A 57,671-nucleotide genomic window follows, 5' to 3' on the forward strand; every position below is an offset into this window, starting at 1 on the left:
CGCGGCGATCAGGCCACGCAGGTAGACCACGGTCGCGATGATCACGGTGATGTCGTCGATCAGGCCGATCGGCCCCAGCGGAATCTCCGGGACGGCGTCCACCGGGGAGATGACGTAGGCGAGGCCCGCCAGGGTCGCCACGAGGCCCCGCAACGGCAGCCGGTACTTCCGGACGGCGACCAGCGCGGCCACGGCCAGCGCCAGGACGATCATGACGAGAGCCCCGAGGGCGACGAGCAGCCCGATTCCGACGCTGTCACTCATCGCTGCCCACCACTCATCGCTGCCCGCTGTCGTTCATCGCTGTCCACTCCCGCAAGATCGGCTGGATCCGTCGGCTCATCGTGTCGTCCTCGAGGGATCGTCACCGATCCCTCGCGATGATCCTCGATCAGGATGCCCACCCGGCGCCATCTCGAACACCGGAACAGCATTTTCATCTGGCGGACACGCCGGTGGCCGCGCCGGTAGGCTTCGCCTTGTGTCCCGGACGGATTCCCCGGTTTCGCCCGGGCGGCTGCTGGCCGTCAGTGACGTGCATGTCGCCTACCCCGAGAACCGGCGGATGGTGGAGGACATCGCACCCGGATCATCCGACGACTGGCTGATCCTCGCCGGTGACGTCGCCGAGACGATCGCCGATATCGAGACGACGCTCAAGCAGCTCAGCGGGCGTTTCGCGAAGGTTGTCTGGGTGCCGGGGAATCACGAGCTGTGGACTCCCAAGCAGGACCCGGTGCAGCTGCGCGGCGAACAACGCTACCGGCATCTCGTGGAGATCGCCCGCGGGCTGGGCGTCGTCACCCCGGAGGACCCTTATCCGGTCTGGGAGGGCGCGGGCGGCCCCGTTGTCGTCGCGCCGTTGTTCGTGCTCTACGACTACACCTTTCGGCCCGCCGAAACGGCGACGAAGGAGGAGGCGCTGGCCCTGGCCCGGGAAAGCGGGATCGTATGCACCGACGAATGGGTGCTGCACCCGGACCCGTATCCCACCATCGACGCCTGGTGCCGGGCCCGGGTCGCGCAGACCCGGGCGCGCCTCGGCGACATCGATCCGACAATGCCAACGGTGCTCGTCAACCACTGGCCACTCGTCCGTCAGCCCACCGCGGTACTGCGGTACCCCACATTCGCGCTGTGGTGCGGCACCACGAGCACGGCCGACTGGCACACGCGGTTCCGGGCCAGCGCTGTCGTCTACGGTCATCTGCACATTCCCCGCACCACCTGGTACGACGACGTCCGCTTTGAGGAGGTCTCGATGGGCTACCCTCGGGAACGCGCGGCGTGGGGCACGCCATGGTCTGGGCTACGGCAGATCCTGCCCTTCCCCGCACCGCCGGCCCGCCGGGACTGAGCGCGATGCCAGGATCGAGTTCCACGCCGGGATCGAGATTGGCGCCGGGGGCAGGCTCGGCGCCGCCGGGGGCGCCGGCTTCGACGTCAGGGACGGCTACCGGAGTAACGGGTACCGGAGTAAAGAGGGTGGATCCGCGCCTGCTCGCGAGCCTGCTGCCCGCCGCGGCCGTCGCCGTCGAGGCGTTTGAGGACGATCCCTCGGCTGTGCTATTCCCCGAGGAGGCTGCGCTGCTGAGCCGCGCGGTCGACAAGAGGCGCCGCGAGTTCACCACCGCCCGGGTATGCGCGCATCGCGCGCTGGAGGGGCTCGGACTTCCGGCGGCGCCGATCCTGCCCGGTTCCCGCGGCGCACCCGGCTGGCCGGACGGAGTGGTGGGAAGCATCACCCACTGCGCCGGCTACCGGGCGGCCGCGGTGGCCCGGGCGGCGGAGGTCCACACCATCGGCATCGACGCCGAGCCGAACGAGCCCACACCCGGCGGGGTGCTGAAGGAGATCACCGTTCCCGCCGAGGCGGGCTGGCTCGCGGCCCTCACCCGCACCCRCCCGGCCGTCTGCTGGGACCGGCTGCTGTTCAGCGCCAAGGAGTCTGTCTACAAGGCGTGGTACCCGTTGGCGGAACGTTGGCTCGGCTTCGGGGACGCCGCCCTCGTGATCCACCCGGGCACCGCACCTATGGGCCCGCCGGCACCGAGCCCGGCCGCCCGGGGCACCTTCACCGCGAAACTCCTGGTGGCGGGACCACGGCTGGCCGGCGGTGAGCTGACCGGCTTCGGCGGTCGTTGGCTCTCGGCCCGCGGCCTGCTGGTCACCGCGATCACCGTGCCGCACCTGGACGGCATCCCCATGACGACGGCAYCCCCCCAGACGCATCCTGCCTATCCAGAGGGATAAATCGGACACGAAAGGCTCTGGAAAGACAAGGAACCGAATCCTGGTCAACGGCCGCCGCACGGACCCACCGGACGCGACGCTAGGCAGGGTCGTCCACGTCCACGACGATCTCCCCGCCCAGCACGAAGCCTCCGGACAGACGCAGGTCGTCACCGCTCCAGAACGGAAACGGCGTGCCCAGACCTCCACCGCCGCACGCAGGTCGTGCAACTGCACGCCGCGCTGATGCGTGCCCGCCCAGACGTCCGGCAACGATTTCCCAGCTCGGCGTGCCACATCAGCGGCGGARGATCGTCAACGACCACCGCCATGCCGACATGGTTCACCGGGCTGTTGGTCGTCGTCTGGATCGCCCGGTCCGCCGCCGTGCGGCCGCGGAACAGCCACAGGTCGCCGGTCCGCCTCAGTTCCAGGGCATCGGCCAGGCTGATCCGCGAATCAGGCATGCCGGTAGCATGCCGCAGCCGACGCCCCGCAAGCCGACGCTGATGGTTCGACTCCCACCTGACCGGGCTGGGGCTCGGGCTGGAGGCGAGCCGGGTCCGGTCGGAGCGTTCACGGCCCGTTCTGGAGGTCACGGACGGTGCAGCGGAGACCCGGAACGCGGTCGAGTTTCCGGTTGGCCGTGACAAGGTCGGCGTTCAGGGTTTCCGCGAGCGCGATGTAGGCGGCATCGTAGGGCCACATGTTGTGGCGTAGTTCCCAGATCCGGGGGAGGAGCGGGGCGTGGCCATAGCGTCGCAGGTTCATGCGACCAAGCAGTTCCAGGGCACGTGATGCTTCGCCCTCGGGCAGCTTCCCACCGCGGGCGAGGCCGCGCAGCGTCGAGGCGCATTCCAGGTCGACCGCGTGCGGCGCGGCGATCCGCTCCCGGGTGGCCAGGGCACGGACCACGTCGGCGACGTCATCCGTGCCGACCAGAAACTCCACCAGCGCGGAGGTGTCCAGGACGATCATCCACGGTCCGCGCGCATCCGCGCTATCGCGTCCACGACGTCGGTCGCGGTCACCGTGCCGCGGGAGGCGATCGATCGGGCCTGGTCCGCGGCTTCCTCGGCCGTGAGCGTCGCCGCCTCGCCCTCCAGCAGCTGCAGCACATACTGCTGCAATGACCGGCCCGCGCGCGCGGCACGGACCTTGAGGATGGTGAGGGTCTCCTCCGGCACCTCGCGGACATGAATCGTCGCCATGCAAGCATTTTAGTCCCACCGCAAGCGCCATGCCATCAGCGCAGCGGGACGGTGTTGAGCGCCCGGTGCAGGCTGCCGAACTGCTTGTGATGTTCGTCAAACGGCACCGCGACGGTCTGGATCCCGAACCGCGACAGCACCGGTTCGGTCCAGGGCGCACTCGCCGTGGATACCAGGGCGGCCGGCTCCGACCGGAGGACCGATTCCGGCGGCGCGAAGGCCGGTAGGAAGAACACCCCCGCGGCGAAGGCCGCGACCATGTCCGGTGCCAGCGGACAGACGGCGAGATTGATCGTTCGCAGGGCGTCGACCAGCGTCGTCTCCCGGCCGGCGACGCCGTCGCGTTCCACCACCGCCGGGGCGTGCAGCCGATCGGCGGCGACGAGGGCGATCCCCGGGCCGAGGCCGAGCCAGGAGTTCAGATGGGGCTGGCCGTCACGCCGCAGCTCGTCGCGGACCCGCACCACGTGACCGAAGCTGGCCAGCAGATGCGGACGCAACAGCCCCCAGACCGCCGGGCTGGTCCGCCAACCGGTGCCGAGGACGGCCACATCGCCGCARCTCACCAGATCCCCGCCTTCCAGGAACAGCGGCTCCGGGACGCGGACCTCGGCCGATCGGCCCCGCAACCCGCGCAGCACGGCCGCCATGACGACCGTCTCGCGGGCCCGGTCCCGGCGCCGCAACCGGCCGACCGCGACCGCTTCACCGAGATCGACATAATGATCACGAGGAAACATCAACCCGGCCAGGGGACGCAGAGCGTAGCTCTCGTCCGCCTGGTCGGGGCCGATCACGCCGCGGGCGGCGCCGGGGTCGAGCAGCAGCCGCGGCTGGCGCAGCACCACCGGCACCAGCGCCGGCGCCGACCAGTCGTGGAGCGCCTCGCGGGCGGCGGCCATTCGCAGGTCGTCCTCAGCGCTGACCGCGCGGACGGCGAGCTCGATCAGGACCTCCCGGGGCAGCGCCGCGAGGATCTCGGACGGGGCACAGGGACGGGCCCCGAGGTCGGCGAGCGCCGCTCGCACCGCGGCGGACTCGGCCGCGGCCCGGACCGGGTCGTAGGACGGACGGGGTGCCAGGAACACCGACGTCTCGGCCGGCTGCACCACCGTCGGATTCTGGATGAGAACCGTCGACCCGGTCATCCGGTAACCCCGGTCATCCGGTGACCAGGTCGCGACCGCGCCGGCCCGGCACCCCCGACACCGGCACCCCCGACACCGGCACCCCCGACACCGGCACCCCCGACACCATCACCCCCGCCGCGACGGCGGCACCCGCCACGGCGCGCCCTCGGCCCCCATCGGCCAACGAGGAGAAAGGCACGGAAAAGCGGAACACGGCCGCGGGGAGAGCGTGGAAGCAGCAGCCGTAGACAGATCGACGGCGATGTCCGTACTCACCCGCCGGACGCCGACCCACAGGCCAAGAATCATCTATCCGATTTCTCGCTGGCGCGTTCCACCTCGGCATTATGCGACCAGGACGCGGAGCCCGGGATAGCGCGGGTACGCGACGTGCCGATCGGGCAGGCGTTTACGTGTTCATAATCAGGGTGAGCGACGGCGGCAACGGAATTAGATCCGCATGACAGCCGCGCCGAACGGAGCCCCTGCCGCCGCCACGCGCACCAGCCCGGCGGCGCGTGCCGCCGTGGCCTCGGCATCCATCGGGGTCGGGCCGACCGCCAACACCTCGCCGATGCGGTCGCCCGACGAGCGCAGCGGCGGGATGGACGTGCCCGGGGTGACCGCCAGCGCCACCCGCCGCACCCCGGGCACCGCCCGCGCGACCTCGACGCCGTCGACCGCGTCGACCCGACCGGGTGAGGCACTCAGGAAGCGGATCGCCGCAGCGGCGCTCGCCACCGCGGCCGGCGCGGGCCGCCCCCCGGAAAGAATCTCCAGGTAGTCCGCGGCCAGCGAGGTTCCGTAGGCCAAGTCGATGAGTTCGACCAGACTGTCACCGGGGATCCGCCCGGCGCACTCGATGAGCACCGGGTCGTCCGGGCAGCGGGCGGTCAGCATCCATTCGGCGTGCAGGATGCCGTCCCGGAAGCCGATCGCCGCGATGAGACGCGTCAACGCGCGGCTCAGCACGGCGGTCCTGGCCGCGGGTCCGGGGGCCGGCACGACGTGCCCGGTCTCGACCGGGTGCCGCCCGGGCAGCACCCGCTTCGCCGTCACGTTGACGAAGCTCGGCACGCCGTCGCGCACCAGCGCCTCCACGCTGAACTCCGCACCGACCATCCGGCTCTCCACCAGGTAGCGCCAGTGCAACGGGCGGTTGGGAAGCGCGCCGTCGTCGAGGGCGGCGACCGTCGCCGACCAGATGGCCGCCAGGTCGAGCGGCCCGTCCTCCACCGCGTCGAGGATCTGCACGCCGAGACTGCCGTGCCGGTTGGCGGGTTTGAGCACCACCGARCTCTCCACCCCGAAGGCCGCGAGGTCATCCGGGCCGAAGACCTCCCGCCAGCGCGGGGTCGCGATGCCCGCCGCCGTCGCCGCCCGGCGCAGTTCGATCTTGTCCGACAGGCATCGGGCGGCCCCGACTCCCGCGCCCGGCAGGCCCAGTGCGGCCGCGGCCAAGGCCGCGGCGGGGACGCTGTACTCCAGGGCCGGGACGACGGCGGTGAAGGGTCCCCCGGTGGYCGCCGCTGCGAGCACGACGGGGAGGAAGTCCTCGCTCTGGTGGTAGGCCGCCGGGAGCAGGGCCGCCACGCAGGGCAGCTTCTCGACAGCCGGCCGCACTCGCCGCCGGTCGATCAGATCCGGGTCCTCGACGAGGGTGACACTGCCCGGCGGCAGCGCCGAACCCAGCTGGTTGAGCAACGCCTGCCCGAATCCGATCACCAGGACACGCACGGGACGGTCTCCTCTCTTGGCATCCTCCCGCCCTCAAGGACGGAGCCTGCGCGCTACGTTTCCCGGTCACGTCGTCAGGCCTCGACCAGACCGCGGCCGCGGAACCCGGCGGCCGGCTGCCTCCACACGATCCTCGACGTCGAAGGGAAGGACATAGAAGGGAAGGACATCGGGGGAAAGAACGGACGCCGCATCGGCCGGTGACTCCGCGGGCGCGCCCGGTACCACTGCGGAGCCCCGGAGGAATGTGACATAAAAAGGAACCGCGACTTTGACCACGGCCACTCTGAACAATAATGGAAAAAATATCGTATAAATTTCTGAGATTTTCGGCAGGTCCGCCCCAGATCACTCATCCGGGGTTCGATCCGATAGCCCGGTGAAATTCGGAGTGGAACATTCGCCGTCCACCATTGAGATCCGTCAGGAGACGTTCCATCAGCATCACTCGGACGATGCTAACAGTCGCACACGACGGACGAGGCGGCAACCACGGAGCACCGGAAATGGTTACCCCTACTTAACATAGCGATCATGCGGCGGAGGGCGCCGTCGGGAGACCGGCCCACCAGGCTCGGGGCCGGTCGACTCCCCGGATCGGGACGCGCGGACTCCCGGCCCCCGCGGACTCCGGAAGACCGGAACCAGCAGCACGACGTCACGAATCGTTACGAATCGCCATGAGTCGTCACGTGTCATCACGCGACGAACTCGCCGACCAACCAGACGAGCACCATCGCGACGCCGGCGGCGAGCTCCACGACCACACCGACCCCGAAGGCGACGATCGCGGCCCAGGTCGTGCGGCCCGCCGCTCGCGCATCCCCCAGCCGCGCCAGCTCGGCCAGGTAGATCCCGACCACTCCACCGATCAGGAGCCCGACGACCGGCACTACAAAGAAGCCGATGATCGCGCACACCGCGCCGATGGCCAGGCTGGGCCACGGCACCCCCCGACCGGCCGTAGCCCGAGCCGGCAGGACGTACTTGGTGAGCGCCCCGATCACGAACAGCGCGGTCATGAGCGCCAGCACGATCCAGCGACCGACTCCCCCACCGTCCGCGATCACCCACCACAGACCCGCGCCCCAGACCAGGACGAGGCCCGGCAGTACCGGGAGGACGACGCCGACCAGGCCGACGGCCATCACCAGAGCGACAACTAGCAGCCCACCGGTACTTATGGCGCGACCTCCTTCACCGGCATCTCCCGATCTCCCGCGACGGTAGTGTTGCTCCCCACCGCCGCGGCAGCACTGTTCCCCGCCATATTGTTCTCCGCCATGCGTCGACCCACCTCGGCGAAGGCGGTGCGCAACTCGGCGGGGGCGAGCACCACGACCCCGTCCGCCAGGACACACAGTTGGCTGAGCGCCACCTGGAGCCCCTCCGTCGCGAGCTCCACCTCCCGCCAGCCGTCGGCGTCAGTCGGGCCCGCCGCACGGCCTGCAGATGCAGGAGCAACGCGGTGAGCCGGCTCGATCGCACGTCTGGGAAGCCTAGCCGTGAACCAGGACAGCAGATGGCAGAGTTTTCAGGTCACGATGGCGCGGTGACGACATCCTGGCGCGACTTCGAGGCCGCGCAACCCGCCCTCGCCAAGACCGCGCGCACCCGGTTCGCGGCATTCCGCCATCACATCCTGGCTACCGTGCGTGCCGACGGCTCCCCGCGCACGAGCGGAATCGAGACGAACTTCCGGTTCGGGGAGCTGTGGCTCGGGAGCATGCCGGATGCGCGCAAGTCCCGGGACCTGCGTCGCGACCCCCGCTTCGCCCTGGCCGCCAATCCCGGGCCGGGCCAGGACCTGGCCGGCGGCGACATCCGCGTCTCCGGGCGGGCCCGGTGGATCAACGATGAGGAGGTCCTGGCCTCCTTCGCCACCGAGGTCGGCCCGCCGACGCCGTTCGACCTCTTCCGCGTCGAGCTCACCGAGGTGGTCCGCACGAGCGTCGACGAGCCGGCCGGGGAGATCGTGCTGGAAAGCTGGCGACCGGGCTATCGAGGGGTGCGGGTGCAGCGCCGTGGCAACGGGCCGGTGCGCGAAACCTGGGCCGAGGAGTAGACCATCACGAGCCGCGGGACGGCGTCAACATCGTTGACTATCATGATGCCATCGACGATGAGACCAACGATCCCAAGGCGCCCCGGTCCGACGACGAGAGCCCAGGCTCCGAGGACACCCGGGAGGGTGACGCCGGCACGCACGATCCCGGCACCGACGATGACGAGCCAGAAGGCATCGGAACCGCCGACGCGGACACCGGTAGGCGGCGAGGTCGGCGGGTCGGGTCCCGGCGGACCCCACGGGGCACGCTGTCCCGGGAGGTGCTGCTGGCGGCAGCGATGGAGGTCGTGGACACGCACGGCGCGGGCGCGTTCAGCATGCGGGCCCTCGGCGCGTTCCTCGACGTGGATCCCACGGCGATGTACCGACATTTCGCGACGAAGAACGCGCTGCTCGACGCGCTGACGGACACGGTGATCCGCGGGGTGGAGGAGCTGCCGGAGACCGACGACCCCCGCCGGGACATCCGGGAAAACTTCCGTCAGCTCCGACGCTCCCTGCTGGCGCATCCGACCCTGGCGCCGCTGGTGCTGCGCCGCCCGCCCGGGGTGGGCGCCTACTGGGAGCGGGCTGATCACGCGGTCGCCCAGCTTCACCGCGCAGGCATGGATCCGGCCGACGCCGCCAACGTCTACCAGACGCTGCTCTTCTACACCCTCGGCCACACCCTCAGCGAGGCCCGCCAGCTCGCCCGGGCCGTGGAACGGGAGGGGGCCGGCGCCCGCGGCGGCCCGGTCGCGGCGGTACGCCCGCCGGCCGAACACCACCCGGATCTCTCCGATGCGGCACCCCATCTACGGGAGGAGAACGAGGCCCAGTTCCTCGCGGGCCTCGACCTCATCCTGCGCGATCTCCCCCGTTGACATCCTCTTCGCCCGAAGGGCGGAGATTCCCGCCGTCACGCGGGCGCTCACCGGCGGGGGCCGACCGGCGCGGGGCCGGGCTGTCATGCGCTGAGCTGGAGGCGTGGCCCGGCGAACGTCGCCATGATCTCATCAAAGGTTGCCTCCGGCCGGTAGCCGGCACCCGGCGCTTTTTCACCTCGCCGCCGGAGCGCGTCAAACTGCAAGGTCCACAGTTCGCTCTCCGTCGCCGGAAGCGCGACGACGACCGCATCGTCCTCGTCGTCCATCTGCCCGGTCAGCCAGGAGATCTGGTCCGACGGCAGCGCACAGACATACACCACCTCGCCCGCGGCGTTCGCCCGCACGGCGCGCAGTTGTTCCGCCTGACTGTCCATGCCCAAGGCCGCGCCCAGACGCTCGGCGACCAGCTGCCGTTCCCAGGCGTCGGCATCCTGCGCGATCCGGACGATGACACCRCGCACCTCCAGCTCAAGGTGGATCCGGAGGTTGACGTCGGGGTCCCCGTCGAAGTACCAGGCGATCAGGTCCGGCAACGCGGCACGCATCTCCTCGGCGGTCGTCTCGGCGGCCACCAGACCAGGACACTGCGGCGACCAGGCCGACCAGCAGGGGCCGTCCCGGCGAACCAGCACCGATACCACCTTAGACACTATCGATCACCTCCAAACGCCTCCTCGACCGTCAGCCCCACCTGCTTGACCAGTATCTGCCGGACGACCCCGGCCCGATGGTGATCCGGTCATGAAAAGCAAGACGAAGTCGTGGACGTCCGTCCGCCTCCAGCCATCGGTGAGCTGAATCGTCCTGTTTTGTCACTCGATATCCCAATCGTCCAGGCACTCGCAGAAGCTGACGTGCCTTCAACGAGGGAAACTCCCCGGTCACGGAGAGCCGGCGGCCAGGAATGAAACCAGAAGAATCGCACGGATGGTCGTGCGGGCGGATGACTTCATCTCGATACTCCACGTCGTGGTCAAGGACGGGACGTCTCCATGGTAGCCGAGAAGAGAAGCAGGACAATAAACTCGGGAAAATGGTGAATGATATACCCTCGCTACCCACCTGACATCAAGTTCCGTGGACTCATCGCAGCAGGACGAATGTCGCATTCATATCGCTACATCCGGCAAGCCGGCCGGAGTTCCTGAGTACAGCCAGTGTGGCGGGTGGCTCGGGATGCGGCGTAGCGGGCACCGGACGCTTCCGGCCAGGTGCGTCGTTTCAGGTGCGTCGTTTCAGGTGCGTCGCTCCGGYCGTCCRTAGATGTCACAGCGAGGAGCGGGCCGCTACGTGCCGCGAGCGGCGRCCGACTCGAACGATCGCGAACGTCGACGACCGGCCAGCCCACTCCGCCGGACCRCACCACCTGCCACCATCACCCCGAACCGGGAAGATTATATCTAGTAATACACGGATTTCCGCTCGGCAATCGCCCACCTCGGCTGCACCACCACACAGGGGCGGGCCTCTTCCGGAAGGATTTCCCAGGGAGGATCCGTTATTCCGAAAATCCGAGGCACGAGAACCGACCGGTCTGGAACCGAGCGTTCTGGAACCGAGCGGCCTGGAACCGAGCGCACCGAGCCGCCCTGGCGTGCTCCCCCGCGCAGGTTAGCTGCCCACCCGCCTTGCTACGGTACAACCGTGCCCGCCGCCGCTCGCTCGCTGCGCCGGCGCATCCCGGGCCTTCCCCAGGTTTGGCGTGGTGGGCCAGGACGGCATAACCCGCGCGAGTGCGGGAAAGGCCTGCGGACAGCGGTGACTTGTCCGTGCGGAACGGCCCGGACGTGCGGAACGGCCCGGAGGACCATCAGGACCGCAGGGCCACGGGAGCCAGACCACGAGAACGACGAGGATCGGAACGGCACATGAGGATGCTCGACGGGCGGTCGATGGCCGCCGAGATCGGCAGGTACGTGGTCGACGAGGCCGAGAGGCTGGCTGCGGCGGGAGTCACGCCGACCCTGGCTGTGGTCCTGCCGACCGCGGATCCGGCCGCGTATTCCTATGCCGAGATCATCGAACGGACCGCGGGCAAGGTCGGCGTGCACTGTGTGCTGCATGAGCCGAAGGGCGAGCCGGCGGCGATCCTCGACACGATCGACACCGTCGCCGCCGATCCGACCGTGCACGGGAYCATCGTCCAGACGCCGCTGCCAGGCGGGCTGACCTCCCGCGAGGTCGGCGARCACATTCCGACGGCCAAGGACGTCGACGGGATGAACCCGAGCAGTCTCGGCCGGCTCGCGCTGGGTCTGCCGAGCTTCGCGCCGGCCACCGCCGCCGCGGTGGTGGAGATCCTCACCCGGGCCCGCATCCCGATGTCCGGCGCCCGGGTATGCGTGATCGGCCGCGGCCCAGTGGTCGGCAAGCCGGTCTCGCTGCTGTTGCTCGCCGAGGACGCGACCGTGACGATCTGCCACTCCCGGACCAAGGGACTGGTGAGCATCGCCCACGAGGCCGACATCATCGTGTCCGCCACCGGCCATCCCCGCCTCGTCGGCGCCGGCTTCGTCCGCCCGGGTGCGGCCGTCATCGACGTCGGCACCGTCGTGACCGAGACCGGGCAGGTCGGTGACGTGGACGCCGCGGCCGTCTCGTCCGTGGCGGGCGCCCTCACCCCGGTGCCGGGCGGCGTGGGACCGGTCACCACGATGCTCCTGCTGCGCAACACGATCCGGGCGGCGCGCGCCGCCTGATCGGCACACCGGCCACCTGGCATCAGCGGGGCCCGCCGCCTCAGCGGAGCCCGCAGCGGCCTCAGACGGAGCTGTAGACCGGCCCGGCGAGCCGTACCCGGTTACGACCATCGGCCTTGGCCCGGTAGAGCGCGGAGTCCGCACGGGCGATGAGGCCGGCGAGGTCGCCGCGGGGGCCGTGATGTGTCGCGACTCCCACGGACACGGTCACCGACAGGGGAGGCCGGCCCTCCAGCCGGCAGTGGGTTCCGGCGACTTGGCGGCGGATCCGTTCCGCGACATCGGCCGCGTTCTCCAGCTCGACCTCGGTGAGCAGCACCACGAACTCCTCGCCCCCGAACCGTCCGACGAGATCCCGGGGGCGGGTCGCCGCCCGCAGCGCGTCCGCCACCGCGATCAGAATGACGTCCCCGATGAGATGACCAAACCTGTCATTGACCCGCTTGAAGTGGTCGATGTCGACCAGGAGCACCGACAGTGGACGCCCCACCTGGCAGGCCCGGTTGATCTCGCGTTCCGCGACCTGGCGCCAGTACGCCGGGTTGGCCAGCCGGGTCTTCGCGTCGGACCGCGCGGCATGCAGGAGCTCGGCGTGCAACAGGCTGCGTTGCAGCAACAGGACGGGGGGTGTGATCGCCAGCATGAGCAACGGGTTCGCCGCCCACAGCACCGCGACCACGATCGACGAGCAGATCTCGGCGGCCTGCGCGGGCACGAGGTCGCGGCACGCATGCCGGAGCGGGGTCCGGGCGGGGATGACAGGTGACGGGACGACCCCGGTCCGGTCCGGCCGGTCCGGCCAGCCCGGCCGGGCTGGACCGGCCGCCACACCGGAGCACGAATCGAGGCTCTCCCGACCATCGGACGTCGCCATCCCCATCACGGTCAGCCTCATCCCCATCACGGTCAGCCTCGCCACAACCGGGTAAACCGCAACCGCGGCGAGGAAGGCCAGCACCGCGACGCCGGACCCGACGAGGTTGTCGACGGTGAACGGCCCTCGATCGGGGCAAAGCAGCAGATGGACGCTGGAGGCACAGAAGCCCGCGATGCCCAACGCCGCGGCGTGGAACACGCGCAGATGCGGCGGCTGTACTGGATCACGACGGCCGGCGAGCCAGCACAGCGGCAGGCTGACAACCGCCGGGTAGAACGGCGGCAGCAGGACCGCCGCCGCCACCGTCCAGGTGGACAGCAGGTCATGACGTCGGGCCCCGGGAACGGTCAGATCCTCACCCAGCCGTCCGGACGCCACCACGGCCAGCGCCCCGAGAACAACGAAGGTGGCGAAGGCCGCGAGGTCGGTCCATCGCGGACGCAGACCCGCCGCCGCGAACCCGGCCATGCTCAGCCAGCAGAAGACTACGATTAACCCCCGCCGCATCAACCCCCCGGGCGCGCGCCACAGCATCCAGCCGTGGCCGAGCAGGCGCAGCACGGCCAGGCGAGGTTCCGTGACGTGGGCGCCGGCCAGGCGTGGGCCGGCCAGATAAGGGCCCAACGGCGGAGGGCCGATCATCCAGGGGCCGACGGGTTCGGCGCTCGCGGGTGGGGCGGACGCTTCGCCTCGTGCCGCCCCGCGACCGGTCCGGGCAGTCGTGCCCGCTCCCCGCGTGGTCACCCCGCGGACTCGCCGCCAGCCACGCCGAAGAGTGCCCACCAGAACGGAACCCGCGCCCCGCGCCAGTCGTATGCGTAACGGCATTGGTGGATGGCCTTCCTCGTTCTTGTCCACGGCCGTACCCGGCCGGAACCGCCCGGTGAATCCAACCTGGTCGCTGCTACTTACGGTGAATCTTCGAGAACGAAGAGTACGAAGGCGCTTCGCCAATTCGCAACCGTCCGAATGCCGGTTCTTAGCCGTTCGCGGCGTCGCCGAGCCGTGTTTTCTCCCCGGCATGCGCGCGATAGTTGCCCAGGAAATGGCACCTGACCTGCGACGACGAATGCCGGGCCGAAGGAGGCGTCACGACGGGCCGCCCGGTCGCGTCGGCTGCGGGACACCGCCGAGAGACCACATCCGACACGCCCGGGAAACGGCACGTCCGCCGCCCGGAGACCAAGGACGGCCGAGGGAGGGATCGCCGAGGGACCAGCTCGATGCCCGCCGTCCGCTCCTGACACCTGGCGGCGGCGTAGGGACCGACGCGTCGGTGACGCGGACGAACCGGTGACGCGGCGATCAGATGGTACGGGCGACCGCCTCGACCATCGCGGCGGCCAGGGTGGCCACGTCGGCGGGGGAGATGATGAACGGCGGCATCGTGTAGACCAACCGTCCGAACGGGCGGACCCAGACCCCGAGATCCACCAACAGCGGCTGGATCACGGTCATGTCGACGGGCTCCCGCGTCTCGATCACTCCGATGGCGCCGAGTACCCGCACGTCGGCGACCCCGGGCAGGTCGGCGGCCGGGGCGAGCCCGGCGGAGAGCCCGGCGGAGATCTCGCGCACCCGAGCCTGCCAGGGCGAGGAGAGGAGCAGGTCGATGCTGGCGTTCGCGACCGCGCTCGCCAGGGGGTTGCCCATGAACGTGGGGCCGTGCATGAACACGCCGGCTGGCGAGTCGCAGACGCCCGCCGCGACCTCGTCGGTGCACAGCGTCGCGGCCATGGACAGGTATCCACCGGTCATCGCCTTGCCCACGCACATGATGTCGGGGCTGATGCCGGCATGGTCGCAGCCGAACAGCTCGCCCGAGCGGCCGAACCCGACCGCGATCTCGTCGGCGATCAGCAGCACCCCGTAGTGGTCGCACAGCTCGCGCAGCCGCGCCAGCCAGCCCGGCGCATACCACCGCATGGCTCCGGTGCCCTGCACAACCGGCTCGCAGATGACCGCCGCGATCTCGTCGGCGTGCCCGGCCAACAGCCCCTCGATCTCGGCGACGTGAGCGTCCTCACACGGCTCGTCGAAGGCGCAGGCCGGGGCGGAGGCGAACAGATGGCGGGGCAGCAGGTGGCTGAACAGGTGATGCATGCCCGCGTCCGGATCACAGACCGCCATCGCGCCCGAGGTGTCGCCGTGGTAGCCGCGTCGGATGGTGAGCAGGCGCGTCCGGCCCGGCCGGCCCCGCCCGGTCCAGTACTGCAGCGCCATCTTGATCGCGACCTCGACGGCGACGGAACCCGAATCGCACGGGAATACCCGCCGCAACGGATCCGGCGTGATCGCCACGAGGGTCTCGGCGAGGGCCACCGCCGGCTCATGGGTCAGACCGCCGAACATCACATGGGACATCGTCTCGAGCTGCCCGCGCACCGCCTCGTCGAGCACGGGATGCCGGTAGCCGTGAATCGCCGCCCACCACGACGACATCCCGTCGATCAATTCCCGGCCGTCGGTCAACGTCAGCCGGGTCCCCGCGGCGGATGCGACCGGGAAGAGCGGCGTGGAGCCGGACACCGAAGCATACGGATGCCAGACCACCCGCCGATCGCGGGCGACGAGGTCGCCCACGTCCGCCACCGGGGTCTGGGGCCGGGGGGTGAGCGCGGGCGGCGGGACGGCGATCGTCGAACGAGGGGTCACCTCCCCACTCTCGCCCACCCCGGTCGACGGCGGTGGCCTGGGTGGCGCTGGCCCGGGCCGATCGTCGTGCGTCTCACACAACTGCGGTCTCACACCCCTGCGTCACCCGCCCGAGCTCGTCACCCGCCCGTCCTGCCCTCGAACCCCAAGCCGACAGGAGTCCAACTCGCGGCTACCCCCACTCAGTCGGCGGCGTCGAGGACGGCGAGCGCGTCGACGAGGACGAGGAAGTCACGGGGCAGGTCGACGCACACGGTGGTCCGGGCCGGGAGGGGTCCTTGACCCAGGTCGCATAGAGCGTGTTGAACTCCTCGAGATGGGCGCTATTGGTCAAGTGGACGCGCATCATGATGACATCGTCGAAGGTGACGTCGGCGGCGACGACGCCAGGGGCACGACCGATGTCGTGCAGAAGCGCCGCAGCGACGACATCGGCATCCGCGCCAGACCGCCGTGCTTGCTCGGCGGTCTGGCGCGTGCTCCAGCTGGTTGACACCCTCGTCCTCGTACGGATTGCCTTCCAGCCCACGCGGTATCGCGAGGATGCCAGGAACTGTGAAGTGAGGTAGTGCGGATGGTTCGCCTTCCATGGTTCGCCGTCTCGGTCGACCGGCCCCTCGGCCAGGGTGAGGCCAAGTTTCCCAGCGGCGGCATCGCCCCGGTGTGATCTTCGCGGCGGAGGCAGAGGCCGACGACCCCTGGCTGATCGTCGGCCAGGAGTGCCAGGTAGGAGTAGTTGCCCAGGCGCATCGGGCAGGATGTCAGTGTGGTCATCCCGATTCACGACATCAATCCCCTGCGCCGCCGCCCGGTCGTGACCTGGCTGCTCATCGCGGCGAACGTGGTGATCTTCGTTTTCTTCGAACCGGTGGTCAGCTCGGTCGCCGGCACGGAGACGTCGGCGGCACAGAACATCTGTGAGCAGCAGCGGTTCTTTCAGGAGTGGGGTGCGATCCCGTGGGAACTGGTGCACAATGCGCAGCTCACCGCCGCGAACTCCGGCCGGATCGGGGTGGATGCGGCCGGCAACCCGGGATGCATCGTGGAATCACCGCCCAGCTTCGACAAGATCCCGGTGCTGTCGGTGCTGACCTCGATGTTCCTGCATGGAAGCTGGCTTCATCTGATCGGCAACATGCTGTTCCTCGGGGTCTTCGGCAACAACATTGAAGATCGCATGGGCAGGCTGCTCTACCCGCTGTTCTACCTGGTCTGCGGATACGCCGCCGGGTACGGCTTCGCCTTGTTGGAGGGTGGGTCGACGAACACCCTGATCGGCGCCTCCGGCGCGGTCGCCGGCGTGTTGGGGGCCTATCTGGTGCTCTTCCCACGGGCCCGCGTCATCGGCCTGGTCTCCGTCCTGTTCTTTCTGCCGTTCTGGCTGCCGGCCTGGATCGTCCTCGGTTTCTGGTTCGCGTTGCAGTACATCTACTTCACCGGATTCGGCGTCGCCGACGGCGGTACCGTGGCGTACGGAGCACATGTAGTCGGCTTCGCGGTCGGCGCGTTGCTCGTCACGCCGTTCATCAGCCGGCTGCGAGCCGCCGGCCCCGGGACGCCGCTCCGGGTGCCCCAACACGGCTGGATTCGCGGCACGGGGAACTCGTCGGCCCGCCACCGCCGCCCCTACTGAGCGATCCCGATCTTCCGCGGCCTGACCGTCGTGGCATCCCGCCGGCACCTGCCGGACGTGGACGCCGCGACGGCGGAAGCCGCCACGACGACAACGGCCGCCACGGCGGCGACCGTCACGACCGTCGAGTAGTCCCGAAGCCGCGAAGGCCCGCCCGGCGGTCAGGCACCCCAGCGGTCCGGCATCAGGACGCCGACGACCCGCCGACGATGGAGTCGGGGGTGGTGGAGTCGGCAGCCTCGGCCGCGGCGGCGTCGTCGCAGCCGCCCGTGTCGGCCGCGGATGCCACGGCCACGGCTTTCCCGGCGGGAACACGACGTCGCAACAGACCGCGCCGGGCTCGCGGACGGCCTGCGTCGGCCGACCTCCGGCCGGGCCGCTTCCGGCTACCCGTCACGACCGGCGCGTCCTCGGCCTCCGCCTCCGCTGCGGGCCTGACGGGCTGTTCCCCGGTTGTCGAGGCGACCTGCGCGGGCTGCGAGTCCACGGCCGGCTGCGAGTCCACGGCCGGCTGCGAGTCCACGGCCGGCTGCGAGTCCACGGCGGTCGAGAAGGCGGCCTCACCGGTCTCGACAGCCTCACCGGTCGCCTCGGGCAGGTCGGCCAGAGCGGCATCCTCCGCCTCCTCCGCGACCCGCACGTCGAGAGCGACCGTCCGCCAGTCCTCGAAGACCTCCTGAACGGCGAAATCCGCGGCGAGCAGGGCGTCACGGTAGCGAACGAGCTGCTCGTACGACAGGGTCGGATCCGGCTGCGGTCCCGTCACCACGGGGACCTCGGAGGCCGTCGCGGTGGCGCCCGCGACAACGGCCGCGACGACGGCCGTGGTCACCCGACAGGTAACGGACCCGGCGGAGTCGATCGTCTCCGTCAGCGTCCAGGAACGGCTGGCCGCCGCGGCGAGCCGCGGATCCGTGAGCGCCCCGCCGCCGGCCTGCTCCGTCAGAAGCGTCGCGATCCTCGCCGCGACCGTGGTGGTCGCCACGTCGCCCCTACCCCATCGCACGACCGCACGTCCTTTCCCTCGATCTCTGTCTGCCGCTACGCCGAAGACGCCCATGATCGGCCGACCCCGGAGAATGGCGCCGGCACCTGAGGGCGAGAACTGCATCTTGACGGACGGATCGGATGCGCTACGCAGCGGGGTGCTTTTTGCCACATGGCGGACATACGATACAAACACCGGACGGCCCCGATCGAGGTTCCCCTGCTACGGCCAACGGGCCGCAGCGCCGCGCCGGGGAGCAGGCGAAACCTCCGGGCTCGCGGACGGACTCTGCATCCGCCGTCGGCACGCCAATTGCGACCTGGCGTAATCACATCATGAAGTCGCTCGATTACACCTCACCGGACTTCGGCGGACGCCGCCCGGACCTACCCTTTTCGGATGAGGCCGGAACCGGCGTTCACGGGTTCACCGAACGGCATCCGCCGAGACGCACGACACCGCTTCCGTGCGGTCGAGGTCACCGCCTCCAACAGCGAGCGTTATATTCTGCTTGCTGCAGGTGACAACAGCGACGGTCTTCTACGGCGTCAGGGTCGGGCGGAGTCAACGGTGTCAGACGAACTGGCGGACGGTTCCGGAGTCGGTGACGCACCGGGGCCTGCGTCGATCACCGGAACCATCCGGGTGTTCCTTCTTGACRACCACGAGGTGGTGCGTCGCGGGCTGCGGGATCTCCTCACCGACGAACCCGATGTGGAGGTGGTCGGGGAGGCCGGGCGGGCCGATGAGGCGGTCGCCCGGATCCTGGCTCTCCAGCCCCACGTCGCGGTGCTGGACGCACGCCTGGAGGACGGCAGCGGTATCGAGGTCTGCCGGCAGGTCCGGTCGAGCGATCCACGGATCGCCTGCCTCATCCTGACCTCGTTCGACGACGAGGAGGCGCTCTTCACAGCGATCATGGCGGGCGCGGCCGGCTACGTTCTCAAGCAGATCCGGGGAACCGCCCTCGTGGACGCGGTGCGCCAGGTGGCGGCGGGCAAGTCTCTGCTCGATCCCGCGGTGACGCCCCGGGTCCTGGTGCGGCTGCGGGAGGGACCGGCCGAGGACGAACGGCTCTCCGGGCTCACCGACCAGGAGCGGCGCATCCTCCGGCTGATCGCGGAGGGGCTCACCAACCGCCAGATCGCCAGCCGGATGTTCCTCGCCGAGAAGACCGTGAAGAACTACGTCTCCAGCATGCTGTCCAAGCTCGGGCTGGAGAGCCGGACCCAGGCCGCGGTGTTCGCCACCAGGCTGAACCCCTGAACCCCTGAGACTCTTGAGGCCTCTGAGGCCCGGGGCTCCCCGCAACCCCGCCGCACCCGCTAACCGAGGACGCCCCATCCCTCGCCGGAGTGCACGCGAAGCTCGGGCAACGGCGCGATCACTGGAACCTGCCAGGTCATGGTGGTGCCGATGCCGCCCGCTCCCGGGCCGAACTCCATCCGGCCGCCGAGGTCGAGCGCACGGTGTCGCAGGTTGGCCAGCCCGCTGCTGCGCGAGGCCTTGCCAGGGCCGCGGCCGTCGTCGCGCACCTCGACCAGGAGGTCAGCGTCGGTGACCCGCAGCAACACGTGGATCCGGGAGGCCCGCGCGTGGCGGGCGATGTTGGACAACGCCTCGCGCAGCGCCGCGAGCATGTGCGGGCGGATGGCCGCGGGGACCCCGCGGTCGATCGGTCCGTCCAGCCGGACCGTCGGGGTGATTCCCAGGGCCCGTTCGGCCTGGGCGATGACCGCTTGGATCTCGGCGCGCAGATCGGTCTCCTCAGCAGCGTTGGAGGTCAACGAGAAGATCGTCTGACGGATGTCGGAGATGGTCTGGTCAAGCTCGCCGGCGGCGGCGTCCAGCCGCTCGGCCGCCCGGCTGTCCAMGGCCCGGGCGAGGCTCTGCAGGTGCAGACCGGTGGCGAACAACCGCTGGATCACGACGTCGTGCAGGTCCCGAGCGATGCGGTCCCGTTCCTCGAAGACGGCCAGACGCTCCCGGTCGCGGTGCACCCGGGCCAGTTCGAGGGTGAGCGCGGCCTGCCCGGCGAAAGCCGCGGCCATCTCCAGGTCCAGACCGCCGAAGGAGGCCGAACGCCCACCCGAGCCGAGGACAAGGATGCCCAGCGCCCGGCCACCCGCCATCAGCGGCACCACCATGCCGACCTTCACCGGGAGGTCGGCATGGTCCGCGCCGAACAGCGGACCGCCCGGGGAGTCGGCGGGCACGAGCACGGCCCGGCCGGTGCGCATGGCCTCGTTCAGGCGGCGGTTGTCGGCGAAGACCCGGCCCCGCAGGTCGTCGTCCCCCTCCCCGTCGACAACCCCGACGACCAGGCCGGCCTCGTCGGGGACGAGGATCGCGGCGAGCCGGGCCGCAGTCGCCTGACGGGCCCGCCGGGCCACCAGGTCGAGCGCCTTCTCGGGCTCCGCAACCGACAGCAGCGCGGTCGTGATCTCCGCGCTGGCCGAGAGCCAGGCCTGCCGGCGCCTGGTCTCCTCGTACAGCCGCGCGTTCTCGATCGCGAAACCGACCGCGGCCGCCAACGCGCACGCCAGATCCTCGTCCTCCTGGGTGAACTCGCCGCCGCCGCGCTTCGCGCCGAGGAACAGCGTTCCGAACGCCGCGCCCCGCACCATGATCGGGACGTTGAGGAAGGTGTCGAACCGCGGGTGCCCGCCGGGAAACCCGATCGCGACGGGATGACGGGCGACGTCGGCCACCCGCAACGGCCGCGGGTGGCGCAGACTCTCCCCGATCAGGCCGCGCCCCTCGGGAAGCCTGCCGATCATGGTGGGCACCTCGTCAGGGAAGCCCACGTGGATGAGCTCCGAGATCTCCCCGTCGTCGCCGATCACCCCGAGGGCGCCGTACTTGGCCCCCACGAGCTGGCAGGCGGCCTGCGCGATCCGGCGCAGGGTGACCGGCAGGCTCAGTTCCCGGGCCACGTCGACGACCGCGTCGAGCAGGCCACGCATCCGGGTCTGCACGGAGGCCACTTCGTTCACCTGCTCGGAGAGCTGGATCAGAAGCTGTTCGAGCCGCGCGCGATCGACATCGGGGACGGGTCCGCTCATCGGCCCAGGCCCAGGGCAATGACCGAACCTTCGTCCGGGTATCGACGGAATTCGACGAAAACCACCGCGCGTGGCACCTCATTTCCGGTCCCTCGCTCCAGCAGGGTGACGCGCGGGCGCCTGCCCAGGCGGAAGGATTGCCTGCCATGCAGGATATCCGGCAAACACCCACTCCGTGGAGCCGCGGGCGGAACGCCATGACGGGCACCGGCCGGGTCTCGGGAGGCCACAACGCGCCGGGCTACCTCCAACGTAGAGTGTTGTTCATGGCAGTGCCCCACCTCTTCCTGCACCGCGACCGTGTGACGGACCTGAGCCGGGTCGTCAGCGCGGCGTGTACCGGGCGGGCCTGAGCCAGCGTCATCCTCCCGCGGCGCCGCCGGCGGCGCCGGTGGCTCGTCGCCTGCCGTCCCTGGCTGGCTGATCGGCTGGTCCAGCTGGCAGTTCCGTCGCCCCGCCCCGACGATCCGTCGRCCGCGCGACGCCACGCTCAGCCCGTTCGCACCGTGATCTCCACCGCTCCGCGCCGTCGCGCTCCGTGCCTGCGTCGCGGCGGGCCAACGCCGGCAGGACATCACCATCGTGCTCATTCGATGCGGTGACCCGGCGCCTCAGTCCCGCGCGCGGCACCGCTTCTCCCCGCCCGGCCGTGTCCGGCAGTGTGCCGGCGAACGCCACCGGCATCACCCGCGTCCCGGCATCACCCGCGTCTTGGGAGTGACCCGTGCCCCTCCTCCACCCGGTCCTCATCGCCGACCCCATCCTCATCGCCGACCCCATCCGCATCGCCGACCCCATCCGCATCGCCGACCCCACCTGCATCGCCGACCCCACCCGCAGCGCCGACCCCTTCGTGCCGGCCTCGTGCCTGAGCGATGAGCCGGGCCTCATCGACCTGGTGACCCTGTGCGAACTGACCGCCGCGCTCGCGGCGACACCCGAGGTCTGGCGTCCCGTCATCCGTCACCGTCCCGACCGCCGGTGGTACACCCGGCTGCTGCTCTCCGCGACCGTGGAGGTGTGGCTGATCGGCTGGTATCCGGGGCAGCAGACGGAGGTACACGATCACGGCGGYGCGCTGGGGGCGCTGACGGTCGCCGAGGGTTTCGTGGAGGAGGACCAGTACGACCGGAGCTGGACCAGCTCCCAGGTGCACCGGCACGGGACCGGGGCCGTGGTCGGCTTCGACCCGACCCACATCCACCGGGTCGCCAACCGCGGCCGGCAGGTCGCGACGACGATCCACGCCTACTCCCCACCGGAACTGTCGATGCGGTTCGCGCCGGCGCCGGCCGATGGCGGCCGGGCGGAGGATCCGCGTGCCGTCGAGATCCCACCCGCGGCCGCGGCAGCCGCGACGGTCCTGGGCCCGGCCGTCACCATCGGCGCGGCCACCGCGGCGATGGAGGCGGGCAGGGGCGACCGCAGGGCTCCGACCCACGCGGTGGCCGGGAGCGGCGCATGACGGCAACCGAGCACGCCACAGCCACACCACCGAGCCGGATTGACGCGATGCTCGCGGCGGCCCGGTCCCGGCTGCACCGACTCGAACCGGCGCAGGCCGCGCGTGCCCTGGCCGAGAACGGCGACGCGGTGCTGGTCGACATCCGACCCGCGGCGCAACGCGCCGCGGAGGGGGAGATCCCCGGCGCCGTCATCGTGGAGCGCAACGTCCTCGAATGGCGGTTCGACCCCACCAGCGACGCGTGCCTGCCACTGGCGACGGGGGACGATCTGCAGGTCATCGTGATCTGCTCAGAGGGTTACACCTCCAGCCTCGCAGCCGACTCGTTGCGACAGCTCGGCCTGTGGCGCGCCACCGACGTGATCGGCGGATTCCACGGCTGGGCGGCGACCGGGCTCCCCACCTGCCCGGCCCGCTGACCGCCGCGACCCGCCGGCCCGACCGAGGCTTCGACCGGCTTCGACCGGGCCGGCGGGTTTACCCAGGGGGTCTACCCGGGGGGATCCCGGTCGTGCCGGCCACGTCATCGCCGCCCCTGCACCCCGCAGAGGTCAGGGGCGCATGCAGCGGCAAAAGCATCGGATGTGGTTCTGCGCACATTTCTCTACCGAAATCATCCCCCGAGAACCGGGGTAAGCGGACCTTCGCGGGATCGTCACCCGTACGCAATCGAACCCGGGTACCGCTCCAACCTTGATCGACGATGCCCCGCCGACGCCCCTCCCGGGCCGCGCCGGCCATCCGGCAACGATCTTCATGCAGGCTGTTTCCGCTGTCCAGTAGCGCTTCCCCGCCCATCCGGCGGTACCCGGCGAGCCCGGCACCGGCCGCCGTGGCGACCGAGCCCGACCGACGGCAACACCGATCCCGCCCGACGGCAGTCATCTCGGAACGCGCACGGTGCGTGACCATCTACCTCGGCACACGCCGGTACGGAGCCCCGGACGTCCGCGTTCCGGAACCCTTGCTATCCGGTCGAGAGACGTCTACGTTCCTCGGTTAACGAGACGAGACGGGATCGTTTCCGAGCGGGGCTCCGGCCACGGTAGGCCAACCGAAAAGGCAGCGTCGACGGATTCCACCCGGAACGCCCGAGGGCTTCTCGGCTCGACCAGGTCGACCTGCCTGTCTGGGTGTAGGCAACACCGGATTCGGCGGTCTGGAAAAGCAGTGTGTCCGCCTTTGCAACGTCAGCAGGAGACGGTATGCCCAGTCAGCCCAGCGTGCTACCCGCTCGAAGCTTCGCCACGCTCAGCTCCCTGTCCGCCGCGTGTCACCACGTGTCCGGCGGTGCACGATGAGCGCCGGCGTCCCGGTTCTTCCCGGCCGTGATCTGCCGCCACAGCCGTTCGGAGCTGGTTGGCCCGCCTACTGGCGCCAGGAAGCGGCATGCCGCGACGGCGACCCGGACGCATTCTTCCCGCCGGACGGCCGCAACACGAAAGCCCGGGCCGCGGCCGAGAGGCGGGCCCGCAAGATCTGCTCCGACTGCCCGGTGCAGCGCCCATGCCTGGCCACCGCGATCTTCTGTCAGGAAGAGCACGGGGTGTGGGGCGGCCTGACCTCGGACGAGCGTGCTTCCGTCGTCCCCCGCGGGCGGCTGAGCGCGGACGACGCCCTGGTCTTCGCCGACCGGCTGCTGCTGTCCGTGTCGGTCGCGAGCTGAGCGGACCGCGCCCGGTGACCCCGGGCGCGTCCCGCAGCGGTGATCGCCCCCTGGTCACGCGGTGGCTCCTCACGCCGGCCGATCTGCCCGGATATCGGCGGCGATGATCAGGATCATGGTTCCAGACGGCTCGGCCGCGACGCCCTCGCTATCCGGTCGGGCCATACCTCATTGACGGACCCGGCCCATCCTGGGCAGTCTGCATGTCATCACCTCACGCCGCGGGGCGTGCGGCGCGGCGGCGCGGGGACCGGACGCGGGAGGGCGCGGTGGGCACGGGTATGGCTCCCGGCGAGGCCGGATTCGACGATCCGGGCGGTGGCGGCAAGAAACCCCGGGCCGTGCTGCCACAGATAGACCCTGGGAAATTCGCCGGAAAATTCTTTTCCCTGAATATCATACTTTATATCGAACCAGCCCTGCAGGGTCCTGCTCGCCGTTCCGCGCCCGCCACGCCAGGTACGGATTCCCGGCAACTCCGGCTGGAACGGCAATTCCGGCTGGAACGCGACGGACGTCGCGCCGTCGATTTCCTCCCCGTACGGCGGAGAGTTCGCTCGTGAAACCACGGCGGCGCCTTCTTCTGCTGCGGCACGCAAAGTCGGACTGGGCCGAAGGGTCAATCCACGACGCCGATCGACCGCTGTCCGGATCGGGCCGGCGGGGCTGCGAGCTCATCTCGCGCTACCTCACGGACAACAAGCTCGCGCCCGACCTCATTCTGTGCTCCTCCGCGCTGCGGACCCGGCAGACCGTCGAGGGCCTCGCGGATGCGCTCCCCCCGAACGTCCCGGTCCTGACCGAGGACCGGCTCTATCTGGCCGAGGCGCAGGACCTGCTGGACCGGYTGCGTGAGATCGACGACGGAGTGCCCAGCGTGATGCTCGTCGGGCACAATCCCGGTATCCACACGCTGGCCGTGGCCCTGCTGCCCCCGGCCGAGCGATACCGGATCTCCACGTTTCCGACGGCGGCACTCGCCATCCAGGATCTGACCGTTACGCGCTGGGCGGAGCTGGGTCAGGACTCGGCCCGGCTCGTCTCCTTCGTCACGCCGCGGGGCCTGCGGGAGGCCGTCGGACCGGCAGGGGCCCCGAAACCCAGCCCGCCGGCCTGAGTCGGGAACGCCGCCGGCCTGAGCTCGGCCGGCGGCCGAGCGCCGCGGCGCGGCAGCCCGATGAACTGGTAGGTGCCGCGCCAGGCCTCGTGAACCAGATCGGCACTGCACTCAGTAGGCCTGCTCCATGATCTTGGRTGCGAGGGCGAAGACGCCGCCAACGACCAGCAGTGCGCCAGCCGCGATCCACAACGGCACCGAGGCGAGCGGGAGGGCGAACGTCCCGACAACAAAGCCTACGATGATCAGAAGTACCGCGGCCCACGAACCCGTGTTGGCCTTGTGGTGACCGGTCTCACTAGCCACGTCCACTCCCGTTCGTCCTCATCGGGGCCGCCCGGCGACCCGATGCACATCGTTTTCCGGTGCGAGACTACCCGCGATCGGCATGTCCGATCCCGGATGGCGATGTACCTTTGCCCAATCTCGCCATTCTGCCCGATCTTGCCATTCCCTTCCCGCGCCGGGAGCCCGGTCACCCGAATCCGGCGACCCGCCGCAAGTCCACCAACTGGTCGTCGAGCCAGCGCCGCACGTCGTGGGTGCGGACCTGTCTGGCGGCCGCGGCGAGCCGACGATGGCGCTCCTCCATCGGCATCGTCAGCGCGGTGTACAGGGCGTCGGCCATCTGCTGCACGTCGAAGGGGTGCAGGGTAACGGCGAACTCGCCCAGCTCCTCGTGCGCCCCGGCCATCTCCGACAGCGCCAGCACGCCGCCACGCCGGTTGACGACCGCGACCTCCTTCGCGACCAGGTTCATCCCGTCGGCGATCGCGTTGACGATCAGAACGTCACAGATGGAGTAGGCCGCCACGGCGAGCGGGAAGTCCTCGACCATCCGCAGGTCGATCGGCTGGCGCCCCTCCTTGGTATGCCGGGCGTTGATCTCCGCGACGACCGCGCCGATCAGGGCGATGTAGTCGGCGTACTCCGGCACGTCGGTGYGGCTGGGCTGCAGCAGCGCCAGGAAGCTGACCTTGCCCACCAGCTCCGGATGCTGATCGAGTAGGGTGCCGAAGGCCAGAAAGCCACGCACGACGTTCTTGCTGGGGTCGGTGCGGTCCACCCGCAGGATGAGCTGACGGTCATCGTCGAGGAAGATGTAGCGCAGCATCGCCACATGCGCCGCCACCTCCTCAGAGGCCTGCGTAGCGTCCAGCGCCGCCGGGTCGACCGAGATCGGGTGGTACCGGGCGCGGACCACCCGATCCGCCACCGTCACCGTCAGCTGCTCCAGGTCGATCGGCAGGCCGAGCAGCTCCTGGGCGCACAGGACGAAGTTGCGGGCGTAGCGCCGGGTATGGAAACCGACCACATCACTACCGAGCAGCCCGCGCAGTAGTCGCTCCCGGATGTCGGCGGGCAGGATGCGCCACTCGTCCGGCCCCGGCCAGGGAATGTGGATGAAATGCGTGAGCACCGCATCCGGGCACTGCTCCCGCACCCAGTCAGCCACGAGGTAGAAGTGGTAGTCCYGCAGYAGGACAAGCGCCTTGCCACCCCGCGCGCGCACCTCGTCAACCACCGCGTCGGCGTAGGCCCGGTTGACCGCCGCGTAGCCGTTCTCGAAGGCGTCGTGCTCGGCCCGGGTGAACACCGGTGACAGCGACCGGCCGTAGAGGCCGTGCTGGATGAACCACAGGACCGGGTTGGACCACACGCTGTAGAAGTCGGCGTAGGCGGTCGGATCGGTAACGACGAGCCGGACCCGGATGGCGGGGCCGTCCGGGTCGCCCTCCACGAGCCGGGGCGAGGGATAGGTCTGGACGAGGATGGAGCTCCCGGCGCTCTCCCCGGCGACGGCGACGTCCTCCTCGCTGGCTGCGCCGCACACCCACACCGCGTCGTCGAGATGCTCGGCGAGTCCGGACAGGGCCGAGACGAGGCCGCCCGCCCCCCTGGTGACGGTACGACCGGTGGCGTCCCGGTCGAACCTGACCGGACCGCGATTGGACAGCAGCACGAGCGGCAGGTCGAGCGACAGGTCGAGCGGGTTGAAGTCCGACACGGCGGATGCGGCCTCCTGGTCACGGGCGGTACTCGGCGTCCGGCACCGCTGAACCCGAGCGCCCGAGCGCACGGGGACAATCCGGACTGTAGTAAGCCCGGCTTTCGGATGCACCGCGTTGCAACGCGGCTAGGACGTTGTTACCCAGACCTTCATCTGGTTACTGCTCTCACCCGAAAGGTGTCCTCCTGTAATCAGATGCCCCGGCAAGCCGCAACGGGGAGATCCCGTCCCACGTCGGGAGGCGTGCCGTGCCTCACCCCAGCCGTCTACAGACCGTCCCGGTAGTCCCGAACCTCCTGCACGGCCGATCCCAACGACGCCAGCGACGTCTGCAATGTGTCGCGTGTCTCCACCAGCGCGCTGGTCAACTGTTCGACCGCACGGTGCTCACTGCCGTCGGTCGCCGCGATCACCATCGCCTGCGCCTCCTCGATCATGYTCAGCGCGCCCTCCAACTGCCCGGCCACCTCCTCGGTGCGCCGGAACGCCTCGTCGAGCTGCGCCTTGACGTCGGCGATCGTGCCTGACACCCGTCCTCATCCCTTCCTGGAACCACCGCTCCTGGAACCACCGCTCTTCGATGCGCCGGCCGAAGCCTGCCCGCCGCCRAGGCCGAGACCGAAGCGGACCGCCACCGCGAGCGCGGCCAGCGACGCGATCACCCCGACCGGTTCCATCGGGGCGAGCCGGAACGTAGCCAGCACCATCACCGCGGCCGTGCCCGCGCCCAGGGTGCCCGCCCGCAACACCGCCTTCGCCCCATCCTCGCCGCCGGCCCCGAGGGCGACCAGAACGGCGGCGGCCACTGTCGACCCGACCAGGCATGGCAGCGCGGGCGCGGCGACGAAGGCCCGCAGAAGTCCGACGATCCCGAGGATGAGCAGGCAGGCGAGGGCGGTCAGCAGCCCGGCCGACGCCGGGCCGGTGCCCTTGGAGACGGCCCGCAGCTCGGCGGCCTTGCTCATCGCGTCCAGGCAGAGCTCGTATGCCTGGCGCGGCGCGGTCCGCGGGTCCACCTGCGCGGCGGACGGCTCGTGCGGGCCGCCGGCGCGGCCATCCCGCGCAGCCCGGCCCGCCCCCAGCGGCAGGCCATCCGACCGGTGCCGCTGCCGCGCGAGCCCCCGTCCCGTGCGGTCGGCCTCCCGTCCGGCCTGTGCCAATGATCGGCCCCGCCGATCGCCCGGTTCGGCCGGGACGTACCCGCCCCCGTCGCGGTAGAGGCCGCGATCCGCCGTCCCCTTCTTCGCCAGGCCGACCCGCGGGACGGCGGCAGCCGCTTCGGCCGAGGCGTCGCCGGCCGCCGAGCGCAGCTGGTCGAGCTCGGTGAGCCCATACTGGGCGAGGGGCTCGGCGACCTGGTCCCAGACACTGCGGACCCTGGCCCGGATGTCCTGGGCGGCGTCCCGGTGCCGACGCGCGGCCGCCCGGCCGTCCTGCCGTCGGTCGCGGGCGTCGCGGCCGGCCCGGGCCCGGGCCTCGTCGGACGCACCGAGCAGGCGCCGGTACTGCATCGCCGCCTTGGCCGGATCGTCAAGATCCGGGTCGCCAAGGCCCGCGTCGCCAAGGCCCGCGTCGCCAAGGCCCGCGTCGCCGAACAGGTCGGCGAGATCGGACGCATCCACCGGCACAGATCCAGCCACGATCCCGTTCCGTCCTCTCCCGGCGCCTGCTCGGCCGTCGATCCCCACGTCGCCGACAGCCGCCACGTCGCCGACAGCCGCCACGTCGCCGTCGCTTCCCGCCCCGTCGTCGGTCCGCATCGGACTACCCCTGATCCAACGGCGCGAACGGCACCACGGTGCGCGGTTCGGCCTGGACGTGCCGGTCGAACAGGACCGCCCGATTCGGCATGGTCCCACCGGTCACCGACCGGTGTCCGGCCAGGACGAACAGGTCGCTGCCGGGTACCCCGGCCGCCACCCACGCGGCGATGTCGTCCCGGTTACCCGGACCGAGGTCCTCGGCCAGCCGGGACACTCCCCGCCACCAGCCCAGCAGGTGCACGCGCTGCGCCGGTCCCCGGCGGGTGAGCGTGCGCAGGTCGTCCAGTCCGGTGCGACGGGTCACCGGGTCACGCGCCTCCAGCCCGGCCCGGCCAGCGTCCATCGCAAAGACGACGACGAGCCGCAGCGGCGGCGCGACCGGGCCCACGCTGCCGGTGAGTGCGGACTCCTCCCGGACACGGGTCTCGTCGGCGGCACCGGCCAGCACCGACCGCAGGCCGGTGACATCGGCGACCCGAACGGGATGCCCGGCCCGGCGCACGCGCGCCGCGAGCACCTCCGCGGCGGCGAGCGCCATCGGCTCCGCGACGATGATCTCGACCACCAGTCCACCGGCCGGGACCTGCGCGGCGACGCTGGCCGCCGCCGCCTGCAGGATGCCGACCGCCTCCCGACGCAGCGGACCGAGCACGGCGAGATGCCGGCCGGGCAGCGCGGCGAGCCGTACCCCGACCGCGGGCGGCGCGAGGTCCAGGGGCACGCCAACCAGCGCGAGGGGATCGACATCGTTCTCGGCACCGTCCCCTGAGCCGCTCCCGGAACCGCAAGCACGCCCCGGCGACGCATCGCCCGCCAGCAGGCTCGGACCGGTTTCGCCACCGTCGCCGATGATCGCTTCGGCCGCAACCGCCTCGACGGCCGTCGGCGCCGGACGCCCGTCCAACGCCTGGTAGATCGGGTTGTCGTCAAGAACCGCGGGGGCGTGACCAGCAAAGACCCGCGGGGGCCTCGCATTCGGCACACTGCGCGCGGTCGTGGCCGCCAGCCGCCCACGCAGCACGCCTATCGCCGCCGGATCCGGGAAGGCGACCCGGACGAGTTCGTTGCCCGCAGGATGGCCGTTGCGCCGGTTGACGATAGCCTCCCCGACGCCCGAGAGCGCGCCGGCAGCCTCGTTCGCCGTGGACAGCAGGACCCGTGACTCCGAGATCGAGGTACGCAGCGCCACGCGCAACGCGAACTGCCCGAAGATCGAACCACGCTTCCCGGCGGTGGCATCGAGCGCGTCGATACCGGACAGCGTCTGGCTGGCGAGCAGCAGATGGACCCCGTAGGCGCGGCCCTGGCGGGCCAGGACCTCCAGGTGCGCGACGGCCTCCCGCGCCACCGAGTCCATCGGGGTGAGCATCACCTGGAACTCGTCGACCACGACGATGATCCGCGGCCAGGCCGAGCTCCGGTCGGCCGCCCGCAGGCCTCGCAGGTCGCGGGCGCCGACCGCGCGCATCGCCACGGCGCGGCGGCGCATCTGTTCACGGACCGCCCGCAGCACCGCGACGCCGAACTCGCGGTCGCTCTCGATGCCGACGGTGTCGGCGTGCGGCAGGTAGAACGGGTCCGTCGGACCGGCGGCAAACTGGGCGAACTCCAGCCCCTCCTTGAAGTCGAGCAGATGGAAGCGGACCTGGTCGGGCCCGTAACGCGCGGCGATCCCGTAGATCACGTCGAGGAGCAACGTCGACTTGCCCGACCCGGCCTGGCCGCCGACGAGGGCGTGCACGGTGTCGTCGTCGAAGGTGAACCCCACCGGCCCGTCGGGGCCCTGCGCCACCTCGACACCCACCCCGGCTGCGCTGTCGAACTCCCACAGGCCGCGGGGCAGCATGTCGCTGATGGCGGGCGGGCGGGCGGCCTCCCGGGTGGCCGCCGCGGCGACCTGAGCCGCGACCGCTGCGACCAGCATGGAGTGCGGCGGCGGGTCCAGCTCGACCCGCAGCAGACCGGTCAGCGACGTGCGCCAGCCTCCCGCGGCGGCCCCGCGCCATCCCGGCCGATCGGCGAGGAGCTCGACCGCGGTGAACACCACCGACCTCGGCAGGGGTTCCGTCACCGAGTCCTCGTCCTCGTCGGCTCCCAGACCGCCGACGTCGGGATCCAGCGGCGTCACCGCATCGGGATCGTCTCGCGAGCCGCCCAGGACCGGCTCCACGCCGGACGGCCGGACCTCCACGATGGAGATCACCACCACCCCGCAGGACGGGCCCTGGGCCGCGATGGCGGCGAGCGCCCGCGCGCCCTCGTCGTGCAGCCGGGGCTCACCAAGCAGCACCAGGACGCRCCAGGGCTCCGAACGCGGAAGCCCGGCCTCCTCCCGCTCCCGCAACGAGTCGAACCGGCCACCGAGCCGGTCCACGGTGATTCTTCCCACCTCCGCCGACAGCTCCGCGAGGACCTCCTCGAGCCGGGCCCGCGTCGTGAGCGTGGGGGTGGCCACACCGGCGGCACGCAGCGGCGCAAAGCCGGCGAGCCCGGCACCGAACTCGTGGGGATCGTAGACGACGAGTCGGACCCACCCGGCCGGCGCCGCGGCGAGGACGCGGGTCAGCAGGCCACGCACGAGGTCGACCGCGGCGGGCCGGCTGGACCGGGTCGTCTCGATCCGCAGGTTCAGGCCGTCCAGCAGCGGGATGGCCAGTGGCACCGTCCGGTGCTGCGCCGTGGGATCGTCGGGCGGCACGATGACCTGACYGACCTGCCACAGAGCGGGCCGGAAACGAGCCCGGTCGCCGACCGGGGCGACGCCGAAGGGGCCGTGCCGCCAGTCGGGCGCCGCCCAGGACGCGCCGGCGAATCCACGCGCCCGGGAACGGGCGATCACGGCGGCCCGGGCGAGCTCCCCGGCGACGTCGAGCCGCCCCGCGCCGGACTCACCGGGGCCACCGGCCTTCCCCGAGGCACCGGCCTTCCCGGAAGCACCGGAGCCCACCTCGGTCTCGATCCGGTCCGCCTGCTCATCCAGCCGGTCGGCGAGCGCCAGTGCCGCCCCCAGCGAGGACTGGATGCCGGCCACGAGCGTGYGCGCCCGCCGGGTACCCGACACGTCGACCTCCCCACACTGTGTGTTGCCGTGCTCGGCGTCGAGCCCCCCGACGACCATGACACGTCCGACGGAGCAAACATCCCAGAACGCGCCGACCGGCCGAACTGGCCTGCCGGCGCGACGGTCTGGACACAGGGACATCGCCGGACGAAAGCATGCGACGACATCGGCGACGTTATCGGTACAACCACCCGCCGCCTGGCCGTTCCGGACGACGGCGACGCCGGGACCACCCGAGCGGGCCACCCCCGACCGGCACCAAACCAACGGCGCCGCGCGTGTTCAATGATCCGTCGGGGCAACCGTCCCGGTCAGGTAAGCCAGCGCACCGATCGAAGGGGCGAAGGTCGGCGATGAGCAGGTGGAAAGGGAACGTCGGTGACGGACGCGGCTGACACGGCTGACACGGCGGGCCGCACGGAGACGGCGGGTCCGGCAGGTACGGCAGGTACGGCGGCGAAACAGCGACCGCTCGCCGTCATCGACGTCGACGGGGTGGTGGCCGACGTCCGACACCGATTGYGCTTCCTGCGCGCCAGTCCCAGCGACTGGGAGGCGTTCTTCGCGGCGGCGCCCGCCGATCCCCCCCTGGCCGAAGGGGTGGAACTGGCCCGCAAGCTGGCCCGAGACCACGAGGTGGTATGGCTGACCGGCCGGCCGGAGCGTTCCAGAGAGGCGACGCGGCGCTGGCTGACCGAGCAGGATCTGCCGCCGGGTGAGCTGCGGATGCGTCCGGACGCCGACCGTCGGCCGGCTCGGGTGTTCAAACGCGCCGAACTTCGCGAGCTCGGCGCCGGCCGTCGGGTCGCCGTCGTGGTCGACGACGACCCCGCCGTGGTGGACCTGCTGCGCGCCGACGGCTGGCCGGTCCTGCGGGCCGAATGGCTCGCCTACGAGGCGACGCTGGGCAACGCCCAGGAGACCGAGGGCCGCACCTGACCATGAGCCGCGCCTCGGCGATGTCGGGTACGGCCCGCGTCCGGCGGTCGGGCCCGCCGGTCAGCGCGAGGCCGACCGCCGGTACACGCGCGCGGCGAACGGCCCGAACACCACCAACAGACCCAGACACCAGGCGAGGGACTGCAGGAGGACGGAGACGACCGGACCGCCGAGGAACAACGCCCGCACGGCGTCGACGGTCACCGTCACCGGCTGATGCCGGGCGAACGCCTGCAGCCAGCCCGGCATGGTCTCCACCCGGGCGAAGGCCGAGCTGGCGAAGACCAGCGGGAAAATCCAGATGAATCCCGCCGACTGCGCCGCCTCCGCGCTACTCACCGACAGCCCGATGACGGCGGACAGCCAGGAGAAGGCGTACGAGAACAACAGCATCAGCCCGAACCCGGCCAGCGCCGCCGGCACCGTGGTCTCCCCGAACCGGAATCCCACGGCCAGACCTACCAGAAGCATCACCACGACGATGAAGACGTTGCGGGCGAGATCGGCCAGGGTACGGCCGGTGAGCAGCGCCGACCGGCTCATGGGAAGGGAACGGAACCGGTCGATCAGGCCCCGCTGACGGTCCTCCGCCAGCCCCACGCCGGTCAACATCRACCCGAAGATCACCGTCTGTAGGAAGATGCCCGGCATCAGGTAGTCCACGTACTTGACCCCGTCACCCACGTTGATCGCGCCACCGAAGACGTAGGTGAACAGCAGGACGAACATGACCGGCTGGATGGTCGCGAAGATGACGAGCTCGGGTATCCGCCAGGTCTGGATCAGATTGCGCCGGCACATCACCCACGCGTCAGCGACGGCCCACGACAGCCGCCCGCGCCCCRCCGGAGTCAGCTCGATGGTGCTCATATGGTCACCATGTCCTTGTCATCCTTGTCATCCTTGTCATCCTTGTCATCCCGGTCGTCCTTGTCATCCCGGTCGTCCCGGTCATCCCGGTCGTCCCGGTCATCCCGGTCGTCCTTGTCATCCCGGTCGTCCTTGTCATCCCGGTCGTCCCGGTCGTCCCGGTCGTCCCGGTCGTCCCGGTCGTCCCGGTCATCAGGGTTGCCGGTGTCGCCACGGCCGTCGCCGCCCGCACGTGCGGGCGGCGTCTCGCTGCCGGCCGAAGCGCGCCCGGTCATGGCGAGGAAGACGTCGTCCAGCGACGGCCGGTGCAGGGCGACGTCGGAAATCGGCACCCCCAGCTCGTCGAGACCCCGGACCACATCGGACAGCACGCTCGCGCCCGGTACCGRCACACTGACCCGACGCGTCTCCCCGTCGGCCGTCGCCGCGCCGGATCCGAACCGGGCGAGCACCGCCCGGGCGGCCTGGACATCCTCGGCGGCGTCACCACCGACGACGATGTCCAGCCGGTCGCCACCGACCTGCGACTTCAGCTCGTTCGGGGTACCCCGCGCGATGACCCGGCCGCCGTCGACCACCGAGATCCGGTGGGCCAGCCGGTCGGCCTCCTCCAGGTACTGCGTCGTGAGCAGGACCGTCGTGCCGTCCCGCACCAGATCGGCGATCACCCTCCACATCGCCGAGCGGCTGCGGGGATCCAGTCCGGTGGTCGGCTCGTCGAGGAACAGCACCGCCGGGTTGATGATCAGACTGGCCGCGAGATCGAGCCGCCGCCGCATCCCGCCCGAGTAGGTACGCGCCTGCCGACCGGCCGACTCGGCGAGCTCGAACCGCTCGAGCAGCTCGACCGCGCGGGCCCGCGCGACGCGGYTGCGCAGACGGTAGAGCCGCCCGAACATCTCCAGGTTCTCCAGGCCGGTGAGCCGCTCGTCGACCGCCGCGTACTGGCCGGTCAGACCGATCCGGGCACGCAGCGCGTCCGCCTGCCGGACGACGTCCAGACCGAGGACCCTGGCCTGGCCGCCGTCCGGGCGCAGCAGGGTCGACAGGATGCGTACCGCCGTCGTCTTGCCGGCTCCGTTGGGCCCCAGCACACCGTGCACGGTGCCGGCATCGACCCGCAGGTCCAGGCCCACCAGCGCTCGTTTGCCGCCGTAGCTCTTCTGCAGGCCCTCGGTGAGGACCGTCGGGTTGTCTGTCACGAGGCGGACCGTACGACGAACCACCGACAGTTCGGAACCGAATAAGGGCGGGGGGCTAGGCCGAGCTCCGCCGGGTCCGACGACTGGCCAGCTCGTCGCCGGGATGGGTCGCCGGYGGATGACCAGGCCGCTCGCAGGGCAGTTCGGCCAGCTGGCCACGCATGTCGCGCAGGGCTCGGCCGACGGCGATGGCGAACACGCCCTGTCCACCCCGGACAAGATCGATCACCTGATCGTCCGAGGTGCACTCGTACACGGTGGAGCCGTCGCTGATCAGGGTGAGCTGCGCCAGGTCGTCCACGCCGCGGGTACGCAGATGTTCCACCGCCACCCGGATGTTCTGCAGCGACACACCGGCCTCGAGCAGCTTGCGGACCACGCGCAGCACCAGGACGTCACGAAAGGAGTACAGCCGTTGGCTGCCGGAACCGGACGCGTCGCGGACGCTGGGGACGACCAGAGCGGTCCGAGCCCAGTAGTCGAGCTGGCGGTAGGTGATGCCCGCCGCGGCGCAAGCCGTCGGCCCCCGGTACCCGACGTCGTCCCCCGGCGGTTCGGGAATCTCATCCGGAAAGAGCTGGCCCTGTTCGATCATCGCTGTACGCACTTCGCCGCCATGCCAGCCCCATCCTCTGGACCGTTCCGGATCCGTCCCGACCGCCGACGTCACCCGACGCCGCCATCCCGGACACCCGGCCCGATCGAACCGTTTCCACTGTCGTGYGGCCTGCCACGATCACCTCGACCGCACGACTCCCCGACCACCGACGGCCGGCGAGGCCGCGACGTGGCACCCCTGTGCCCGTGATCCGGGACCGCCCGTCCACCCGTCGGCACGGAACCGGGCAGAGCACATCACGCCGTTGCCACAGCCCGGCAAGGTCAGAGCCGGAGAGAGCCCGTTCCGCCACGTCTACCGCGGGCAGGGGCACGAACTCTACGGTCGGGCTCTCCCGACCGTAGGAGCGACGCGCGGTTCCTTCAATGATCTAAGCCGGCGTGTCTGGAGTCCAGCGGACGCCATTCAACAGATCGGTCAAATCGGAAGCTCGCCCCGATACTGCCCGCACTGTGGATCACAGTGGATCACAGCCGACCTCGGCCACGGCTCGCTGAAAGTCTCAGCGGCCGACCTGCTCCCAGGCGGGCACGCCAAGGGCCGGGAAACCTCAGGAGCCGGGGGTGTTGAAATCCTCCGGGGAGATCGTGTCAAGGAACTCCCGGAACTTCTCCAGCTCGCTCTCCTGTTCTTGTTCCTGTTCCTCGGGAACGGTGATCCCGGCCTCGGCCAGGACCGCCTCGACCCCGTAGACCGGCGCTCCCATCCGCATCGCCAACGCGATCGCGTCGGACGGCCGGGCGGAGACCTCCACCCCGTTGCCGAACACGAGCGTGGCGAAGAAGACGCCGTCCTGAAGGTCGGTGATGGTCACCCGGGTCAGGTCCGTCTGCAGCGCACGCAACACGTCCCGCATCAGGTCATGGGTCATAGGTCGAGYCGTCGTGATGCCCTCCTGGGCGAAGGCGATCGCCGTCGCCTCGACAGCACCGATCCAGATAGGCAGATACCGCTCACCGCCCACCTCCTTGAGCAGGACGATCGGCTGCTTCGACGGAAGCTCGACTCGCACGCCGACGATGTCCAGCCGATGCACCGATCTACCTCCTCGCAGGTGGGGCGGGGCGGGATGTTGTGACCGGAGCCAGAAAACCCCACAGGGGAGACAGTATCCCCGCTTCCGTCCGGCGTCAGCGCGCCCACCGGTTCGGCTGTCCGGCAAGGCACTCCGAGCGCAGCCCCGACAGCCTCCTCACCTTGGTCTCAACTCGATCGTCCCGCCGCCAGCCGGGAGCGCAACAGGGCCGCGTGCAAGCGGACCAGCAACGCCGCCAGCTCATCGGCGGTCTCGGCGTGCCGTCCCGAACCCTCACCACCGCGCTGGCCCCGCAACGGGGCGACGGCGGCCTCGATGAGACCAGCCTCACGGTCGGCCACCGTACGGGCGGCCCGCAGATGCCGGGGCTGCACGCCGTGGCCGGCCAGCAGCGCCACGGTCCGCGCGACGAGCAGGGCGTCGGAATCGTAGTACCCGCCGCCGGCGATCGGACCCACCAGGCCGTGCTGTTCCAGCTCGGTCAGGGCCTCGTCGCCGAGCCCCGCGGCGGCGAGAAGCTCCCGGCGCGACATTCTGACCCTTTCCGCCCCGAGGAACGCGTCCAGGCCGGTAGGGGCCGGATGCGGGGGCAGCGCGCGGGGTCCAGGCCGATGCACCGGGGTCTCACCGCGGTCGAGCGACGCCAGCTCCTCCTTGATCACGCGCAGCGGAAGAAAGCGCTCCCGCTGCGCGTGCAGGACGTAACGGAGCCGGGCGACGTCGTCGACCGAGTACTTGCGGTAGTTCGCGCTGGTACGGGCGGGTTCGACGAGTCCCTCCGCCTCGAGATAGCGGATCTTCGACAGGGTGATGTCGGCGAAGTCCGCCCGCAGACGGTCGAGAACCTGGCCGATGTTGAGCACCTTCGCGTTCTGTCCGGCCTGGTCCGAGCGCGTTGCGCCCGAACGCGGGGCCGACGATGCCGCGGCGAGGCCGCCGCTCACCGTGGGTCCTTCCTCGTCACCGTGCCGCTGACCCCCCGTAGCTCGCGCCAGTCAGGAACACCAGTCGGAACTTGCCGATCTGCACCTCGTCGCCGCTGGTGAGCTCAGCCGAGTCGATCCGCTCGCGGTTGAGGTAGGTACCGTTCAGGCTCCCGACGTCGCGAACCGAGAAGCCCTTGGTGTACGGCGAGCGATGGAACTCCGCATGCCGACGGGAGACGGTCACATCGTCGAGGAAGATATCGCTCTCGGGATGGCGGCCGACGGTCGTCATGTCGGCGTCCAGCAGAAAACGACTCCCCGCATTCGGCCCCCTCTTGACGACGAGCAACGCCGAGCCGGGAGGTAGCGCGTCAACGGCGGCCACGGCGTCCCGCTCGGTCGACTCGTCGACGTGATCGCCCTCGATGCCGGACAGCGCGGCCGCCAGGTTCAGCGTTGACGTCTGCTCCGCGGGTCTCTCCGGCGCCACGGGCTCACCCGGACGTACCAGAGGAGACCCGCACCGCGCGCAATACAGCGCGTCGGACGGGTTCTGCTGTCCGCACCTCGTGCAGAACACAGTCGCGTCCGCTTCCTGCCGGGATCCCGCACGGGCGGGGTACCCCAGCCGCTTCGGCCGCCACCGGACGGGCGGYGGGAACGTCTCTGCCAACACTGCGATGGTGGTAGCCAGACGTCCGCAGCCCACCCCCATCACCAGGATGATCACATGGCGACGGTCGGGCCGTCCACGATCGTGCCCCGGTGCACTCCGAGGCTAGTGCATCGCGGGCACGGTCGTGAAAAGAGTGCGACCCGTGTTGTTCGGCGTGGCGTGGCCCACCACCCACCAGAAGCACAAATCAGATACTCTCAGTTTTCCTTCACGTGCTCCGCGTACTCTTCGGCGGTCAGTAGGCCGGTGACGTCGGCGACATCCGCGACCGTGAGCTCGACGAGCCAGCCTTCCCCATAGGGATCAGAGTTGATCAGTTCCGGCGCACCGGCAAGTGCCTCGTTGCGCGCCGTCACCTCTCCGGCGATCGGCGCGTAGATCTCGGACACGCTCTTGGTCGACTCGACCTCTCCGAAGGACTCACCGGCCTGGACCGCGGAGCCGAGGTCGGGCAGAGAGACAAAGACGATGTCGCCCAGCGCCTCCTGCGCGTAGGACGTGATGCCGACCCGTGCCGTGCTCCCGTCGAGCCGGATCCATTCGTGCTCACGGGTGTACTTCAGGTCGTCCGGGTACACCGGAGATCGCCTCCCCTTGCTCTGACCACTGCGCGGACCGCTCTGCGCCGCCCGGCCCGACGCCATACCGTGCCGCGCCGCGCCGTGAACTCCACCAGGAACCACGTTCCTCGGCTGGCCCGGGGACAGGGGGTCTCCTATCCGGCCGGACGGGCGTAGCGAGGACTCGGAGCGGGTCGCAGCGCACGGATCTCGATGTGCTCGGAGGTCCGAACGGTCGCCTGCGCCCCGTCCCGTGCCGCTACCGTATCGAGCACCCCGCCGGGGATCCGCATCGCCTGGTCCAGCGTGTGGGCGTCGCCCACCACCCGCAGCACGTACGGCGGCGCGATCGACGTGCCGTCGACCACCAACCCCCGCCCGGGCTCGTCGGCCACGTAGGTCGAGACGACCGCTCGGACCCCGGCGATCTCGATCGCCTCGGCGCCCGCGTCCCGTAGCTCCTGCAGGGCGTCGACGAGGATCGAGGCGTCGACCGCGCGGTGAGGGTCCTGGATCGTCAGCTCGAGCCCCGATCCGGTGACCGGCACCATGCCGGTGAGGATCGCCAGCCGGTCGGCCTCGCGACGCACCTCGTCCGGCCCGGCCGCCGGGGCCGGCACCGACGTCGGCACGGGCGGCATCATCGGTTCCGCCTCCCGGCGGAGCTGCTGCTCCCGGGCTGCCAGGGACCGGTCGACGGCGCCGATCGCACCGAGGGTCGCGGCGAGCTCGTCCGGCCGCGCGGTGGCGAGTCCGAAGGACGGCTGCGCGGACCGGGTCGCGGCGACCGCGGCGAAACCGAGACCGGCGAGCAGGACCAGACTCAGGGCACGCCGCGTCCGGGCACGACCCGGCCGGACGTGCCCCGGAACCGGGCTCGGTGTCGGCTCCGACGCGACAGGGACCACGACGGGCGACGTGGGCGGGTCCGACGGCGCATCGGAGACCGGCGCATCGGAGACCGGCACCGGATCGGGCTTCGGATCGGATGCGGACTTCCGTCCGGGCCCGGATTCCGAAGGGTCGCCTGTCGAGGTCACCGCCATCGTCAGACCTTGATCAGATGTTGGCGCAACGCGGTCGCGGTGGTGAAGATGCGGATGCCCAGCACCACGACCACCGCGGTGGACAACGCGCCGCCGAACCCGATCAGGTCGCCGAGCAGCACCATCAGGACGGCGATCGCGACGTCGAAGACGAACGAGACGATGAACACCCGGTCGTCGAACACCCTCTCCGCGACGGCCCGCGCGCCGCCGAGAGCAGCGTCCACCGCGGCCACCACGGCGACTGGGAGGTAGGGATCCATCCAGTCGGGGACGGTCGGGCCCAGCACCAGGCCGGCCGTCACGCCCAGGGCAAGGGCTACCACGGCGATCATGATTCGCTCCGTCGAGCATGCCGCAGCACCTGGGGATCGGCCGCGGGCAGGGTCAGGTTTCTGACGGTGACGACCGACAGGGAGGTCACCGGTGAGTCGGGACGATGCCGCAGCCGGTCGATCACGGCGGACTCCTCGAGACGCCGCACGAGATCGTCCGGATCACCCACCGCTTCGACGGTGTACGGCGCGATCATCGGTACGAATCCGACGAGAATGAGATCACCGGCCGCCCGGATAGCGCTGAGAGCCGTCAGGCGGACGCCGTTGACCGCGACAGCCTCGGCACCCGAGATCCACAGCACGTTGACGAGATCGGCAAGATCTCGATCTTGAATCCGGGTCCAGTCGGACGCCGGTGCGGGGTGGGGACCGGCGAGCCCGGTCAACGGGCGCAGCGGGGTGGGTGCCGTTGACGCACGAGGTGCCGACGGTGCCGACGGTGCCGACGGCCCGGGGGCGGTCCGGTCCGCGAGCTCGATCCGGGCACCCGGTCCACGCACGGGGGACCAGCCTGCCGCCGGCCCGAGATCCGACAGCGCCGCCGTGGCCCAGGCCAGCTCACGCTCGGCCCGGGCGCGCTGTTCCCGCGCCGTCTTCACCCGCAGGCGCAGCTCGCCGACCCGGGTCGCGGCCGCAGTGGTCACGGCGGATCGCTCATGTATCTTCGCGCGCAGGGCCGCGACGAGCTCCGCACGTTCCCCGGCCGTCGTCGCGGCACGCCGGGCCCCGGTCGCGATCACCAGGCCGAGCAGGCCGAGGACGAGGGCCAAGGCGAGGGGACGCTGCCAGGGGCGACGGGGCCGCCCGGAGACTCCGCAGGGATCCGAAGGGCCGGCGGCCCCGGGGCATACCGGCCCTCGGCGTGGCCATCCGGTCCGTTCTCGCACATTCGGCATTCTGACCGACCGGACACCGAGCGCCGCCGACCAAGGCCTCGCCGCGCGTGCCGCGGCTACCGCGCCTCGACCACCTCGACCCAGCGCCGCAGCAGCACGTGGGCCTCCTCGATGTCGGCGCCCTCCGACCACAGGTGGGTGACCGCCTCGCTCGGGTCAGGCAACACCAGGATCCAGGAGCCGTCCGGACCGACGATCCGAACCCCGTCCGTGGTGTCGATGACATACCCCGTATCCGGGTCGACCGACTCCACCACGCGACGCATGACGGTGCCCTTGACCGCCCACGGGGTGGGCACTGAACGGCGCAGGATCGCCACCGAAGGTATCCGGGCGTCGATGGTGCTGAGTGTCAGCCGGGTCCGTGCCACCAGGGCCAGCAGTTTCACGAACGCCGCGATCCCGTCGATCGCGGGGGCGAACTCGGGGACGATGAAGCCGCCCCGCCCGTCGGCGGCGAAGACGATGCCGTCGTCACGGGCGACCCCGGTCAGCGCCGCCGCCGACAGGGAGGTCCGGCGTACCGTCAGCCCGTGGAAGCGGGTGACCTGGTCGGCTACCCGGGTGATGGTCACCGGGAGGGCTACCTCCGCGCCGGGATTCTCCGCCGCGACGAGGTCGAGGAACACCAGCAGGGCCCGGTCATCGTCGATAAGGTCCCCCCGCTCGTCAACGATCGTGACGCGCTCGCCGACATGATCGAACCGCACGCCGAAGGCCGCCCCGGAGCTGGCGACGAGGGCGCCCAGGCGGTCGGTGGCCCGCAGATCCTCCAGGGCGCTGCGGGGCGGGATGGTCTCGTCAACGCGTCCGTTGACGGTGAGCACGTCAACGCCGAGCCGGCCGAGCAGTGTCGGCAGCACCAGGGACGCCGAGCCACCCGAGGAATCAACGACGATCTTGAGATCCGCCTCGGCGACGCCGGCGGTATCGACCCGGTCGAGCAGATCCTGGATGTAGAGATCCATGGTACGGGCCGGGAAACGCAGGTCACCGATCTCACCGGGAAAGGCCCGGCGGAACTCCTGGCGGGAGAAGACCCGGTCTAGCTTGCGCTGTGCCACCGGGGAGAGGTCGTCGCCGTCGGCATCCAGGAAGATGATGTCGATGCGTTCCGGGTCTCCGGGGGTGGTGCGCAGCATGATCCCCCCGGCGGCGTTGGACGAGCGGACGTCGAAGCGGGTGACCGGCATCGGTGCCACCTCGAGATCACGGACGTTGATGGCGCCGGCGGTCAACGCGCTGATGACGGCCCGCTTGAGGGCCCGGGCGGCGCGGGAACCGTCCCGCGCGGTGGTGACGGTGGCCCCCTTCTTCAGGGTCGTGGCGTAGGCGCCGGCGAGGCGCACCACCAGCTCCGGGGTGATCTCCGCGTTCACCAGGCCGGACACCCCGCGCGGCCCGAACAGGGTCCGCTGGCCGCGGGACTCCCAGATGACGGAGGTGTTGACGACCGCGCCGGCCTCGATCGTCTTGAACGGATACACCTTCACGTCATGGGAGACGAACGCCTCCTCGCGGACGACGCACTCGTCTCCGACGACGGCGCCCTCCTCGATCCTGGCCGCCCGCAGCACGTCGGTGCTCTTGCCGATGACGCAGCCGCGCAGGTTCGTCTGCGGGCCGATGAGCGCGTTGTCCTGGACGATCGCCCGGTGCAGGAACGCGCCGCTCTTCACCAGCACGTTGCTGCCCAGCACGGAAAACTCCCGCAGCTCGGCGCCGGCCTCCACCTTGCTGTAGTCACCGACCACGAGCGGCCCCTTGAGGATCGCCTCCGGATGGACCTCGGCGTCCTCACCGATCCACACCCCGGGGGACACCTCGAAACCGCCGATCTCCACGTCGACCTGGCGGTTGAGCACGTCGGCCTGGGCCCGTTGGAAGCTCGCGATGGTGCCGACGTCCTCCCAGTACCCGGACGCCACGTAGCCGTACACCGGGGCACCCGCCTCGACCAGCCGGGGGAAGATGTCGCCGGACCAGTCCACCGCCTCGCCGGGCGGCACCTGGGCAAGCACCTCGGGCTCCATCACGTAGATGCCGGTGTTGACGGTGTCGGAGAACACCTGCCCCCAGGTCGGCTTCTCCAGGAAGCGCTGGATCCGTCCGTCCTCGCCGGTGATGACGATGCCGAACTCGAGCGGATCGGGGACGGATTTCAGCGCGACGGTGACGAGCGCGCCCTGACGCCGGTGGAAGGCAACCAGGTCGGTGAGGTCGATGTCGGTCAGCGCGTCCCCGCTGATGACCAGGAACGCCTCGTCCCGCAGGGCGTCCTCGGCGTTCTTCACGCTGCCGGCGGTGCCCAGCGGGGTCGTCTCGGTGGCGTACGACAGGTGCATCCCGAGCTCGTCACCGGAACCGAAGTATGTCCGGATCATCGAGGCCAGAAACTGGACGGTCACCACCGTCTCGTCGAAGCCGTGCCGTTTGAGTAGGCGCAGCACATGCTCCATGATCGGCCGRTTGACGACGGGGAGCAGTGGTTTGGGCAGGTTCGCGGTCAACGGACGCAGCCGGGTGCCCTCGCCACCGGCCATGACGACGGCTCTCACCGGTCACCTCCCACTTGCGCTGGTCCGGGCGTCCGCCCGGAAGCGCCGGACGAGCTGGCCGGCCTGGACGAAGTACAGAAGACCAGACCACCAGTACAGGGCAGTACCCCAGATCGCGAACGCCCATCCGACCGGGCGTGCCGCGGTGGCCAGCCAGGAATCCCCGGCGGACAGCAGCAGGAGAGGGAAGGCGTACAACAGGTTGAACGTCGCAGCCTTGCCCAGGTAGTGCACGGGCAGCGTGACGCCGACCCCGATCCTGCGCAGCAACGGCGGCAGCGCCAGCAGCGCCACGTCGCGGGCAAGGAGCAGAACCGCGAACCAGACCGGCACGATCCCGCGGAGGGTCAGAGCGACGATGGTGGCGAGGATGTAGAACCGGTCGGCGAGGGGATCCAGCAGGACGCCGAGGCGACTCGTCTGGTTCAGCACCCGCGCGAGCTTGCCGTCCAGGTAGTCGCTGATTCCGGCGAACGCGAGAACGCCGAGCGCCGCACCGTCCGCCTTCGGACCCAGCACCAGCCAGAGGAAGACCGGCACGCCGAGCAGCCGCAGGGCGGACAGCGCGTTCGGAACCGTCCAGATCCGGTCCGAGGCGGTGGGCATGGTCATGCGGCCGTCTCTCCTCCACCGGTTGGGCGGCGCGACGCGCCGCGAAGGCGGTGAACGGCAGCCCACCGCACCCGGCGCTCCCGCAGGTCCCCACCCGACGGGTTCGGCGCCAGTGGGGACGTCCGGGCCCGGTGGGGGCCGCAACGCCCCGCCGACGGGCCGGACATCGCTGACGCTAGCGGATCGTGGGACACGGGGAGCGGAGAGGGATCCGCCGGCGGGGTACCCCGGCGTTCGGACCGGGTCGGATGGGACCGGGCTCAGAGGATGCGGCCGACCTTGTAGGTGGAGCTGTAGATGGGCCGCAGCGACACGACACCGCCGGTCTGCGGGGCAGCCCACATATACCCATTCCCGGCATAGATGCCGACATGGTAGATATTCCCAGGAGTACCGTAAAAGATCAAGTCGCCGGGCTGCTTGYCGGACTGGGGCACCTTCATCGAGACCCGGTACTGGTCCTCGGCCACGCGCGGCAGCGAGCGGCCGAGTTGTTTGAAGACGTACTGGACGAGTCCGGAGCAGTCGAACGAGTACGGACCCTCCGCGCCCCAGACATACGGCTTACCCTTGTTCAACGACGCGAGGTAGACGGCCTTCTCCCCGATCGAGCTACCCGGGATGACCTTTGGGATCGCCTGGTCGATGACGGAACCCGACCCTCCCGAACCCGACCCTCCCGAACCCGACCCTCCCGAACCCGACCGTCCCGGACCCGTCGGACTCGCGATCGTCACCGTGGCGGCACCGGCCACGGAGGGACGCAGGGCGTTCGATCCGTCGAAGACCGCGGTGATCGTCGTCGTGGAGAGCAGGCGCGCGGTGATCTGCGCGGCGCCGTTCGCGTCGGTCCGCAACCTCGTGGAGGTCTGCCACTGGGGACCGTTCACCACGACGATACGGACGTCCTGGTTCGCGAGCGGGGTGCCGCTGTCCGATTCCAACGCCCGCACCGTGAGCACCACCGGGGTGTTGGGCGCGACCGAGGTCTTGTCCGCGGCGATCGAGACGCTGGTGAAGACGGGGTCGTGGTCCGCGATGGCGGTGGCCAACGGGGCGAGCCTGCGGGCCGAGGCCGCATCGCCGCCGGTGGCGTGGTGTCCCGGGACGAGCGCGGCTTCCTGGGTGAGGGAGTTCGACTCCAGTGACGAGGTTCCGTCGGCGCCCCCGGGGACGGTGGCCGCGAAGGCGGCGGTCGAGGCCGCGATCGTCCCGGTGGTGAACGCGGCGATGGTGACCGCGCGTCGCGGAGGAGGAGTGGTACGGCGGCGAGCCGTGCCGGAGCCTGAGGAGCCGTGGGGCGCCGGCGGGCGCTGACGATTCCGGACGAACTGGTCCCAGTCCTCCGGAAGCCAGGCCATACCACGACGGGGCAAGACGTGTCCTTCCCGTGCGCCTACGAGGGAGCTGTCGGGTTCGGGCTGGCCAGCCCGGCGGCCGACGACCCGGTCAGTGCCGTCACCGCCAGAACGCGGCCGGATCCGCCGGCCACACCCGGAACCACGGCTCCCCGCACCTGCCCCGACATACTCGGAGGGGCCGCCGAACCGGGGGCAGGACCAGGCACATCGGTCCGACGGGTATCTCTATCAAAATAGGTATATCTGTATGACATGTAGCAGACACTTCATAATCCGGACACCTATGGATCGGTAGAACAGAAGTGCCGTTGATGACCATAGTGGACATACCCGGGCGGCTCGCAATCACCCCCACCCCAACGCTTGAACACGGCACCAGAAGACCGTCGCTACTCGGCAAGAAGTACGGATGCCGTCACGCCGGGTGTCCGTCGGCGGCTTGATCACGCCACCTCGCGTCAGGTCGTCACGACGCCCCGAGCATCGACGTGTCGTAGATCTCGCCGGCTGTCTCGTCGGCGATCCGGCAGCGGAACGGGCCGGGTCGTCAGGGTGCGGGCGGCGGGTTCACGCTCGGGACGGAACCGACCTGCGCCGGCGGCTGCCCGGGCGACGGCTGCCCGGGCGATGGGTGCCCGGGCGATGGGTGCGCGGGCACGGGCCCCCGCGACGGATCCGGCGGAAGCACGCTCGCCGCAGACCGGGCCGGCACGACGGGCGCGGCTCCTGCCGAGGATTCGGCGTGCGCGTACACCACCAGGTTGTTGAGATAGTGCCTGGCCTTCCGGTCGAAGGCGCCCCCGCAGGTGATCAGGCGCAGTTCAGGGCGGATTACCGGTCCGTAGACCCGGTTCGTCGGGAACCTCGACTTCACCACGTTCTCCGCGCGATCGACGACGAACGTCGTGGACACGCCGGTCGGCGAAGCGACCTCGATACGGTCGCCGGGCACGAGCTCGTGCAGCCGGTAGAAGACCGCCGGGCCGGTGGTGGAATCGTAATGGCCGACGAGCACGGCAGGGCCGATGCCACCAGGCGCCGGACCGCGGTCATACCAGCCGACATCTCCCCATGCCTTGGGCACCCCGAGCGTGCCATCCGGGTTCAGACCCAGATGAATGATCGGAGCGTCCACCCTGATCCGGGGGATGCGCAGCCGGGACGGATTGTTGACGACCACCACTGGCTGCTCGGGGACGGCGGGAGGTAGCCCGAACCGGCCGGTCGTCGGCACGGGGGTGGGCGGCGGCGGGACGTCGGCGATGTCGGCCGTCGCGTCCGCCCCGGGAGCGCCATGGACGGCATCGAACGCCGGTTCCGCCAGCCGGAAACCGCTGCCGAGGACGAGGACCGCCCCGACGAGGAGAAGCCACCGCCAGAGCGGGATGCGCCGACCCGCGACGGGTGTCCGGACGGAGAAGGCCGTCGGTGCGCCGTTCGCGGGCCGCTGGTTACCGCCGCCCGTCCCACCTTTCACAGCTCCTCCCRCCATCCCGCCCGTCGATCGTCCACGTACGCGTGCGGATCGCTCCCGAGGTGGATCGTCCGGCGCCCCGCCCGCGGCTCCGAACCGTCACGTGCCAGGGTCACGAAACCACCGACGGTGACTCTACCAATCAGTGAAGATACTTTCCGTGAGCGGCATGCTTGTGAGCGAGGTGTACCGRTCTCAACGATTCCGAGATCACCGAAAACTGGACGAACTAGACCGAAAAAGCAACCCGATCGCCGCCACAAGGAGGTCGATCCGGCCGCACCACGCCCGGGCGGTTAACCCGCATCCCCACACTCAGTCGCTATGGTATCACTCGCAGTAACGAATAGATCACCGTACGTGAGAGAGGGGACCAGATGAAGAAAGGTATGGGTCGAAGCGCCGCCGTTCTCGCGATATCAAGCGCGGCGAGCGTCACCCTAACCTTCGGGCCCGGCCTGGCCGCTGCCCACGCCCTCGACGACAAGGACAACCACCGGTGYGACGACAAGAAGGACGGGTGGGGCCTCTTTGGCGACAAGGACAATCTGGACGGCAAGGACCGCGACCGCGATGACAAGATCGACGGCGACAAGCGGATCCGGGCCGATCGGATCGACGACGGCAGGGACGGCCTGGACGGCAAGAACGGCAAGGACGGTCTGGACGGCAAGAACGGCAAGGACGGCAAGGACGGCAAGGACGACTGGTTCAACTGGGACGACAAGAAGCGCGACTGCGCCATTGCCGGCGTCGGTGCCGGCGTCGGTGCCGGCGTCGGGCCGGGGGGCGGGCCGGGGGGCGGTGTCGCCGCAGGTGGCGGCGGGATGGCCGACCCCGGGTCCTCGCCCCTGCTCCCGCTGGCCGGTGCGGCAGTGGGCGCCCTGCTGATCGGCGCCGGGGTTACCCGACGGCGCGCCCAGGGTGCGAGCTGACCCTGCTGTTCGGCGGCCCTGCGGCGTGCGGACACCCTCGTGGGTGACGGCCTCGGCCTGGTCCCACGCGGGGCCCACGCACGAGGGTCGGGGGTCGCGTCGTCAACGACGCGACCCCCGGTCACCGTAGTGGTCGCCGGTACGGTAATGTGGCTGCTGTACGGGACGTGGCGCAGCTTGGTAGCGCACCAGACTGGGGGTCTGGGGGTCGCAGGTTCAAATCCTGTCGTCCCGACAGAGGTGGTAAAACCCGTTGCTCAGGCAGGTGAGCCTGCTCAACGGGTTTTTTCGTCGTAAGCCGCCGTCACGCCGGTCCGGCCGGACCGGAAAGCCCACCCGGCTGACGGCCGGAACCCGGTCCAACCGTCAGCCGCCGCCCCTGCGGTCGCCGCGTTCACGCACCCGCACCGAGATCGAGATGGGCGAACCGGCGAAGCCGAAGTCCTCCCGGAGCCGGCGTTCCAGGAATCGACGGTAGGACGACTCCAGAAAACCCGTCGTGAACACCACGAACCGCGGCGGGCGCACTCCGGCCTGGGTCGCGAACAGGACCTTCGGAACCCGCCCTCCACGTGCTGGCGGCGGGGTCGCGGCGACGACCTCACCCAACCAGGTGTTCAGCCGGCCGGTCGGGATCCGGGTACCCCAGGACTCCAGCGCGGTGCGCAGCGCGGGGGCGAGCCGGTCGGTCGCACGCCCGGTACGGGCCGAGACGTTCACCCGCGGCGCCCACGCGACCCGGCCGAGGTCACGGACGATCTCCCGTTCCAGGGTGAGCCGGCGGTCGGTGTCCACCAGGTCCCACTTGTTGAAGGCGAGGACGAGGGCCCRTCCCGCGTCGACGACCATCGAGATGACCCGCTGGTCCTGCTCGGTCACCGGCTCGTCCGCGGCGAGCAGGACGATGGCGACCTCGGCGGCTTCCAGGGCCGAGGCGGTGCGCAGCGACGAGTAGTACTCGGCGCCGGAGGCCTCCCGGACGCGACGGCGCAGCCCGGCGGTGTCGATGAACATCCACTCCTCGCCGCCGACCGTCACCAGCTCGTCGACCGGGTCCCGGGTGGTGCCGGCGACGTCGTGCACCAACGACCGCCGGCTGCCGGCGAGCTTGTTCAGCAGACTCGACTTGCCGACGTTGGGCCGGCCGATCAGGGCGACCCGCCGTGGGCCGTCGGACTCGGTGAGGATCTCGCGCGGCGCCTCGGGCAACGCGGCGAGCACGGCGTCGAGCAGGTCTCCACTGCCCCGGCCGTGCAGGGCCGAGACCGGGTGCGGCTCGCCGAGCCCGAGGCTCCACAGCGCCGCCGCATCAGCCTCGAATCGTACGTCGTCGACCTTGTTCGCCACCAGGATCACCGGCAGCCCGCAGCGGTGCAGCACCCGGGCGACCGCCTCGTCGGCGTCGGTGGCACCGGTGACGACGTCCACGATGAACAGCACCGCATCGGCGGTGTCGAGCGCCGCGCGGGCCTGCTCGGAGACCTGGGCGGCCAGCCCCGTCGCGTCGGGTTCCCAGCCGCCGGTGTCGACGAGGGTGAACCGCCGCCCGCTCCAGACCGCGTCGTAGGCGACGCGGTCACGGGTCACCCCGGGGACGTCCTCGACGACCGCGGCCCGCCGGCCGAGGATGCGGTTGACCAACGTCGACTTGCCCACGTTGGGTCGCCCCACGACGGCCACCACCGGTTGACCGATCCCGGGGCCCGCGAACTCGCCGTCGAGCTCGCCCGCGAACCCATCGGGGCCGCCGACGTCATCGCCGAGGCCACCGTCGGCAAACCGGTCGAACCCGGCCGCGCCGAGGTCCGTTGATAGGTCTTGTCCGCTCATCACTGTCACTGCCAACTGTCATCGTGGGACGGGGATCGCCTGTGATTCCCGGGCTCGGCGCCGGACACGCGAGCGTGGTCGGATCGCCGGGGGCTCTCACCCGCCCGTCCGGAGCGAGCAGCGATCTTGCTCAGATTACCCGGCGCCGGCCCGGTCAGCTCCGCCGGTCCCGCCCGCCTCGCCGCAGGCCTTTCCGGCCCGGACGGTCGCCAGATGGTCGAGCAGGCGCACCCGGATGTCCTCCGCGACGGCGGCCAGCGCCTTGCGCGAGCGTGGGTTCGCCGGGACCTCCACCGCGAACGGCGCACCGAAGACCACCCGGATCGGCACCGACCGGCGCGGCCAGCGCGCCCCCCGGGGCAGGGCGGCACCGGTGTTGATGCAGGCCACCGGTAGGACGCGGCAGCGGCCGTGCACCGCGAGGTAGGCGATGCCGTGCTGGACCGCCGCCATCTCCCCGCTGCCCCGGGTGCCCTCGGGGAACAGCCCGATCGCCCCGCCACGGGAGAGCTCGTCCAGCGCGGTGTGCAGGGCCTCCCGGTCGGCCCGATCACGATCGATCGGAATCTGACCGCTGAACAGCAGCGCCCGGCCGAGCACCCCCCGGTACATCTCGACCTTGCTCAGGCAGCGCACGGTCCGTGGGGACTCGATCACCACCAACGGGCCATCCAGCCAACTGCTGTGGTTCCCAGCGAAGATCAACGGCTCGTCGAAGGGGACGTTCTCAAGCCCCTCCAGGCTGATCTGCATGACCACCCGGTTGAGGAACCAGCGGACCCCGGGCTTGAGGACGCGGTGCGGGAGGTCGTTGTAGATCGGTGACGCGGCACCCCGGTGGACCGGTCCACGCGCCACCCGGGCGGCCCGCCGGGCCGCCTCCGCGGCACGTTCGCCGGCACCGTCGTCCGGCCGAGCGGCCTCAACGCGGGGCGCCTCAACGCGGGGGTTCGACGTGGTCATCTCGTCCGGTTCGGCAGCTGCTCGCAACGCCGAAGCACCTCGTCGACGACTTCGGACACCGACAGGGCCGTCGAGTCCAGAACCACCGCGTCGGGCGGGATGGCCAGCGGGTCCGCCGCCCGGTTGCTGTCGAGCGCGTCGCGCCGGTCGAGTTCGGCGAGGGTCCGGGCGACGTCGTCGACGCCCTTCTCCCCGAGCTGGCGGGAGCGACGCAGCGCACGGACCTCGGTCGAGGCGGTGAGGAAGACTTTGATCTGGGCGCCCGGCGCCACGACCGAGCCGATGTCGCGACCCTCCACGACGATGCCGCCGGCCGGCAACGCGGCGGCGATCACCTGACGCTGTTGGGTGACGAGCAACGCCCGCACCGCCGGCACCGCCGCGATCGCACTGACCGCGTTGGTCACCGCGCGGGTGCGGATCTGGGCGTCCACCCCGACACCGTCGATGGCGATCGAGGGCTCGTCCGGGTCCGTACCGACCGAGATCACCGCCCGCTCGRCCAGCTCCGCGACCGCCGCCGAGTCCTCGATGTCAATCCGCTGTTCCAGCGCGAGCTGGGTGACCGCGCGGTACATCGCCCCAGTGTCGAGGTACCGCAGGCCGAGGCGGCGGGCGATCTCGCGGGCCACGGTGCTCTTCCCCGACCCTCCGGGACCGTCGACCGCCACGATCAGACCCTCGGCCCCGCCTTCGTGGACCGCGGGACCATCTCCCTCGGACCCGAGCGGCGCAGACGTTCCCTCCCGGCTGTCGGTGACCGTGCTTCCCGCCGACAGCGCAGACCCGTGGTCGGGCTTCACCCGATTCCTCCGTCCCGGTCACATAAASAGTCGTCGGATCGCGCCCCCGCGGATGCCGACATGTGCAACCCGGATCAGGCTACTCGGTACGGCATCAGGATCGCCGGTATGCCGTCCAGCCGTTGAGCGTCAACCGGTCGACGAGCTCGTCCGCGGCCGTCGGATCCACCGCGAGCTCGACGATGCCGGCGGGTGCGTCAAGGCTGTGCTCGAAGGGCCCGACATCCTCAATGTTGATCTGCCACTGGCTGATGAAGCCGACGAGCGCGGCGAGCTGGCCGGGTCGGTCGTCGAGCACGACCCCCACCCAGCCCCAGGACTGCGCCGGGGCGCCGGGCTTGCGCGGAAGCAGCGCACGGCCGGCCTGGCCGCCCCGCATGAGCCGGGAGACCGCGGCGGTGACCTCGTCACCGGAACCGGTGTCGAGGACGTCGGCGAGCGCGGTGAGCTGGGCGCCGAGGGAACGCACCCGCTCGGCGATCGGGCCGCGGTTACCCTCGATGATCCCCGACCACAGCTCGGCGTCGCTGTCGGCGAGCCGGGTGGTGTCGCGGAACCCCTGCCCGACGAAGGGCACGTCCCGTTCCGGCAGCCCGACGAGCGCCCCCGCGAGCGCGCTCGCGACGATCTGGGGCACGTGGGAGACCGACGCCATCGCCGCGTCGTGACGCTGCGGGGTGGTCCGCACCGGCGTGGCCCCGCAGGCGAACGCCAGCGCCACCGTGGCGTGCACCGCGGCCGACCCGGTGTGGGGGACGGGACAGACCGCCCAGACCCGCTCGGCGAACAGGTCCGCCCGGGCGGAGACGGCCCCGTGCCGTTCCCGGCCGGCGATGGGGTGGGCCGGGCACCACGTCGTGAGGTCGCAGCCGAGCTGGACTCCCTCGACCAACGGTCGGACCTTGACGCTGCCGGCGTCGCTGATCGTGTCCGCGAGGCCGGAGCGGGCCAGGGCGCGTACCTGGACCGCGACACTCGGCAGTGGGGTGGCGACGACCGCATGATCGACCCGCTCCCCCGCCCACGGCCGCCCGGCCCCCATCTTCTCGGCAAGCGCGACCTGTGCCTCGTCCACGTCGCGGAGCAGGACCTCGACGCCCCTTGCCGACAGCGCGAGACCGATGCTGGTCCCGATCAGGCCCGTGCCGACGACCCCGACCCGGCGCAGGCGCGGAAGGCGTGCGGCATCCCATTCCAACCCGACCATGGCCTTGATCCTAAAGCCTCGGGCCTAGAGACCGACGCCGTGATACAGGGCGCCGATCTCGTGACGGGTGAGGTGACGGGCCCGCCCGGCGCGCAGGGTTCCCAGCGACACCGCCCCGAACCGGGTGCGCACCAGTCGATGCACCGGGTGGCCGACGGCGTCCATCATCCGGCGGACGACGTGCTTGYGCCCTTCGTGCACGACGACCTCGACCATCACCCGTCCGTTCGCGTTGTCGACGATGCGCGCCGAGTCCGCGCGCACCGGGCCGTCGTCGAGTTCGACCTCCGCGCGCAGCTGGCGCAGGACGTCACGGCGCAGCGGACCGGACACCTCGACGAGGTAGGTCTTGGGGACGGCGAACGAGGGATGGGTGAGCCGGTGCGCGAGCTCTCCGTCGTTGGTGACGAGCAGCAGCCCCTCGCTGTCGGCGTCGAGCCGGCCGACGTGGAACAGCCCGCCGCCGAACTCCGTGAGCAGATCCGCGATCGTCGGCCGACCCCGGTCGTCCGACATCGCCGAGAGCACCCCGCGCGGCTTGTTCAACGCCAAGTGGACCAGGCCCGTCCGGGTGACGATCCGCTCACCGTCGACCTCGATGAGGGCGGTTTCGGGATCGACCCGGCGGCCCTGCTCGCGCACCACGGTGCCATCCACCCGGACCCGACCGGCAGCGATCAACTCCTCGCCGTGCCGGCGGGAGCCCACCCCGGCGGCGGCCAGCACCTTCTGCAGCCGGATGCCCTGGTCCTGGGGCCCGYCCGGGCGGTCACCGCTACTCATGACGGGAACCTGGTACTCATGACAGCAGCCCGATACTCATGACGGGAACCTGGTACTCATGACGTAACAATGTCATCAATCTCATCGATACCGGGCAGCAGGGGGGCAAGCGGCGGCAGTTCGTCGAGCCCGCGCAGCCCCATCCGTTCGAGAAAGTAGTCGGTGGTGCCGTAGAGGATCGCGCCGGTCTCCGGATCGTGCCCCACCTCCTCGACCAGGCCGCGGGCGGTGAGGGTGCGGATGACGCCGTCGGCGGAGACACCCCGCACCGCCGAGATCCGCCCCCGGCTCACCGGCTGCTGGTAGGCGACGACGGCCAGGGTCTCCAGCGCGGCCTGCGACAGCCGGGCCGACTGGCCGGCGAGCACGAAGCGCTCGACCCAGGGGGCGCACTCGTCCGCGGTGTAGAAGCGCCAGCCGCCACCGGTGTGCCGCAGTCGGAAGCCACGGCCGTCGCGGACATACTGCTCGGCGAGCTGCGCGAGCAGCCGCTCGACCTCCAGCGCCGGGGCGCCGAGGCCAGTCGCGAGCTCCGCGACGCCGACCGGCTTCTCCGCGACCATGAGGACCGCCTCGAGCAACGCGCCCAGCGGCGGCCGGGCCTCCCCGGCAGCCCCGGCCTCCCTGGTCACGACGCCACCTCCCGCGACTCCTCCTGCGCGTCCCCACCGTACCGATCAGATCCGAACAGCCCGTGGCCGATCGGCGGGGCGTCCGCCTCGACCGCCGGATCCAGGGCGATCCAGCGCACCGTCAGCTCGCCGAGCGGGACCTGCTGGTCGAAGGAGATCCGGCCCTCGCGGAAGAGCTCCAGCAGCGCCAGGAACCGGGCCACCACCTCGATGGTCTGCCGACAGCCGACGCACAGCATCCCGAAGGTCGCGGTGCCCACCTCGCGCAGCATCGCGATGACGGCGAGCATGTGCTCCCGCACGCTGATCCGGGGCAGGTGCACGTGATCGGTCGCAACCAGCGGCGGCAGCGGCGGCTCACGCAGCCGGGCCGCGAGCGCCGCGAGCTCCGTCGGGCCGATGCCGATCTGGACCTCCGGCAGCGCGGCGGCGTAACGGGGCTCCAGGGGTACCGCCCGGGGGGTGTGGCGCGCCTCCAGGGCCATGAGGCCGGCGAAGAGCGCCGCAGCCTCCTTGTACGCCTTGTACTGCAGCAGCCGGGCGAAAAGCAGGTCGCGGGCCTCCAGCAGGGCCAGGTCCGCCGACTCGTCCTCGGACAGGGCGCCCGGCAGCAGCCGGGCCGCCTTCAGGTCGAGCAGGGTCGCCGCGATCACCAGGAACTCGGTGGCCTGGCCGAGGTCGAACCGGTCCCCCAGCCGCCGGATGTGCGCGACGAACTCGTCGGTGACTTGGGAGAGCGCGACCTCGGTCACGTCGAGGCGATGCTTGGCGATGAGCGAGAGCAGCAGATCGAAGGGGCCGGTGAAGTTGTCGAGTTCGACGACGAAGGTCTCCGTGCGCCCACCACGACCCGTCGGCACGCCGGTGCGCGGGGCGGCCTTCCCGTCGGTCTGGTCAGCCGGGGCGGCCTGGTAAGCCGGGGCGGCCTGGTCAGCCGGGGCGGCGCGAGACCGGGTCATGGCGCCACGCTACGCCCCGGCGGCGTCGACGTGATCATCATCACCCCAGGTTGAGGCCTATCAGCGAGGCGAGTCCCCGCAGCAACGGGCCGATGAGCTGGCCGACGACCGAGGGGAATCCGACGAACAGCACCGGCAGCAGCAACAACGCCAGCAGGATGCCCAACCCGATGTTGCGCTCGGCCAACTGGTACCGGGCGTTGCGCCAGCCAGCCGTGGTCGGACCGAGCAGGAACARCAACCGCCCGGCGTCTGTCGGGGGGACCGGGACGAGGCTGATGATGAACATCGACCCGAACGTGACGGCCATCCACAACGCGAGCTCGGCACCGAAGCTGTTCGGCACCGTCACCTCGGTGACGCGGTCACCGAGTCGCACCAGCCCCGGCTCGCCGAGCGGCTGGAACACCGCCAGGGAGGCCAGGGCGAGCAGGAGATACGTCAGCGGCCCGGCCAGGACGGCAGCGGCCACGTGGAACCGGCGGCGCCGCCACACGTCGTTCATGGGCACCGACTCGGCCCAGCCGTAGCCGACGACGAAGACGGCGACTGCGCTGAACGGGCTGAGCCGGTCCTTCAGGCCCGTCATCATCCGCCCCGAGCGCATCGGGGTCGGGTCACGGACCAGCCGGGCCACGAGCACCTGGGCGGCGTCGTGGGCGAAGATCCCGATGAGGAAGGCGAGGAGGATCCCGAGAAGCGCCGCGGGTTCGGCAAGGTGGAACAGCACGTCGCTACCTTTTCGCCCCGATCGCCTCGTTGTCCCGGTTCAGCCGACGGCTGGCGGCGTGTCGTGCCGGACCATCAGTTCCCGGGCGAGTCGCCGGTAGCCGGCAGCCCCCACCGACGTCGGGGCGTAGGTGGTGATCGGCTCGCCGGCCACCGTGGTCTCCGGGAACCGAACCGTCCTGTTGATCACAGTGTGGAACACCTCGTCCGGGAACCGTTCGACGACCCGGGCCAGCACCTCCCGGGCGTGCAGGGTGCGGGCGTCGTACATGGTGGCCAGAATGCCGGCGAGCTCCAGGCGCGAGTTGAGCCGCTCGCGCACCTTGTCAATGGTCTGCAACAGCAGCGCCACTCCCCGCAGCGCGAAGTACTCGCATTCCAGCGGGACGATGACGGCGTCCGCCGCCGTCAGCGCGTTCACGGWCAGTAGGCCGAGCGAGGGCTGGCAGTCGACGAGGATGACGTCGTACTCGTCGAGGATCGACGCCAGCGCGCGGGCGAGGCTGTGCTCGCGGCCGACCTCGGTGACCAGCAGCACCTCCGCGGCGGACAGGTCGATGTTGCTCGGCAGCAGGTCGAGCCCATCGACCTGGGTCTCGACGATCACCTCGCGGACGTCGGCGTCCCCGCCCAGCAGGAGGTCGTGCACTGTCAGGTCGAACTGCATCGGGTTGACGCCGAGCCCGACCGACAGCGCACCCTGAGGATCGAAGTCGACGAGGAGTACCCGCCGGCCGTACTCCGCGAGAGCGGCACCCAGGTTGATCGTACTGGTGGTCTTGCCGACCCCGCCCTTCTGGTTGCACATCGCGACGATCCAGGCGGGACCGTGCGACGTCAGCGGGGGCGGGACGGGAAACGACGGCAGCGGCCGTCCGGTGGGTCCGGGCTCGCCCACCCCCGCATCGACACTCTCACCGCCGGCCTCGAGCCGCCCGTCCTCGGACAGGCGGGGATCACCGACCGTCACCTCCCCATAGAAGCGGCGGGTCGGTGAGGCGACGGACGACGTGTCGGTGAAACGGACCACTGAGGGATTGCTCCTTCTACAAAGAGCAGAAACGGACCGGTAGGAGCGTACCGACACCGACCCGTTCTCGGTGGCGCCGGGTGGCCGTAAAGCGGCGTGTCGCGCCATGAGCGGCGTGACCACGTTGGACGGACCCCACCTGTGTTGGACGGACCCCACCAACGGAGGTAGGAAATCAGACACCGGGGGGTGACCGCTCCGGTTCGACGAGGGATTCATCTCTCCGATCAGTGCTCGAGGAGACTCGAGGAGAAGGGATCCGGGATGGGCGCGCAGACGGTGGAAGCGGTGGTGGCCCGGGAGAAGGGCGCCGCGGTCTCGCTGGAGCAGATCGTTGTTCCAGATCCGGGTCCAGGCGAGGCACGGGTACGGGTGCGCGCCTGCGGCGTATGCCATACCGACCTGCACTACCGCGAGGGCGCGATCAACGACGACTATCCGTT

The 57,671-nt window shown here is 70.7% G+C and carries 57 protein-coding genes, 1 tRNA gene and 1 pseudogene (1 of these 59 running past the window's edge); 16 read left to right on the top strand and 43 right to left on the bottom strand.

From position 1 onward, the window contains the following. Positions 1 to 264: DUF1232 domain-containing protein (locus tag KBI5_RS00160; protein ID WP_085013987.1), on the bottom strand; the 264-nt coding region annotated here is incomplete at its 3' end. A 217-nt stretch (positions 265 to 481) separates the two neighbouring features. On the opposite strand from KBI5_RS00160, the gene KBI5_RS00165 reads away from it, so the two are divergent. Together KBI5_RS00165 and KBI5_RS00170 are read left to right on the top strand one after the other, a co-directional pair. Further along, positions 482 to 1,357, top strand: coding sequence for a metallophosphoesterase (locus KBI5_RS00165; protein ID WP_011435944.1), 876 nt, complete (start codon positions 482 to 484; stop codon positions 1,355 to 1,357). Positions 1,358 to 1,497: 140 nt separating this feature from the next. After that, the gene (locus KBI5_RS00170; RefSeq protein ID WP_085014021.1) at positions 1,498 to 2,253 is read left to right on the top strand and encodes a 4'-phosphopantetheinyl transferase superfamily protein; all 756 of its coding nucleotides are present in this window, start codon (positions 1,498 to 1,500) and stop codon (positions 2,251 to 2,253) included. A 165-nt stretch (positions 2,254 to 2,418) separates the two neighbouring features. On the opposite strand, the pseudogene KBI5_RS00175 reads toward KBI5_RS00170, so the two are convergent. The 8 genes and pseudogenes from KBI5_RS00175 to KBI5_RS00210 all read right to left on the bottom strand — a co-directional run. Next, positions 2,419 to 2,699: pseudogene (locus tag KBI5_RS00175) on the bottom strand (hypothetical protein); the annotation flags it as partial. Between the two features lie 109 nt (positions 2,700 to 2,808). After that, positions 2,809 to 3,210: a type II toxin-antitoxin system VapC family toxin gene (locus KBI5_RS00180; protein ID WP_011435941.1), complete on the bottom strand. Its 402-nt coding sequence runs from the start codon at positions 3,208 to 3,210 to the stop codon at positions 2,809 to 2,811. Continuing rightward, positions 3,207 to 3,443 carry a hypothetical protein gene (locus KBI5_RS00185; protein WP_011435940.1) on the bottom strand — a complete coding sequence of 79 codons (237 nt, stop codon included), beginning with the start codon at positions 3,441 to 3,443 and terminating at the stop codon, positions 3,207 to 3,209. Before KBI5_RS00185 ends, KBI5_RS00180 begins: the two co-directional genes overlap by 4 nt. Before the next feature lie 35 nt (positions 3,444 to 3,478). Continuing rightward, positions 3,479 to 4,591: an arginine deiminase family protein gene (locus tag KBI5_RS00190; protein ID WP_011435939.1), complete on the bottom strand. Its 1,113-nt coding sequence runs from the start codon at positions 4,589 to 4,591 to the stop codon at positions 3,479 to 3,481. A 13-nt stretch (positions 4,592 to 4,604) separates the two neighbouring features. Beyond that, positions 4,605 to 4,730: a hypothetical protein gene (locus tag KBI5_RS28330; RefSeq protein ID WP_277870071.1), complete on the bottom strand. Its 126-nt coding sequence runs from the start codon at positions 4,728 to 4,730 to the stop codon at positions 4,605 to 4,607. Between the two features lie 293 nt (positions 4,731 to 5,023). After that, a complete protein-coding gene (locus tag KBI5_RS00200; protein WP_085013989.1) occupies positions 5,024 to 6,310 on the bottom strand; it encodes an ATP-grasp domain-containing protein in 1,287 nt (428 codons plus the stop codon). A 698-nt stretch (positions 6,311 to 7,008) separates the two neighbouring features. Beyond that, positions 7,009 to 7,458 (bottom strand): DUF456 domain-containing protein, encoded by a 450-nt coding sequence (locus KBI5_RS00205; RefSeq protein WP_083494794.1) that lies wholly within the window; start codon positions 7,456 to 7,458, stop codon positions 7,009 to 7,011. 32 nt (positions 7,459 to 7,490) lie between these two features. Beyond that, on the bottom strand, positions 7,491 to 7,832 hold the full coding sequence (locus tag KBI5_RS00210) for a WYL domain-containing protein (protein ID WP_082456650.1): 342 nt from the start codon (positions 7,830 to 7,832) through the stop codon (positions 7,491 to 7,493). On the opposite strand from KBI5_RS00210, the gene KBI5_RS00215 reads away from it, so the two are divergent. Both KBI5_RS00215 and KBI5_RS00220 read left to right on the top strand, forming a co-directional pair. Next, entirely contained in the window at positions 7,833 to 8,375 is a 543-nt protein-coding gene (locus KBI5_RS00215; protein WP_085002171.1) for a pyridoxamine 5'-phosphate oxidase family protein, read from the top strand. 263 nt (positions 8,376 to 8,638) lie between these two features. Further along, complete coding sequence (locus tag KBI5_RS00220; RefSeq protein WP_011435934.1) at positions 8,639 to 9,241, top strand: TetR/AcrR family transcriptional regulator; 603 nt, start codon at positions 8,639 to 8,641, stop codon at positions 9,239 to 9,241. An 83-nt stretch (positions 9,242 to 9,324) separates the two neighbouring features. On the opposite strand, the gene KBI5_RS00225 is transcribed toward KBI5_RS00220, so the two are convergent. Beyond that, on the bottom strand, positions 9,325 to 9,894 hold the full coding sequence (locus KBI5_RS00225; protein WP_023840499.1) for a hypothetical protein: 570 nt from the start codon (positions 9,892 to 9,894) through the stop codon (positions 9,325 to 9,327). Between the two features lie 1,218 nt (positions 9,895 to 11,112). Between KBI5_RS00225 and KBI5_RS00235 the strand changes: the two genes are divergently transcribed. Beyond that, entirely contained in the window at positions 11,113 to 11,943 is an 831-nt protein-coding gene (locus tag KBI5_RS00235) for a bifunctional 5,10-methylenetetrahydrofolate dehydrogenase/5,10-methenyltetrahydrofolate cyclohydrolase (RefSeq protein ID WP_085013990.1), read from the top strand. Between the two features lie 61 nt (positions 11,944 to 12,004). Here KBI5_RS00235 and KBI5_RS00240 read toward each other — a convergent pair whose 3' ends face one another. Both KBI5_RS00240 and bioA read right to left on the bottom strand, forming a co-directional pair. Further along, positions 12,005 to 13,462, bottom strand: coding sequence for a GGDEF domain-containing protein (locus KBI5_RS00240; RefSeq protein WP_241882576.1), 1,458 nt, complete (start codon positions 13,460 to 13,462; stop codon positions 12,005 to 12,007). A gap of 663 nt (positions 13,463 to 14,125) precedes the next feature. After that, on the bottom strand, positions 14,126 to 15,412 hold the full coding sequence (bioA, locus tag KBI5_RS00245; protein ID WP_085014022.1) for an adenosylmethionine--8-amino-7-oxononanoate transaminase: 1,287 nt from the start codon (positions 15,410 to 15,412) through the stop codon (positions 14,126 to 14,128). Positions 15,413 to 15,791: 379 nt separating this feature from the next. On the opposite strand from bioA, the gene KBI5_RS26045 reads away from it, so the two are divergent. Both KBI5_RS26045 and KBI5_RS00250 read left to right on the top strand, forming a co-directional pair. After that, a complete protein-coding gene (locus KBI5_RS26045; protein ID WP_157493289.1) occupies positions 15,792 to 15,968 on the top strand; it encodes a hypothetical protein in 177 nt (58 codons plus the stop codon). A 273-nt stretch (positions 15,969 to 16,241) separates the two neighbouring features. After that, positions 16,242 to 17,108 carry a rhomboid family intramembrane serine protease gene (locus KBI5_RS00250; RefSeq protein ID WP_023840505.1) on the top strand — a complete coding sequence of 289 codons (867 nt, stop codon included), beginning with the start codon at positions 16,242 to 16,244 and terminating at the stop codon, positions 17,106 to 17,108. Positions 17,109 to 17,292: 184 nt separating this feature from the next. On the opposite strand, the gene KBI5_RS00255 is transcribed toward KBI5_RS00250, so the two are convergent. Then, positions 17,293 to 18,093: a hypothetical protein gene (locus KBI5_RS00255; RefSeq protein ID WP_035730534.1), complete on the bottom strand. Its 801-nt coding sequence runs from the start codon at positions 18,091 to 18,093 to the stop codon at positions 17,293 to 17,295. A 585-nt stretch (positions 18,094 to 18,678) separates the two neighbouring features. Between KBI5_RS00255 and KBI5_RS00260 the strand changes: the two genes are divergently transcribed. After that, on the top strand, positions 18,679 to 19,362 hold the full coding sequence (locus tag KBI5_RS00260) for a response regulator transcription factor (protein ID WP_277870072.1): 684 nt from the start codon (positions 18,679 to 18,681) through the stop codon (positions 19,360 to 19,362). A 59-nt stretch (positions 19,363 to 19,421) separates the two neighbouring features. On the opposite strand, the gene KBI5_RS00265 is transcribed toward KBI5_RS00260, so the two are convergent. After that, the gene (locus KBI5_RS00265; RefSeq protein WP_085013992.1) at positions 19,422 to 21,161 is read right to left on the bottom strand and encodes a GAF domain-containing sensor histidine kinase; all 1,740 of its coding nucleotides are present in this window, start codon (positions 21,159 to 21,161) and stop codon (positions 19,422 to 19,424) included. A 724-nt stretch (positions 21,162 to 21,885) separates the two neighbouring features. On the opposite strand from KBI5_RS00265, the gene KBI5_RS00270 reads away from it, so the two are divergent. From KBI5_RS00270 to KBI5_RS00280, 3 genes are all read left to right on the top strand, one after another. Continuing rightward, positions 21,886 to 22,626: a cysteine dioxygenase family protein gene (locus KBI5_RS00270; RefSeq protein ID WP_347272456.1), complete on the top strand. Its 741-nt coding sequence runs from the start codon at positions 21,886 to 21,888 to the stop codon at positions 22,624 to 22,626. A gap of 47 nt (positions 22,627 to 22,673) precedes the next feature. Beyond that, positions 22,674 to 23,045: a rhodanese-like domain-containing protein gene (locus KBI5_RS00275; protein WP_035941325.1), complete on the top strand. Its 372-nt coding sequence runs from the start codon at positions 22,674 to 22,676 to the stop codon at positions 23,043 to 23,045. An 878-nt stretch (positions 23,046 to 23,923) separates the two neighbouring features. Further along, a complete protein-coding gene (locus KBI5_RS00280) occupies positions 23,924 to 24,292 on the top strand; it encodes a WhiB family transcriptional regulator (protein WP_011435921.1) in 369 nt (122 codons plus the stop codon). A 209-nt stretch (positions 24,293 to 24,501) separates the two neighbouring features. Here KBI5_RS00280 and KBI5_RS25785 read toward each other — a convergent pair whose 3' ends face one another. After that, positions 24,502 to 24,861 (bottom strand): hypothetical protein, encoded by a 360-nt coding sequence (locus KBI5_RS25785; RefSeq protein WP_133056945.1) that lies wholly within the window; start codon positions 24,859 to 24,861, stop codon positions 24,502 to 24,504. Between KBI5_RS25785 and KBI5_RS00285 the strand changes: the two genes are divergently transcribed. Beyond that, positions 24,852 to 25,409, top strand: a complete 558-nt coding sequence (locus KBI5_RS00285) for a histidine phosphatase family protein (RefSeq protein WP_085013993.1) — start codon at positions 24,852 to 24,854, stop codon at positions 25,407 to 25,409. The genes KBI5_RS25785 and KBI5_RS00285 overlap by 10 nt on opposite strands. Before the next feature lie 111 nt (positions 25,410 to 25,520). Here the strand turns inward: KBI5_RS00285 and KBI5_RS00290 are convergent, their stop codons facing one another. The 5 genes from KBI5_RS00290 to KBI5_RS00310 all read right to left on the bottom strand — a co-directional run bounded on the left by KBI5_RS00290 (position 25,521) and on the right by KBI5_RS00310 (position 32,301). Continuing rightward, positions 25,521 to 25,721: a hypothetical protein gene (locus KBI5_RS00290; RefSeq protein WP_085013994.1), complete on the bottom strand. Its 201-nt coding sequence runs from the start codon at positions 25,719 to 25,721 to the stop codon at positions 25,521 to 25,523. A gap of 163 nt (positions 25,722 to 25,884) precedes the next feature. Then, positions 25,885 to 27,417: a trehalose-6-phosphate synthase gene (locus tag KBI5_RS00295; protein WP_085013995.1), complete on the bottom strand. Its 1,533-nt coding sequence runs from the start codon at positions 27,415 to 27,417 to the stop codon at positions 25,885 to 25,887. 269 nt (positions 27,418 to 27,686) lie between these two features. Next, complete coding sequence (locus KBI5_RS00300) at positions 27,687 to 27,950, bottom strand: hypothetical protein (RefSeq protein WP_085013996.1); 264 nt, start codon at positions 27,948 to 27,950, stop codon at positions 27,687 to 27,689. A gap of 6 nt (positions 27,951 to 27,956) precedes the next feature. After that, positions 27,957 to 29,180: a hypothetical protein gene (locus KBI5_RS00305; protein WP_085013997.1), complete on the bottom strand. Its 1,224-nt coding sequence runs from the start codon at positions 29,178 to 29,180 to the stop codon at positions 27,957 to 27,959. A gap of 4 nt (positions 29,181 to 29,184) precedes the next feature. Next, the gene (locus KBI5_RS00310) at positions 29,185 to 32,301 is read right to left on the bottom strand and encodes an FtsK/SpoIIIE domain-containing protein (RefSeq protein ID WP_241882577.1); all 3,117 of its coding nucleotides are present in this window, start codon (positions 32,299 to 32,301) and stop codon (positions 29,185 to 29,187) included. Between the two features lie 321 nt (positions 32,302 to 32,622). On the opposite strand from KBI5_RS00310, the gene KBI5_RS00315 reads away from it, so the two are divergent. After that, positions 32,623 to 33,183, top strand: coding sequence for a hypothetical protein (locus KBI5_RS00315; protein ID WP_085013998.1), 561 nt, complete (start codon positions 32,623 to 32,625; stop codon positions 33,181 to 33,183). 60 nt (positions 33,184 to 33,243) lie between these two features. On the opposite strand, the gene KBI5_RS00320 is transcribed toward KBI5_RS00315, so the two are convergent. The 14 genes from KBI5_RS00320 to KBI5_RS00385 form a co-directional block, all read right to left on the bottom strand. Then, positions 33,244 to 34,053: an ABC transporter permease gene (locus KBI5_RS00320; protein ID WP_085013999.1), complete on the bottom strand. Its 810-nt coding sequence runs from the start codon at positions 34,051 to 34,053 to the stop codon at positions 33,244 to 33,246. Next, positions 34,050 to 35,255, bottom strand: a complete 1,206-nt coding sequence (locus tag KBI5_RS00325) for an ATP-binding cassette domain-containing protein (RefSeq protein ID WP_085014000.1) — start codon at positions 35,253 to 35,255, stop codon at positions 34,050 to 34,052. The genes KBI5_RS00320 and KBI5_RS00325 overlap by 4 nt, the downstream gene beginning before the upstream one ends. A gap of 55 nt (positions 35,256 to 35,310) precedes the next feature. After that, a complete protein-coding gene (locus KBI5_RS00330; RefSeq protein WP_035958339.1) occupies positions 35,311 to 35,850 on the bottom strand; it encodes a MerR family transcriptional regulator in 540 nt (179 codons plus the stop codon). Between the two features lie 574 nt (positions 35,851 to 36,424). After that, positions 36,425 to 36,910, bottom strand: coding sequence for a bifunctional nuclease family protein (locus KBI5_RS00335; protein WP_085014001.1), 486 nt, complete (start codon positions 36,908 to 36,910; stop codon positions 36,425 to 36,427). 167 nt (positions 36,911 to 37,077) lie between these two features. Continuing rightward, positions 37,078 to 37,773 (bottom strand): MerR family transcriptional regulator, encoded by a 696-nt coding sequence (locus KBI5_RS00340; protein ID WP_347272458.1) that lies wholly within the window; start codon positions 37,771 to 37,773, stop codon positions 37,078 to 37,080. A 97-nt stretch (positions 37,774 to 37,870) separates the two neighbouring features. Then, positions 37,871 to 38,416: an FHA domain-containing protein gene (locus KBI5_RS00345; RefSeq protein WP_009739506.1), complete on the bottom strand. Its 546-nt coding sequence runs from the start codon at positions 38,414 to 38,416 to the stop codon at positions 37,871 to 37,873. 293 nt (positions 38,417 to 38,709) lie between these two features. After that, the gene (gcvH, locus tag KBI5_RS00350) at positions 38,710 to 39,090 is read right to left on the bottom strand and encodes a glycine cleavage system protein GcvH (protein WP_035908712.1); all 381 of its coding nucleotides are present in this window, start codon (positions 39,088 to 39,090) and stop codon (positions 38,710 to 38,712) included. 137 nt (positions 39,091 to 39,227) lie between these two features. Further along, positions 39,228 to 39,980: a DUF881 domain-containing protein gene (locus KBI5_RS00355; protein ID WP_232234940.1), complete on the bottom strand. Its 753-nt coding sequence runs from the start codon at positions 39,978 to 39,980 to the stop codon at positions 39,228 to 39,230. 140 nt (positions 39,981 to 40,120) lie between these two features. Further along, positions 40,121 to 40,453, bottom strand: a complete 333-nt coding sequence (locus KBI5_RS00360) for a small basic family protein (RefSeq protein ID WP_011435907.1) — start codon at positions 40,451 to 40,453, stop codon at positions 40,121 to 40,123. Continuing rightward, positions 40,450 to 41,226: a DUF881 domain-containing protein gene (locus KBI5_RS00365; RefSeq protein ID WP_235186883.1), complete on the bottom strand. Its 777-nt coding sequence runs from the start codon at positions 41,224 to 41,226 to the stop codon at positions 40,450 to 40,452. The genes KBI5_RS00360 and KBI5_RS00365 overlap by 4 nt, the downstream gene beginning before the upstream one ends. A 182-nt stretch (positions 41,227 to 41,408) precedes the next feature. Beyond that, a complete protein-coding gene (locus KBI5_RS00370) occupies positions 41,409 to 43,910 on the bottom strand; it encodes a mannose-1-phosphate guanyltransferase (RefSeq protein ID WP_023840517.1) in 2,502 nt (833 codons plus the stop codon). 3 nt (positions 43,911 to 43,913) lie between these two features. Beyond that, positions 43,914 to 44,522, bottom strand: a complete 609-nt coding sequence (locus tag KBI5_RS00375; RefSeq protein WP_011435904.1) for a CDP-alcohol phosphatidyltransferase family protein — start codon at positions 44,520 to 44,522, stop codon at positions 43,914 to 43,916. Between the two features lie 260 nt (positions 44,523 to 44,782). Continuing rightward, a complete protein-coding gene (locus KBI5_RS00380) occupies positions 44,783 to 45,898 on the bottom strand; it encodes an NlpC/P60 family protein (RefSeq protein ID WP_085014002.1) in 1,116 nt (371 codons plus the stop codon). Positions 45,899 to 46,430: 532 nt separating this feature from the next. Beyond that, entirely contained in the window at positions 46,431 to 47,360 is a 930-nt protein-coding gene (locus KBI5_RS00385; RefSeq protein WP_011435902.1) for a class F sortase, read from the bottom strand. A 374-nt stretch (positions 47,361 to 47,734) separates the two neighbouring features. Here KBI5_RS00385 and KBI5_RS00390 point away from each other — a divergent pair, with 374 nt between their 5' ends. Both KBI5_RS00390 and KBI5_RS00395 read left to right on the top strand, forming a co-directional pair. Beyond that, entirely contained in the window at positions 47,735 to 48,292 is a 558-nt protein-coding gene (locus tag KBI5_RS00390; RefSeq protein WP_085014003.1) for a hypothetical protein, read from the top strand. Between the two features lie 161 nt (positions 48,293 to 48,453). Then, positions 48,454 to 48,527 (top strand) — tRNA-Pro (locus tag KBI5_RS00395). 131 nt (positions 48,528 to 48,658) lie between these two features. Here KBI5_RS00395 and der read toward each other — a convergent pair. The 9 genes from der to KBI5_RS00440 form a co-directional block, all read right to left on the bottom strand. Next, on the bottom strand, positions 48,659 to 50,122 hold the full coding sequence (gene der, locus KBI5_RS00400; RefSeq protein ID WP_085014004.1) for a ribosome biogenesis GTPase Der: 1,464 nt from the start codon (positions 50,120 to 50,122) through the stop codon (positions 48,659 to 48,661). 135 nt (positions 50,123 to 50,257) lie between these two features. Continuing rightward, positions 50,258 to 51,085, bottom strand: a complete 828-nt coding sequence (locus KBI5_RS00405; RefSeq protein ID WP_011435899.1) for a lysophospholipid acyltransferase family protein — start codon at positions 51,083 to 51,085, stop codon at positions 50,258 to 50,260. After that, the gene (cmk, locus tag KBI5_RS00410; RefSeq protein ID WP_085014005.1) at positions 51,082 to 51,888 is read right to left on the bottom strand and encodes a (d)CMP kinase; all 807 of its coding nucleotides are present in this window, start codon (positions 51,886 to 51,888) and stop codon (positions 51,082 to 51,084) included. Before cmk ends, KBI5_RS00405 begins: the two co-directional genes overlap by 4 nt. 94 nt (positions 51,889 to 51,982) lie before the next feature. After that, a complete protein-coding gene (locus KBI5_RS00415) occupies positions 51,983 to 53,095 on the bottom strand; it encodes a prephenate dehydrogenase (RefSeq protein WP_011435897.1) in 1,113 nt (370 codons plus the stop codon). Positions 53,096 to 53,119: 24 nt separating this feature from the next. Then, on the bottom strand, positions 53,120 to 53,878 hold the full coding sequence (locus KBI5_RS00420; protein ID WP_085014006.1) for a pseudouridine synthase: 759 nt from the start codon (positions 53,876 to 53,878) through the stop codon (positions 53,120 to 53,122). A 56-nt stretch (positions 53,879 to 53,934) separates the two neighbouring features. Further along, positions 53,935 to 54,510, bottom strand: coding sequence for an SMC-Scp complex subunit ScpB (gene scpB, locus KBI5_RS00425; RefSeq protein ID WP_011435895.1), 576 nt, complete (start codon positions 54,508 to 54,510; stop codon positions 53,935 to 53,937). Continuing rightward, complete coding sequence (locus tag KBI5_RS00430) at positions 54,507 to 55,469, bottom strand: ScpA family protein (protein ID WP_085014007.1); 963 nt, start codon at positions 55,467 to 55,469, stop codon at positions 54,507 to 54,509. Before KBI5_RS00430 ends, scpB begins: the two co-directional genes overlap by 4 nt. Before the next feature lie 40 nt (positions 55,470 to 55,509). Continuing rightward, positions 55,510 to 56,199 carry a M50 family metallopeptidase gene (locus KBI5_RS00435; RefSeq protein WP_011435893.1) on the bottom strand — a complete coding sequence of 230 codons (690 nt, stop codon included), beginning with the start codon at positions 56,197 to 56,199 and terminating at the stop codon, positions 55,510 to 55,512. 39 nt (positions 56,200 to 56,238) lie between these two features. Further along, a complete protein-coding gene (locus KBI5_RS00440) occupies positions 56,239 to 57,228 on the bottom strand; it encodes an AAA family ATPase (RefSeq protein WP_085014008.1) in 990 nt (329 codons plus the stop codon). A gap of 264 nt (positions 57,229 to 57,492) precedes the next feature. Between KBI5_RS00440 and KBI5_RS00445 the strand changes: the two genes are divergently transcribed. Beyond that, on the top strand, positions 57,493 to 57,671 hold the beginning of the coding sequence (locus KBI5_RS00445) for an S-(hydroxymethyl)mycothiol dehydrogenase (protein ID WP_011435891.1). The gene runs 910 nt beyond the window's last position; the window shows 179 of its 1,089 coding nt (coding positions 1-179); its start codon is at positions 57,493 to 57,495; its stop codon lies beyond the right edge, outside the window.

The sequence above is a fragment of the Frankia sp. KB5 genome (assembly GCF_002099325.1).
Taxonomy (GTDB): domain Bacteria; phylum Actinomycetota; class Actinomycetes; order Frankiales; family Frankiaceae; genus Frankia; species Frankia casuarinae.

Coding starts and splice junctions, on each gene's coding strand:
- KBI5_RS00185 (WP_011435940.1), bottom strand. CDS start 3,443: ATGGCGACGATTCATGTCCGCGAGGTGCCGGAGGAGACCCTCACCATC.
- KBI5_RS00430 (WP_085014007.1), bottom strand. CDS start 55,469: ATGACCCGGTCTCGCGCCGCCCCGGCTGACCAGGCCGCCCCGGCTTAC.
- KBI5_RS00375 (WP_011435904.1), bottom strand. CDS start 44,522: ATGACCATGCCCACCGCCTCGGACCGGATCTGGACGGTTCCGAACGCG.
- KBI5_RS00360 (WP_011435907.1), bottom strand. CDS start 40,453: ATGATCGCCGTGGTAGCCCTTGCCCTGGGCGTGACGGCCGGCCTGGTG.
- KBI5_RS00415 (WP_011435897.1), bottom strand. CDS start 53,095: ATGGTCGGGTTGGAATGGGATGCCGCACGCCTTCCGCGCCTGCGCCGG.
- KBI5_RS00240 (WP_241882576.1), bottom strand. CDS start 13,462: ATGATCGGCCCTCCGCCGTTGGGCCCTTATCTGGCCGGCCCACGCCTG.
- KBI5_RS00215 (WP_085002171.1), top strand. CDS start 7,833: ATGGCAGAGTTTTCAGGTCACGATGGCGCGGTGACGACATCCTGGCGC.
- KBI5_RS00275 (WP_035941325.1), top strand. CDS start 22,674: ATGCTCGCGGCGGCCCGGTCCCGGCTGCACCGACTCGAACCGGCGCAG.
- KBI5_RS00405 (WP_011435899.1), bottom strand. CDS start 51,085: ATGACCACGTCGAACCCCCGCGTTGAGGCGCCCCGCGTTGAGGCCGCT.
- KBI5_RS00280 (WP_011435921.1), top strand. CDS start 23,924: ATGAGCGCCGGCGTCCCGGTTCTTCCCGGCCGTGATCTGCCGCCACAG.
- KBI5_RS00180 (WP_011435941.1), bottom strand. CDS start 3,210: ATGATCGTCCTGGACACCTCCGCGCTGGTGGAGTTTCTGGTCGGCACG.
- KBI5_RS00205 (WP_083494794.1), bottom strand. CDS start 7,458: ATGGCCGTCGGCCTGGTCGGCGTCGTCCTCCCGGTACTGCCGGGCCTC.
- KBI5_RS26045 (WP_157493289.1), top strand. CDS start 15,792: ATGGGCGCTATTGGTCAAGTGGACGCGCATCATGATGACATCGTCGAA.